Origin of the sequence: Pseudomonas sp. B21-053 (assembly GCF_026016365.1) — a bacterium.
GTDB classification, from domain to species: Bacteria; Pseudomonadota; Gammaproteobacteria; order Pseudomonadales; family Pseudomonadaceae; genus Aquipseudomonas; species Aquipseudomonas nunensis.
The window spans coordinates 4,076,101-4,132,349 of the sequence record NZ_CP087205.1 but is presented as its reverse complement, the minus strand read 5'-3'; the positions used below and the strand labels follow the sequence as shown (position 1 = coordinate 4,132,349).

Below are 56,249 nucleotides of genomic sequence, written 5' to 3'. Positions count from 1 at the left end.
TGCTGGAACGCTTGAAGCTGACTGGCGTGGTGTATGAAGACATCCGCGCCGAGCTGATCGGCGTCGATGCGTTACACGGCACAGAGCTGGGGTCGCGGACGGACAGCGAACCGTGGGAAGTGCGTCTGCGCGTCGCGGCCCGTTGTGCGGACCGCGCCGAGGCTGTGCGGATCGGCAATGAAGTCGAAACCCTCTACACCAACGGCCCTTATGGCGGCGGCGGGGCGAGCAAGTCGGTGCGTCAGGTGGTGGCGGTGGCTTCGCTGTTGTTGCCGCGTGACGCCGTCACGTTGCAGATTCACTCGGAGGACTTGGCATGAAACTGCGTGAACTGGCGCATTCCCGAACCGGGGACAAGGGCGATACCTCGAACATTTCGGTGATTGCTTTCCGGGCTGAAGACTTCCCACGGCTGTGTGCGTGGCTGACGGTGGAGCGGGTCAGCGCGCATTTCGCCGAACTGCTGGACCCGCAAGGTCCGCCGGTGCGCCGCTACGAATTGCCCAACGTCCACGCGCTGAATTTCGTGTTGCCCGGCATCTTGCGCGGTGGCGTCACCCGCTCCCTGGCTCTCGATGCCCACGGCAAGGCGCTGGGGGCTGCGTTGCTTGATCTGGAGCTTTGAAACACCTGACATAGCGGCACTTGAACCAAAACTGTGTACCCTGTTCCAACCTGAGCCCGCCGGCACCGGCGGGCCCATTGGAGGATCACCGGGCGAGGGGTTTTTGCCATTAACGTGACGACCGCAACGGTCTGGCCCAAGGCAAAACATGACGCAATTGTTCAAGGTTCTTTCGGCGCTCGTCCTGGCTATCGGATTGACGGGCTGCATCGCGTCGCCCATCGAACTGACGCCGCAGACACAACAACGTCTGCAAACCCAGGCGCCGATCCGTTTCCTGCTGACTTTCGATGATGGCCCCAGCGCATCGAGCTTCTGGAACCCGACCGACACCGTGCTCGATGGCCTCGCGCAAAATCCGCTGCAACCGAATATCAAAGCGGTGTTTTTCGTCCAGACCGGCGCGCCCCGGGCCGGAAACAGCGATATCGGTCGGCGAGTCATGCAGCGCGAGCATGCCGAAGGGCAGATCCTCGGCTTTCACACGGCCACGCATTTTCATACTAATCATCGCTGGTTGAGCCCTGAAGACCTGGAACAATCCCTGAGCAACGGCAGCGCCGCCATCGGCGCGATCACCGGCGCGCCACCGAGCCTGGTGCGTCCGCCGTTCTGGAATTACGACTCGCGCACCTTCGCCGCTTATCAACGCCACGGCATGCACGTGTTGTTGACCGACGTGAGCGCGAATGACGGCAAGATCTGGGGCTTCAACGCCAGCCCGCGGCGCCGGGCGAACATGCTGCGCCAGTTATCGGAAATTCGTGAGCGTATCGCCCAGGGTGAACTGCCCACGGTGGACGGGGTGATTCCGGTGGTCGTGACCTTCCACGACCTCAATCGCTACACGGCCCGGCATACCCGCGAATACCTGCAAATCCTGCTCGACAGCGCCAAGGCCACCGGCGTGAGCACTGCTCCGAAGCCGTTCTATGACGACCAAGAGCAACTGTTAAAAGCCGCCATGGCGCGCACCGTCACCGAAAGTGCAGAACCGGTGCAATTGCCGGGCATCTGGAACTGGCTGTGGGACGGCGATAGCCATTGAGGGTGCGCCTGAGTCAGAAACTAATAATTTTGGCGTTGGTGGTGCAGGGTCGCAAAAGCGAATCTATGCTGATCGGGATCTCAGTCGATCATTCGCCACGGAGGCCCCGTTATGGTTTCGATTCCAGAGCTTTGCCGCATCGTGACGTCCGGTTTTCAACCGCTGTCGTGCGACTGTTCGGTTAATCCGGACGGCACGCTACGGATCAAGGTCTTCGAACCGGCGACCGGGCGCATCGACCTGTTGCTCACCGGCGTTTCACCGGCGCAACTGACCACGGTGCGCGACATCTCCAATCTGATCGGCGAACTGCGCACCGAAATGCGCGCGGGGCGCCGGGCGTTTGCTGGCTAAAAGCACCACCGGCCCTGTAGGAGCTGCCGAAGGCTGCGATCTTTTGATCTTGTTTTTAAAAAGCCAGATCAAAAGATCGCAGCCTCGTTTCACTCGACAGCTCCTACGATGACCTCGTACGACACGAAATTCTCGGATGTAGACAACCCCCGCAGGAGCTGCCGAAGGCTGCGATCCTTTGATCTTGATGTTTCAAAGCCAAATGGCATCCCACAAAGGGTAATCACCAATCCGCTTTACCAACCCCGCACGCAATGGATTCAGGACGATGTACCGTGCCGCATCCTTGATATCTTCATCACGACGTAACGCTCGGTCGTAATACCCCGGTTGCCATATTCGGCCTTGGCCGCCGCGCACAAGATTGATTGAGCGACTGCTTCTGGATTTGATCCGGCACATCAGCTCGGCCAATGTGCCGTGATGCAACTCCACTAACCAATGCAGATGATCCGGCATTACGACCCAGGCCATCGACGTGACCCTCGAGGTTTGATCAGCAAGGCGCAGTTGATCGACCAGCCTGCGCCCTGACTGCCAATCGGCGAACACGGGTTGACGTTGCTCAGTAACAGCGGTCAGCAGGTAGATACGACCCGATTCAGAAACACGCGCCTTGCGCAGGTGATATCCATTTGCAGCGACAGGCATTCCTTTGCCCTCCTTGAGATGTGTTTGCAACTGAACGTTAGTCGATGCAATTTCTGGTGTTGGTCCAAGCGTTTTCGAGATATTTCAAGTGCGCCACACACGCCAATCAGATGTCGTACGCGGTCACCGTAGGAGCTGTCGAGTGAAACGAGGCTGCGATCTTTTGATTTTGTTTTTAAAAGACAGGTCAAAAGATCGCAGCCTCGTTTCACTCGACAGCTCCTACGTTGGATATGGATATGGATATGGATATGGATATGGATTTGGGGTTGGGTTCAGGTTCAGGCGTGCGGCACCAGCTCATCAATCATCTGCAAACAATGGCTCAATCCCGGTGATACATCGCCCACCCGTCGGCTGAGGATGATCGGTGAGGTGGCGTTGTCTTCCAGCAATGGGGTGAAGCCGATGTCGTCGCGGTGCAGCAGTTGCACCGAGGCGGGAACCAGGGTGACGCCGATGCCGGCGCCGACCAGGCCGATCGCGGTTTGCAGTTCGTTGGTCCATTGCGCCACGTGGATGCTCACGCCATAGGATTCGAACAGGGCGATCACATGGTCGGCATAGCTCGGGCGCGGGTTGCCGGGGTAGAGCACGAAGGGTTCTTTCGCCAGCTCCCGCAGGCTGATCGGGCCGGCCAACAGCGGATGGCCGGCGGGCAGGGCGGCGACCAGGCGATCTTCGGTCAAAACGGTCTGGATAATCGCCGGGTCGTCGATACGGATCCGCCCGAAACCCACATCAATGCGCCCGGCCTTGAGCGCCTGGACCTGTTGCAGGGTGGTCATTTCCGACAGCCCCAGTTCCAGCTCCATACCCTCGGGGTTGCGCAATCGCCGAATCAGTTCCGGCAGCACGCCGTACAGTGTCGACGGCGCAAAACCGATGCCCAGCCAGGTCTTTTCACCGAGGCCGATCCGCCGCGTGTTGTCGCAGACCTTGCCCAGTTGCTCCAGCAGCGCGCTGGAATGCTCATGAAAAAACCGCCCGGCGTCGGTCAGTTTCAGCGGCCGCCCACGTTCCAGCAACAGCACCCCGAGTTCGTCTTCCAGTTGCTGGATCTGGCGACTCAATGGCGGCTGGGCGATGTGCAACAGCTCGGCGGCGCGGGTGAAGTTGAGGGTTTGGGCCAACACCTGAAAATAACGCAGGTGACGCAGTTCCATGGAGCCTCCGGGCACTGACAGGTTGGATACCTTTAAGGTATCAAGCCAGACCAATTCTATATTGGCCGCCACGGAAAAGCCGTATGAGAATCCGATTCAGAACTTTAAGAACCTGACGGGTATCGACATGCGTGCAACAGCCATTCAATCGATCGAGACGATCATCGTCGATCTGCCGACCATCCGCCCGCACAAACTGGCGATGCACACCATGCAGAACCAGACCCTGGTGATCATCCGAGTGCGCTGCGCCGACGGCATCGAAGGCATCGGCGAATCCACCACCATCGGTGGCCTGGCCTATGGCAATGAAAGCCCGGACAGCATCAAGACCAACATCGACCAACACTTCGCGCCGCTGCTGATCGGCGAGGACAGCGGCAACATCAACGCGGCGATGTTGCGCCTGGAACGCAGCATTCGGGGCAATACGTTTGCCAAATCCGGCATCGAAACCGCGTTGCTCGACGCCCAGGGCAAGCGCCTTGGCCTGCCGGTCAGCGAGTTGTTGGGCGGTCGGGTTCGTGATGCACTGCCGGTAGCCTGGACCCTGGCCAGCGGCGACACCGCGCAGGACATCGCCGAAGCGGAGAAAATGCTCGACCTGCGCCGCCACCGGATCTTCAAGCTGAAAATCGGTGCTGGCGAGGTCAATCGCGACCTGGCCCACGTCATCGCGATCAAGAAAGCCCTCGGTGACCGCGCCAGTGTGCGGGTCGATGTCAATCAGGCCTGGGACGAAGCGGTGGCACTTCGCGCCTGCCGGATCCTCGGCACCAATGGCATCGACCTGATCGAACAACCGATCTCGCGCAACAACCGCGCCGGCATGGCGCGCCTGAATGCGATCAGCCCGGCGCCGATCATGGCCGACGAGTCCATCGAATGCGTCGAAGACGCCTTCAACCTGGCCCGCGAAGGTGCTGCCTCAGTGTTCGCCCTGAAGATCGCCAAGAATGGCGGCCCACGCGCGGTGCTCAGAACCGCCGCGATTGCCGAAGCGGCGGGTATTGGCCTGTACGGCGGCACCATGCTCGAAGGCGGGATCGGCACGCTGGCCTCGGCCCACGCGTTTATCACCCTGAACAAACTGGCCTGGGACACCGAGCTGTTCGGTCCATTGCTGCTGACCGAAGACATTCTCAGCGAGCCGCTGATCTATCGCGATTTTGAGTTGCACGTACCGAACCCGCCGGGCCTGGGCCTGAGCCTGGATGAAGAGCGCCTGGCGTTCTTGCGCCGCGACAAGTCTTCCACTGCCGTTTATCAAGCCTGAGGAGAGCATCATGTTGTTCCACGTAAAAATGACCGTGAACCTGCCGCTCGACATCAACCCCGAACTCGCCACCCGGCTCAAGGCCGACGAGAAAGCCCTGGCCCAGCGCCTGCAAGAGCAGGGCAAATGGCGGCATCTGTGGCGCATCGCCGGGCACTACGCCAATTACAGCGTGTTCGATGTCGACAACGTTCAGGAACTGCACGACCTGCTGATGCAATTGCCGCTGTTTCCGTACATGGCCATCGAGATCGATGCGCTGTGCCGGCATCCGTCTTCGATTCGCGAGGATGACCGCTGAACCCGGCCCGTTCAGTTCGCTACGCTAATAACTACAAGATGAGGAACCACCATGAACGTCAAGATTTCCCACACTGCCAGCGCCCAGAAGTTTCTCGAAGAGGCCAGCGGTCTGCTCAACGAGGCCGGTGATCCAAGGGTCAAGTCGCTGGTTTACCGGATCCTGCGGGATTCGGTGAACATCATCGAAGACCTCGCCGTGACCCCGGAAGAATTCTGGAAAGCCGTGAATTACCTCAACGTGCTGGGTGCGCGTCAGGAGGCCGGTTTGTTGGTGGCCGGGCTCGGCCTGGAACATTACCTCGACCTGTTGATGGACGCCGAAGACGAGCAGGCCGGCAAGTCTGGCGGCACGCCACGCACCATCGAAGGGCCGCTGTATGTGGCCGGTGCGCCGCTGTCGGAAGGTGAGGCGCGACTCGATGACGGTGTCGATCCGGGTGTGACGTTGTTCATGCAAGGCCAGGTGTTGAATACCGCTGGCGAACCGTTGGCCGGCGCCGTGGTGGATGTCTGGCACGCCAATACCGGTGGCACCTATTCGTACTTCGATGCCACGCAATCCGAATTCAACCTGCGTCGCCGGATCGTTACCGATGCCGAGGGGCGTTATCGTTTGCGCAGCATTGTGCCGTCGGGCTACGGCTGCCCACCGGACGGTCCGACCCAGCAATTGCTCGATCAACTGGGTCGCCATGGTCAGCGGCCGGCGCATATCCATTTCTTTATCTCGGCGCCGGATCATCGTCACCTGACCACCCAGATCAACCTTGACGGCGACAAATACCTGCACGACGATTTCGCCTATGCCACCCGTGATGAGCTGATCGCCCACATCACCTTCAGCGACGATCCGCAGCGAGCGGCGACCCACGGTGTCAGCGGTCGGTTTGCCGAAATCGACTTCGACTTCACCTTGCAGTCGTCCGCGCAGCCGGAGGAACAACAGCGCCATGAGCGGGTGCGTGCACTGGAAGACTGACAAGTCCCCTGTGGGAGCGGGCTTGCTCGCGAAGGCGGAATCAGCTTCAACATCACCGTTGACTGATACTCCGCTTTCGCGAGCAAGCCCGCTCCCACACACATCAACAATAACAACGAGAGTGACCCGATGATGCACGCGCAACTGTTGAGTCAGCGCAGCAGAGTATTCGACCACGCCGACCCTTACGCGGTGTCGGGTTACGTCAATCAGCACGTCGGCAACCATTGCCTGCTGATGCCCCGTGCCGGCCAGCCGCTGGCCAGTCTCGATCACCGCAAATTCGCCAGCCTGGACTTGTGCCGCATCAGCTACGGCGCCAGCGTGCGGGTCACGTCCGGTGCGCTCGACAGCATTTATCACCTGCAAGTGCTGCTGCGCGGCCACTGCCTGTGGCGCGGGCATTGCCAGGAACACTACTTCGAACCCGGCGAGTTACTGCTGATCAACCCCGATGATCCGGTGGACCTGACGTACTCCGACGATTGCGAAAAATTCATCCTTAAAGTCCCGACCCGGTTGCTGGAGTCGGTATGCGATGAGCAGCGCTGGGGCTATTCGGGGCAGGGCGTGCGGTTTCTGCAGAACCGTTATCAGCTCGATCAACTGGAGGGCTTCGTCAACCTGCTGGCGATGATTTGCCAGGAGGCCGAGGCCACCGAGCAGATTCTTAAAGTGCAGGAGCATTACGCGCAGATCATCGTCAGCAAGATGCTCAGCCTGATGAAAACCAATGTGAGCCGGGTCAGCCTTGGCTCGCCGTCGGCCACCTTCGAGAGGATTGCCGACTTCATCGCGCGCAACCTCAAGCAAGACATCGACAGCGAAGCACTGGCGCGTCAGGCGCGGATGAGCGTGCGTTCGCTGTATGGCTTGTTCGAACGCAACGCCGGGGCCACGCCGAAAAACTACATCCGCCAGAAACGCCTGGAGCGCATCAACGCCTGCCTCAGCGACCCGACCTGCAACGTGCGCAACGTCACGGAAGTGGCGATGGATTACGGCTTCCTGCATCTGGGGCGGTTTTCCGACAGCTATCGCAAGCAGTTTGGCGAGTTGCCATCGGACACCCTCAAGCGCCGGCACTAGACTGAACACCGAATAACTGTGGCGAGGGAGCTTGCTCCCGCTCGGCTGCGCAGCAGTCGCAAATCCTGCCGGCGCGGTGTGTCTGACGAAATGCCCGGGGGCCGCTTCGCAGCCCAGCGGGAGCAAGCTCCCTCGCCACAGGTTCGGCGGCGCACTATCAACTGCACTAAACGGATAAAGGTCTGCACCCATCGGATATTCCGCCCCATCCCCCCGTCCTAGCATGGCCCTGCCTGAATAAAAACAATGGAGGCGGCGGCCATGTCCCTGCGACCCGAATACCTTCACTCCCTGCTGGAAGACGACAAAGAACACGGCATCTACCGCTGCAAGCGCGAGATGTTCACCGACCCGCGCCTGTTCGACCTGGAGATGCAGCACATCTTCGAAGGCAACTGGCTGTACCTGGCGCATGAAAGCCAGATCCCCAATATCAACGATTTCTACACCACCACCATGGGCCGCCAGTCGATCTTTATCGCGCGCAACAAGGCCGGTGAACTCAACGCGTTCATCAACGCCTGCAGCCATCGCGGCGCCATGCTGTGCCGGCACAAGACCGGCAACAAAAGCTCCTACACCTGCCCGTTCCACGGCTGGACCTTCAACAATTCCGGCAAGCTGCTCAAGGTCAAGGACCCGGCCGAAGCGGGTTACCCGGCGAGTTTCAATTGCGATGGCTCCCACGACCTGACCAAGGTCGCGCGGTTCGAGTCCTATCGTGGCTTCCTGTTCGGCAGCCTCAAGGCTGATGTGGTGCCGCTGGTGGAGCACCTGGGCGAGTCGGCGAAGATCATCGACATGATCGTCGACCAGTCCGCCGATGGCCTGGAAGTGCTGCGCGGCTCCTCCAGCTACATCTACGAAGGCAACTGGAAACTCACCGCCGAAAACGGCGCCGACGGTTACCACGTCAGCTCGGTGCACTGGAACTACGCGGCCACCCAGAACCAGCGCAAACAGCGTGAGGCCGGCGAAGATATCCGCACCATGAGCGCCGGCACCTGGGCCAAGCAGGGCGGCGGTTTCTACTCGTTCGACAAGGGCCACATGCTGCTCTGGACTCGCTGGTCCAACCCCGAGGATCGTCCGCTGTTCGAACGTCGCGATGAGCTGGCCCGGGACTTCGGCCAGGCCCGCGCCGACTGGATGATCGAGAACTCACGCAACCTGTGCCTGTACCCGAACGTGTACCTGATGGACCAGTTCAGCTCGCAGATTCGCATCGCCCGGCCGATCTCGGTCAATCGAACCGAAATCACCGTTTATTGCATCGCCCCCAAAGGTGAAAGCGACAGTGCGCGGTCGAGCCGGATTCGCCAGTACGAGGACTTTTTCAACGTCAGCGGCATGGCCACGCCGGACGATCTGGAGGAATTTCGCTCGTGCCAGACCGGCTATCAGGGCAGCGTCACCACTTGGAACGACATGTCCCGTGGCGCCGAACACTGGGTCGAAGGTGCCGATGACGCGGCCCGGGAAATCGACCTGCACCCGTTGCTCAGCGGCGTGCGCACTGAAGACGAAGGCCTGTTCGTGCTGCAACACAAATACTGGCAACAGACGATGCTCAAGGCGTTGGCCGCTGAACAGCCCGAGCTGATCGACGTGGAGGCCGTGCAATGACCATCACCTATGAAGCCGTGCGCGACTTTCTCTACCGCGAAGCGCGCTACCTCGACGACAAACAATGGGACGACTGGCTGGAACTGTACGCCGCCGATGCGTCGTTCTGGATGCCGTCCTGGGACGACAACGATGAGCTCACCGAAGACCCGCAGCGGGAAATCTCGCTGATCTGGTACGGCAATCGCACCGGCCTGGAAGACCGCATCTTCCGCATCAAGACCGAGCGTTCCAGCGCGAGCATTCCCGACACCCGCACCTCGCACAACATCAGCAATATCGAGCTGCTCGAACACACCGATGGCCTGTGCAAGGTGCGCTTCAACTGGCACACCCTGAGCTTTCGCTACAAGACCGTCGACAGCTATTTCGGCAGCAGTTTCTACACCCTCGATGTGCGCGGCGAAAACCCGCTGATCAAGGCCAAGAAAGTGATCCTGAAGAACGATTACGTTCGCCAGGTCATCGACGTTTACCACTTGTGAGGCGGCCGTCATGACTCATTCCATCGCGTTCAATTTCGAAGACGGCGTCACCCGGTTCATCGACGCCAATCCCGACGAAACCGTGGCCGACGCCGCGTACCGCCAGGGCATCAATATCCCGCTGGACTGTCGCGACGGCGCCTGTGGTACCTGCAAATGTTTCGCCGAGGCCGGTCGTTATGACTTGGGCGACGAGTACATCGAAGACGCTCTGAGCGCCGATGAAGCCGAGCAGGGTTTCGTCCTGACCTGCCAGATGCGCGCCCAGAGCGATTGCGTGGTGCGGGTGCCGGTTGCGTCGGATGTCTGCCGCACTCGCCAAGCCAGTTTTGAAGCCACCATCAGCAACCTGCGTCAGTTGTCCGACAGCACGATTGCGCTGTCGATCAAGGGCGAGGCCCTGAGCAAACTGGCGTTCCTGCCGGGGCAATACGTGAACCTCGGGGTGCCCGGCAGCGAGCAGACCCGTGCGTATTCCTTCAGCTCGTTGCAGCGTGACGGCGAGGTCAGTTTCCTGATTCGCAACGTGCCCGGCGGCTTGATGAGCAGCTTCCTCACCGGCATGGCCAAGGCCGGCGACAGCATGACCCTGGCTGGGCCGTTGGGCAGTTTCTACCTGCGCGATATCCGCCGACCGCTGTTATTGCTGGCGGGCGGCACCGGCCTGGCACCGTTCACCGCGATGCTGGAGAAAATTGCCGAGCAGGGCAGTGAACAGCCGCTGCACCTGATCTACGGCGTGACCAATGACTTCGACCTCGTAGAACTGGATCGACTGGAAGCCTTCGCTGCGCGCATTCCGAATTTCAGCTTCAGCGCCTGCGTGGCCAACCCCGACAGCCAGCACCCGCTCAAGGGTTACGTGACCCAGCACATCGAGCCCCGGCATTTGAACGATGGCGACGTAGACGTCTACCTGTGCGGCCCGCCACCGATGGTCGAGGCGGTCAGCCAGTTCATCCGCGAGCAGGGCATCGCGCCGGCGAACTTCTACTACGAAAAATTTGCCGCCAGCGCGGCCTGAAATTTTCTGCGGCGATACCCACCGTAGGAGCTGACGAGTGAAACGAGGCTGCGATCTTTTGATCTTGGATTTCAAAAAACAAAATCAAAAGATCGCAGCCTTCGGCAGCTCCTACACGGAACAGTCGTCGCAACGAGGTGTGTATGAACAGATTCAAAGAAAAAGTCGTGCTGATCACTGGTGCTGCGCAAGGCATCGGCCGGCGGGTTGCTGAGCGTATGGCGGCGGAGGGCGCGCGATTGATATTGGTCGATCGTTCGGAGCTGATATTCGAGGTGCAACAGCAATTGGGCCAGACCCATCAGGTCCTCGCGCTGACCGCCGACCTTGAGCAGTACAGCGAATGCAGTCGCGTGATGAAAACCGCCGTCGAGCGCTTCGGGCGCCTGGACGTGCTGGTCAACAACGTCGGTGGGACGATCTGGGCCAAACCGTTCGAGCATTACGAAGAACAGCAGATCGAGGCCGAAGTCCGGCGCTCGCTGTTTCCGACGCTGTGGTGTTGCCATGCCGCGCTGCCGTTCATGCTGGGGCAAGGCAAGGGCGCCATCGTCAATGTGTCATCCATCGCCACCCGCAGCATCAATCGCGTGCCTTACGGCGCTGCGAAGGGTGGAGTGAATGCACTGACCGCGTGCCTGGCCTTCGAGACCGCCGGGCGCGGGGTTCGGGTGAATGCCACGGCGCCCGGCGGAACCGATGCGCCACCGCGTGCGATTCCGCGCAACAGCGCCGGGCAAAGCGCCCAGGAGCAGGTCTGGTATCAGCAGATCGTCGACCAGACCCTCGACAGCAGTTTGATGAAGCGCTACGGCACGCTGGATGAGCAGGCGAGCGCGATCCTGTTTCTGGCCAGCGACGAGGCCTCGTACATCACCGGGATGATCATGCCGGTGGGCGGTGGCGATCTGGGCTGAGCACCTCACAAGCGACGCTGAAACGCTTTGACGATTCGTAGCGTGGCGTCGCTGGTTTTCAGGTTGTGGACGGCGTCCAGCGGATGCCACATGCAATCGATAATCTCGTTGAGCGGCCGGGCTTCATGCAGGTTCACCACCGACGCTTCATAAACATGGTGGCGGGTGCTGCCGTCCTCCAGTTCCATCAGGTACAGCATGCCGTCGACCCCAAGCCCGGTTTCTTCCGCCAGTTCCCGCACGGCGGCATCCATTTTGGTTTCGCCGGGCTCGACCTTTCCGCCGGGCAAGGTCCAGCGACACCTTGGCTTGCGCACCAGGAGGACGTGTCGGTCTTGCTCGCAAATAACGGTGGCGCGTACTTTCATGTGTTACCTGATTGCCCGTTTGTCATAAAACAGTCATAAAACTGCAATATTCGGGCCGAGGCCCCGTATTTCGGCGGTTTCAAGGGTTGGAGTTGCCGCGCAAGCCGAAAGTGCCACCCGATGTCGCGACGTCTGGTCGGCACCCACGCCGGGGCCGGGTGTAAGGTAGGCCAGTCAATCTTTGATTTTCACTGCCCAAAAGGAGGTGACTATGAGCATTGAGATGCTGACCAAGATGCACATCAACGGTTACGACGTACTCAGCGTGAACCACGGCCCATGGCGGGTGTGCACCAAAGGTGACCGCCTGGGTGCCTTTGGCAGCCGGGAAGAGGCACTGGCATTCGCCGCATCCTTGCCGGCCTACAAGGCGCGGGCGAGTCGGCCGGCGCGTAGCCAGTAGTTGATGTCGTACGAGTAGCCCCGGCCTGTGTCGGGGTTTTTTTTATGGGGGGTGACCGCCATCATTGCCCATGTCGCCGGTGGGCCGGGAGAGGCGTTATTGAGGTTTCGTTCGGCTGATGTGCCGCGCCTTGACCTCCTCGGCGTAGCTCTTAAGCCGTTCTTCGTCCCCCTGGAGCACTTCCCGCAGCCGTAGGGCCACTTGCGCATCCACTTCATTGCCGGCCAGGCGAAACTGCTCCGCCAGGCGCAAAAGTTCTACCGCCGACCACCGCAGATTCGACTCCACGCTCTGGAGGTCGCGCCGAAGTTCCTGTTCGAGTTCGTTAAGCCACATGATGATCTCCTGCAAAATCCCCGCTACGAAAGATTAGCCCCGTTTCCCGTACCGGGTGTTCCGTTCGTAAGGCCGCGCGGCGGTCTGTCGCTTTTACCAATCGTTCGCTGGATGTCTTTGCAACGACGCGTTACATTCGCCGTTTTTCAGGATAAGGAAGCATCATGCGGATGTTGATAGCGGGGGTAGCGGTGGCTATGTTGGCGGGTTGCTCATTGCCAGCGTCCCTGGTTCCCGGCGAGCCCAATGTCAGCAAATACAGCAGCAAGCCGCCCAAGGAATACGTCGCGTGCGTGCTGCCGTTGTGGCAACAGCAGATTCCCAAGACCACTCAGATTGGCATTTCCAACGGCTATCGCCTGACCGCGCCGAGCATCATCACGGCGGACGAGATCCTGGATATCGTGAAGTCGAAGGATGGCAGCCGGGTTTCGTTGTATCAGGGGCCGCCGTGGGCGAAATCGGCGGCGATGCGGCAGGCGGTGCGCGACTGCCTGTAAGTCTGGGTATTGAATATGCAAAAAGCCGAAGCCGGAAGATTCCGCCTTCGGCTTTTTTTTGTGGCGAGCGAGCTTGCTCGCGCTGGGGTACGTAGCAGCCCCTTTTGCGAGCGCTGCGCACTCAAGCGCGAGCACGCGCCCTCGCCACACTAGTTAGTCGGTGATGTCGGTCAGCGTAATGTTCTGCTCGCTGCCAATGCCTTTTTTCTCCCGTCGATCCACCAGCCATTCATCCACCTGCCCGGCAAACTCCGGCGGGGCCTTGCGCCCGACCTTCCGGGCCAGGTCCAGAATGGTGGTCTGGGCTAGGGCGTCTTCCATACGTTTCTGCGCGGTCATCATTGCCCCGTGCACTGCGCAGCCACCGTCCAGCGCCCAGGCTGGCGCCGAGCCTTCGAACAAGGCGCAACGGCCACGAATCTCGCGGCAATCGAAGATCAGCTTCTGGCCGTCGATGGCGTTGACGATATCCAGCAGGGTGATTTCATCGGCAAACCTGGCCAGTTTGAAACCGCCGCGCACGCCTTCAGTGGCCACCACCAGTTTGGCCTTGGCCAGTTTGGTGAAGATCTTGGCCAGATAATCCAGCGGCACGCCTTGCAGCTCCGCGAGGTCGCGCACGCTCGCCTCGCGGGAGTCGCCGCCATTGCCCACCAGAAAAAGCAGGCAGTGAATGCCGTACTCAACGCCTGCGCTGTAAAGAGACATAGTGATCTCCGACTAATGTAGTCGCAAATATTAGCAGCGGAACGGGAGGGCGGCAACGCGCTTCATCGGCAGCGGTTGCTGGGTGCTTCATGTTTTCAAGATGCGCCGGGCCAGTGATGGCCGGTTTAGAAGGGTTGCACAAACAGATCTGATAAACCGATTGGAATGATCAGTAATGTTGACTTGTTTGGTTTAAAGGCGACCAATAGAGTCGTAGTTGTTCGGTCGGCAGCGGTCGTTGACCCTAAACAAATTCATTACCTGGTTTTCCACTCGGAGTTAAAAATGAAACAACAGATTCTGGTCATTGGTGCAGGTTTCGGTGGCATGTGGACGGCTTTGAGCGCTACGCGTCTGTTCGATATTCACAATCACGACGCTGTTGAAGTGACCGTCCTGGCCCCACAGGCCGAGCTGCGCGTGCGTCCGCGCTTCTACGAACCGAATGCCCATCAACTGGCGGCGCCGATTGGCGAGCTGTTCGATGCAGTCGGCGTAAAGTTCATCAAGGGCGCCGCCGAAACCATCGACGTCGAGCAAAAACAGGTTGGCTACCTTGATGCATCGGGCGCCAAACAGGTGTGCAGCTACGACAAACTCGTTCTGGCCACCGGCAGCCGGCTGGCGTCATCCAACACCCCGGGCGTGATCGAACATGCCTTCGACGTCGACCAGATCGAACAAGCTGTGCGCCTGGAAAACCACCTGAAATCCCTCGCCAACCTGCCCGAAAGCAACGCCCGCAACACCGTTGTGGTGGCTGGCGGCGGCTTTACCGGGATTGAAACTGCGACTGAAATGCCCGCCCGCCTGCGAGCGATCCTGGGTGATCGCGCCGACATCAACGTGATCATCGTGGATCGCGGCGAAAAAGTTGGTGCGTCCATGGGCGCTGAAATCAGCCAGTCGATCGCCGAGGCCAGTACTGAACTGGGGGTGAAGTGGCAGCTGAAATCGACTGTAGTGTCGGTCGATGAAAACGGTGTGACTTTGGCCGATGGCCAGCGCATCGAAGCCAACACCGTGATCTGGACCACCGGCGTGCGCGCCAGCTCGCTGACCGAACAGATCCCGGGCGAACGCGATAACCTTGGCCGTCTGCACGTGGACGCGCACCTGAAAGTCATTGGCCAGGACGATATCTTCGCTACCGGAGACGTGGCTTATGCCGCCTCCGACGACATCGGCAATCACGCGCTGATGACCTGCCAACACGCCATCGTCCTCGGCCGTCACGCCGGCAACAACGTGGCCGCACAGATTCTCGGCGTAGACCCGACGCCGTACAGCCAGCCCAAGTACGTGACGTGCCTGGACCTTGGCGCTTGGGGCGCGGTGTACACCGAGGGTTGGGATCGCCAAGTGAAACTGGTGAAGCAGGAAGGCAAAGAGCTTAAAACCCAGATCAACACCGTGTGGATTTACCCGCCGGCAGCCAATCGTGAAACGGCCTGGGCGGCTGCAGATCCGCTGATCCCGATCGCTTGATGCGTAGAAGTCCGCACAAATAGTGTTGATATATAAGGGCTTACGATTTTAATTAACCGAACGGTGCGCAGAAATATATTGTTTCAAAGTGTTTTAGTAGGTTAATATTGCCCTGCGTTCACCACCACGGTTTATGCATTTTTAAGTCCCAGGCGTCCATCAGCTGCCTGGGATTTTTTTTTGCCTGCGATTTGTCCCTCAAAAGAAGCTGCGATCAAAACGCATATTGCAACCGGGTGTAGTAGTAGCCGCCGGTGAAACCGAACGGCGAATAGCTGCCCCAGTTATCGCCAAACGACGAGTTGGACACGCCGATATGGTCCGGGTATTTGTCGAACAGGTTCTGCGCACCCACCGCCACGGTCAGTTGTTTGCTCAAGGCATAGGCGACGTCGAGGTCGGTGATCCATTTGGCTGAGTACTCGCGGTCCAGGCTTGGATCGCTCGAACTGTTGACCTCGGTGTAAGTGCCATACCGGGTCAGGCGCAGGTTGACGTCGAAGTCGTTGATGCCCCAATCGGCGGCGAAAATCATCTTGCTGCTCGGCGAGGTCTTGGTGATCAGCGCCCGGGATTGGCGACCCATCAGTTGAAAGTTGCCCAGCGCAGTCAGTTGCTCCGGCGTGTCGTTCACGCTGAGGATCTGCGTGTGGTTGTAGTTCAGCGCCGCTGTCCATTTCACCGTGCCGTAGCGGTTCAGGTTCTGCCGATAGTTACCCACCACATCGACCCCGGACGTGCGGGTGTTGGCGCCGTTGGTGAAGTACTGCGCGCCCGCCGTGGCCGGCACGCCAATGCCGTCGAGCAGGGCGGCGACGCCGGGGCCCTGGAAGCGTTCGCTGAGGACCAGGCGATCACGCAGGTTGATCACGTAACCGTCGACGGTCAGGCTCAAGTCTTCGCTTGGCGTCAGGGCGAAACCGAGGCTGAAGTTGGTCGAGCGCTCGGGTTTCAACGCTTCGGCGCCCAAGGCCTGAGCGCCAGCCGAGTCCACCGGCAAAATCACGTAGTTATAGGACTGGTAGACGCCATTGATGGTGTCGAACCCGGTCGAGCGCGCGGTGAAAATCTGGTTCGCCAGGGACGGCGCACGAAAGCCGTTGCTGACGCTGCCGCGCACCGAGAACACCGGGTTGAATTCGTAGCGGGTGCTGAGCTTGCCGCTGCGGGTGCCGCCGACGCCTTCGTTGTAATGCTCGTATCGCCCGGCGACGCCGACGTACCACTGTTCCACCGGATAGAAGCCTAGATCGATGTAGCTGGCGACGCTGTTGCGGCTGACTTTCTGCGCATCTTCCGGGGTGATGCCGTTGGTGACCTGCGCCCCCGGATCGGGACGTTGCCCGGCCCGTGGATGGCCGACCGGGAACACGTAGCCGCCATCGATGTACGAAGCTTCGGAGCCGGCGCGGGTTTCGTAGCTTTCGCGCCGATGCTCGAAACCGAAGGCCACGTCCATGGGTTTGGCCAGGCCGATGTCGTAGCTGTTTTTCAGGTCGAGGTTGCTGGTCAGTTGATCGGCGATGTAGATGCCGGAGGTGAACTTGTTCGGGGTGTTCTCGCCAAGGGACGGGTTCTGGTTGTTGTAAGTCCGTTGCTTGGCGTAGTTGCGCCCGTAGGTGCTGCTCAAGTCCCAGGCCCAGCCACCGAAGTTGTCGCCCTTGGCGCCGAACGCGGACTGGAAGTCGGTTTCGTTGACCAGCCAATAAGGGCTGTAGCCGTCGGGATAACCATTGGGGCCGGTGGTGATGGTGTTGCGCCCGCTGGGCAGGCGGAAGTTCTGGCCGTCGTTGTTCTCGCGGGTGGCCACGGTCGAAAACGAATACAGGGTCAGCGCGTCGTTCAGCGGCAAGTCGAGGTTGTAGCCGGCATCGGCCAACTGGCTGCGCGGCAAGCCGTAGCCCTTGTAGGTGTGATGGCTGGCGTCGGCTTCGCGCGGGTCGGGCGAGCCGTCGGCTTGCGGGTAGTAATGGGCGCTGTAGCCGTTGCTGCCGGCCTTGTTGTCGCGCTCCTGATAGCGCGTGTCGAGGGACACGTTGAGCACACCCGCTTCACCGACCTGGAAACCATAATTCAGCGCTTCCTGGCCGGTGCCGCGCTTGCCGTCGTAACCCTGGCCGAGGGTGGTGTCGGAGCTGCCGCCGGTGGTCTGCTTGAGGATGATGTTGATCACCCCGGAGATCGCATCCGAGCCATATTGCGCCGCCGCACCGTCGCGCAGCACCTCGATATGGTCGATGGACGCCACCGGGATCAAGTCCAGGTCGCTTGGCGCTGCGCCGCTGTTGATCCCGTTGATGTTCAGCGTGGCGCTGGTGTGCCGGCGTTTGCCGTTGACCAGCACCAACACGTGGGACGCGGTCAACCCGCGCAGGGTCGCCGAGCGCACCACGCCGCTGGCGTCCCAACCGGCGCGGTCAGGCAGGTTGAACGAGGGAATGAATTTGCTCAGCGCTTCGAGCAGGCTCGGTTTGCCGACGGAACGCAGTTGTTCGCCGGTCACCACATCGATCGGTGTCGGGCTGGTGGTGACGGTGCGCTGCTCGGCGCCACGGTTGCCGGTCACGACGACGGTGTCGAGGGTCGGCGCTCCGGTTTCAGCGGCTTCAATGCTGAACGAGGTCAGGCTGCAAGCAAAGGACAGCGGCAATAATAAGGGGCGATAAGCAGGTACTGGGCAGTTGCGCATAAAGGTGAAGCTCCTGGATTTCGGGTGTTGTCCGTGTCACTTCTTGCGTGCGGCGACGGCTTCGATTTCCACCAGGCCACCGGGCAGCGGCAGCGCTACGACTTGAATCGCCGTGCGGGCCGGTTTGTTGGGTTGCGCGGTACTGCCGAAGAACGGCGTATAGCCTTCCTGCAAACCGGCGAAATCGAGCTTGTTGCCCTTGGCCGGATCACCCACCAGGAACACCCGCAGTTGCACCACATCGCCGAGGTCCAGGCCCTGGCTTTGCAGTACGCCCTTGAGTTTGTTGAGGATCGAAGTGGTCTGCGTCGCGGTGTCGCCATAAGCGGCGAAGGAATCCTTGGGGGCTTTCGGGTCGTGCAGATCGGCGAGTAAACCGCTGACGAACAGCAGTTCGGTTTGCGCTGGTACCGACACTGCCAGCGAGATCGGGAAGTTCGAGTTGGGCAGGGCGATGCGTTTGATTTCATCGGCCTGGCTGGTGAGGGCGGTGGCGGTCATGAGCAATCCTGTGAGCAAGGTAATGGCTTTCATCGTTCAGTCCTTTAATGGAAAAGCGTCAGGGAGTGATGAACCTTTGTGGGAGCGAGCCTGCTCGCGAAGGCGGCGTATCAGGCGACATCCATGTTGAATGTGCTGCCATCTTCGCGAGCAGGCTCGCTCCCACAGGGGGGCGCGCTTCAGGCAGCAACGCCCGATTGAGTGCGTTCGGCATGTCGGCCAATCAGCCCGACGATGCGTCGCGCCGAGTCGGCGGCGCTGTTCTGCCAGATGCCGACACCGCCGTGGGCGAGGGCGTCGCTGGCCAGATAGGTGCGGCCTTGGGGTTCGTTGAGAATCTGATAGGCGCTTTCGCCGACTTCGTCGTTGACGATCCACGGGCCTTTGCTGAAGGGCACCTTGGCCCAGTTGATCGCCACCGGTTTTTGCAGCTGTGCACTGTGGCCGGGGTGCAGCAATTCGACGGCTTGCCGGGACGAGGCAAACTGTTCGGCGAGGGATTTTTTGCTGAAGGCCTGGGCCGATTCGCTGGTGTTGTAGGCCGCGACCAGAATGCCTTGGGCGCTGTTCAGCCGATCGCTCGGATACCACAGGCCTTTGACTTCGTGATCCAGGTACGAGAGGCCGCCGTAGATGTTGAAGTCGGTTTCCCAGAAACGCGGCGACTGCCAGGCAACCTTGTTCGCCTGATCGCTCTGCGCGCTGAGAATCGCTTGCTTGAACGGCGGGCTGAAGTTGCTCGGCAGTTTCGCCAGCAGCGGCAGCGGCACGGTGACCACGGCGTAATCGGCGCTCAGGGTTTGCGTCTTGCCAGTCTTGCGATCCCGATAAGTGATGCGGCTGCCGCTCTCGGAAGTCTGGATATCGCTGACCTCGGCATTGAAGCGCACCGCGTCTTTGAGCTTGTCGTAGAACGCATAGGGAATCCGGTCCATGCCGCCAACCGGTTGGAACATGGTCGAGGAAAACTCGGGGATTTCATCGAACACCAACGCGCCCCAGAGCTTGGGATTGAGCAAGGTTTGCAGTTCCAGCGGTGCGCGGGTCACACCGGTTTGATCGCCGGCACCGGGTACGCGGGTGTAGCCGGAGCGCACCGAACCCTTGTATTGGAAATCGGCATTCAGGTCGCCGTAGACCTTGAGGAAACTCAGCAGTGCCTTGCGGTCGTCGACGCTCAAGTCCTGGTCGAGGGCCTTGCGGCTTACGGTGCGCGCCAACAATTCCGAGAGTTGGCCACGCGTATCGTTGACCGCTTGGCGCAACTGGAACGCCGGTTTGCTCGGGTCCGGCAGGGCCAGCGCGTTGCGGCTGCTGTTGACCAGCACTTGCAGCTCGACACCCAACTCGCGGCAGTAGCCGAGAATGGTCTGGTGATGGCTGGGAATCCGCGCCGGGCCGGCGTTGAAAAACTGCCCGTCATCGAAGTCGACGGTCTGGCTGACGCCGTCGTCGAAATCGACTTTCGTGCCACGCCGCAAAGTCCAGTTGCGTCCGCCAACCCGCTCGCGGGCCTCGAGAATCGTCACGTTGAAGCCGGCCTTGCGCAGCTCATACGCACTGACCAGCCCGGAGATGCCGGCGCCGACGATCACCACGTTTTTACCTTTGCCGCTGCTGCCCAGTTGCAACGGTTTGAAACTCGCCGCCACGGCCTGAGGCGTGAGCCCCAAAGCTCCGAGCGCGCCGACAGCGGCACCATAACCGCCGACGGCGGCGATACGGGTAATCATTTCCCTACGGGAGAAGGCCATGGTTCAGCTCCTTGATGTACTTGCTTTGGTAGGTCTCTCAAATCGACGCGGACTCCCTGTAGGAGCTGCCGAAGGCTGCGATCTTTTGATCTTGATCTTTAAAAGCGAGATCAAAAGATCGCAGCCTTCGGCAGCTCCTACGGGGATCGCGACCATCAAGAGATGTGTCAATGTTTTCGGAGATCAGAGGTCGTAACGCACCGACAACAACAAGGTTCGCGGGTCGTTGATCGAGTAGTAGCGCGCGCCACTGGACGGCACGTAGCCGACTGATTGCGGATAGGCGCGGTCGAGCAGGTTTTTCACCGCCAGGGTGGTGGTCCAGTGACCGTCGCTGGAGATGTAGCGGGTGTTGGCGTTCCAGAAGGTCTGCTTGGGGATTTCCTGCACGTCGTCGTTCAACGCGTTGGCGTAGGACTTGGTCTGGAATTGCGCATCGGTGCCCGCCAGCCAGGTGCCGGGCAGGCCGGCCGGGATCGTGTAGTTGAGGCCGAGGCTGGCGTTCCAGCGTGGCGAGAACACCAACTGCTTGCCGTTGGCATCGACCCCGGGGCCGCTGGCGTTTTCGAAGTCGTCGTACTGGCTTTGCAGGTAGCCGACGTTGGCAGTCAGTTGCAGGTCGCGGGTCAGGGCGGTCAGGGTTTCCAGCTCGACGCCGTAGGTGTGGGCCTGGCCGACGTTGGTCCGCAGGCTCACGCCCAGCGCCGGGTCGTAGGCGTTGGTTTGCAGGTCCTTGTAGTCGTTGTAGAACACCGCGACGTTGGCCCGCAGGCGCTGGTCGAAGAAGTCACCCTTGAAGCCGGTTTCCCAAGTGGTCACGTCTTCCGGCGAGAACGCCTGTTCGGCGGCGGCGCGGGTTGGTGCGCGGTTGTCGTAGCCGCCGGCCTTGAAGCCTTTGGCGACGTAGGCGTACTGGTTCAGGTGCGGAGTCCAGGCGTATTCGAAGCCGATTTTCGGGCTGGTGGACTGCCAGGATTTGCTCGAATCAGCGGTGAAGTTGGTCCCGGTGATCTGCCGGTTGGTGTTGATCGCGTAGTTGGTGTAATCGAAATTCTTGTGCTCGCGGGTAAAGCGCAGCCCGGCGATCAGCGACAGTTGCGGGGTGATCTTGTAGCTGCCCTGGCCATACAGCGCGTAGCTTTCAGTGTTGGTCGTGCTGTATTGGCCCTGGCCGATCACCCGGTTGCGCGCCACGGAATAAGTGAGGTTGTCGCGGTCGGCTTCGAATTTTTCGCGGTACAGGTACAGGCCGGTGCTGAAGCTGAATTTGTCGTAGTCGCCGTTGAGCTGGAATTCCTGGGTGGCGTAGTCCTGCTTGTAGGTGATCAGGTTGTTCTGGATCAGCGCGGCTTGACCGGAGTTGTCGTAGTCCACCGGCTGGTTGAACGCCGAATAGGCACTCACCGATTTGAAGCTCAAGTTATCGTTGATCGTATAGATCGCGCGCAGTACCGAACTGCCTTGATCGAGGCGGTTCTTCGGGTCGAGGCTGCTGTAGGTCTTGAATTTGTCGAAGTGGCCGTTGGCATCAAACGGTGTGTAGCTGGTGGTGTCGCCACGGTCGAAGGTGCCGGCCAGGGTCAGTTGCACATCCCACGGCGAATCGATGGGATTGAAGCGCAACTTGCCGCGATAGGACTGGATGTCGACGTTGTTCACATCCTTGCCGCGCGTCGGGTTGGAGACGGTGCCGTCGCGGGTCAGGCGAATCGCCGAAAAACTGCCGAACAAGGCGTTGTCCACCAGCGGTCCGCTGATCAGGAAGCGGCCGTTCTGCGCGTTGTAATTGCCGGCGCCGAGCTCGAAGAAACCACGGGTTTCCTGGGTCGGATCGCGGGTGATCACGCGAATCGCACCGGCGCTGCTGTTGCGCCCGTAGAGCGTGCCTTGGGGGCCGCGCAGCACTTCGACGCGCTCGACATCGTTGAAGTCGAGCATCGAGGAAATCGCCCGTGGGATGTACAGGTCATCGGCGTACACCGCGACGGCGGACTCCTGGATCGGGTCGGTTTCGCCGATGCCGCGAATGCCGTAGGTCTGGGCGCTGTAGGAGATCGACTGGCGGCTGAGGGTCAGGTTCGGCACCTGCCCAGAGAGGTCGCGAATGCTTTTGATCTGCTTGTCGTCGAGGGTTTTCTCATCGAACGCCGAGATCGCCAGCGGCGTTTTTTGCAGGTCTTCGCTGTGGTGTTCAGCGGTGACCGTGACAACGGGGAGGGCACCATCCTTGGTGTTTTCATCGGCGTGGGCCGACAAGCCGAACAGGGCCAGCGAGACGGCCAGCGTCAGACGATTTGCAGTGAAGGTGTTGTGCATGGTGAGCCCCAGGTGTGTAAGTGCAGCGTTGGCGATGTCAGTTTTTTTTTAGGCAAAGCGTTGCCGGGGCCATGGTTTGAAAGCCATGGCGGCGGGGGCTTTAGCCGTTTTCAGGTTTTGGGTGTGGCGGTTGACCGTGGAGTGGTGTCGGCCGGAAAAACATGCAGTTCCGTGGGCCTCCACCTGGTCAGGGGTCGGTGATGGTTGTAACAATATTTGTATAATACGGCGCTGTAAAAGTCCGATTAGTTATAAGTTAATTATAAAAAATAGGCATTAAGTGTTGAGTTGAAATGCGTAAATCTGATGTTTATTTCTGGCGGAAAGCGCAACCCAATGTGGGAGCGAGCCTGCTCGCGAAAGCGGTGTATCAGGCAACATTAACGTCGACCGGTACGCCTTCTTCGCGAGCAGGCTCGCTCCCACATTGGATTGCGCTTGACTGACGGGTGTTGGGGGTTAATACCCGCGCTGTACGTTCGCCAGATTCTCCGGCGCCAAGCCATTGAGGAAGCGCTCAAGATTGGCCAGGAAACTGTCCGCAATCTCGTGCCGACTGTTGCTGGAAATCGCCGAAGTGTGCGGCGACAGGCGAACCCTCGGGTGAGAGTAGAGCGGATGTCCATCGGGCAACGGTTCCGGCTCGGTGACGTCCAGCGAAGCCAGGCCAATCGCGCCGCTGTCCAGCGCTTCAAGCAACGCCCCGTGATCGAGCAAACCACCCCGGGCAATGTTGATCAGGTGCAGCCCAGGCTTGGCGCTGGCCAGCACCGCACTGTTGACGATATGCCGCGTCGCACCGGTCAACGGCGCGGCCAGCACCAGGTGATCGGCACGGGCAAACAGGTCATGGATATCCCGCGCGGTCTCGACGCCTTCCACATCGAATGGCGTTTCACTCTGCCGCAACGCGACCACATTAATGCCCAATGCGTGGGCTTTGGTCGCGAGGCTGCGGCCAATCGCGCCGAAACCGAGAATCCCCAACGTGGTGCCCTTGAGCGGCGTCAGCGCGGTGAAATTCCACTGTGAGTCATGCACCCAGATGTCCGGCAGATGCTTGGCGGCAGCGAAGATCGCGGCCAGGGCGAACTCGGCGATGTTCTCGGCGGCGCTGCCGCGCGAAGTGGTGACTGGCGGGCCGTTGAACAGCCATTTCGGGTAGAAGTCGATGCCGGACGACACCACCTGAATCCACTTCAAACCATAGGGCCAACCCGGTGGCGGTGTATCCGGCGCCAGGTAACCACGCACGTTGATCGGCCGCGCCAGCAGAATGCTGACCTCGGCTGGCAAATCGCTGGGCACGCCGGCCGGCACGTCCAATACTTCGGCGCCCGGGTGCGTGAGGGCGAGGCGTTGGCGGATGACCTCGTTGAAATCTGTGTCCAGTTGGCTGGCGATCACGAGCTGGCTCATTGGCTGTCCTTTGGCTGGCGCTGGGCGAATACGGCTTTGCCGACGCCTTGCAGCACGGCGTCGTTTTGCGGGGTGTGGACGCGACTGCACAGCACATCGCGGTAATGCCGTTGCAGCGGATTGTGCCGCGACAAACCGGGGTTGCCGGACGCTTCAATGGCCAGCTCGACGGCGCGGATGGCGTTGCCGGTCACCAGGAATTTCAGCTGCGCGGCGTTACTCGTGGGTGTGCGGCCCTCGGCGGCGGCATCCAGCAGGCTGCGATTGGCGAACAGCAGCGTGTCGATGTGGCCGACGGTTTCCTGAAAACGCGGCAGGGTCGAGAGTGCCGCGCCGAGGTTGGACGGCTTGCGTTGTTCCAGCCAACCGACCAACCAGTCGCGGGCAGCTTGGGCAACGCCGTCATAAACCGATGACAGCAACACCGACATCCACAGGAAGCCATCGCCATCGAGTTCCGGTTGCGGCGCACTCCAGGGGCTGACGCTGACGGCGTGGTCCAGCGGCACCAGCACATTGTCGAACACCACTTCATGGCTGCACGTGGCGCGCATGCCCAAGTGATCCCAATCGTCGATGATGCTGATCCCCGGCGTGTCCTTGTGCACCAGCCAGGCGCCGACCAACGGGTCTTCATCGGTGCTGCGGGCCCAGACGCTGAACCACGTCAGGCCATGGCTGCCGGTGGAATAGATCTTGCGCCCGCTGATGCGCCAACCGGCGGACGTGCGCCGGGCAACCGTTGCCGGCAAACCACCGCGAGCCGGGGTGCCGAGGTCGGGCTCGACCCGCAGGGCATTGATCAGCGCGCCGTGCTCGACGGCGTCTTGGGCCACTTGCAGGCGCAGGGTTTCGGGCCAGGTTTTGCTGTCCTGAAGGCGCGTGTGCTGCAAGTACTGCATCACCAGGATCAACGCTGTCGAGGGTTCACCCTTGGCGATTGCGCTGATTGCCTTGCGTGCCTGAACCAGACTCGCGCCGCCACCGCCGAGGGCTTTGGGCACGGTCAGCGCGACCAGACCGTGCTCGTGCAGCAGCTTGAAATTGTCATGGGGGAAGGCGCCGCTTTCGTCATAGACGTGGGCCGTGGCGCCGAGTTGTGCGCCGAGGGTTTCCAGCAGCGCTTCGAAATTGGCCGCTTCGATAGAGCGCAGCGGCGGGGCGTGTTGAGAAGAAAGACTCATGATGGAATCACTCGATCAAAAGGTGAGAGCCGATAGTTGTATCAACGCAATCAACTGTGGCGAGGGAGCTTGCTCCCGCTGGGTCGCGAAGCGGCCCCCTGCATTTCTCCGTCGAACCGAGTTGTCTGGATTTACGACTGCTTCGCAGCCGAGCGGGAGCAAGCTCCCTCGCCACAGGGGTTGGTGTTTGGCCATGGAGTTCATATCGGCAACAACTTGAACTGCCGATCCCACAACGGCCCGACATCCAGTCGTTCACTCAACACCCCGGCATCAAAGAACAGATCCGCGACTTCCTGCTGCGAGGCAATTGCCTGGTCATCCACTTCGAGGACTTTCCACGGCTGGCTGCGGCTGTTGTACATGTCGAGGAACACTGCTTTGTCCACGCCCAACAACTGCGCGGATTTGCTCGCCCACGGCTCGGGGTTGTTGTTGATCCATTCCAGTGTGCGTGCGGTGCGTTGCACATAGTCCTGAATCGCCTGTTTGCGCAGCGGGTCTTCGAGGGCAGCGGGGCGGGCGGCCATCAGATAGTTGCCGGACAAATAACCCTGCGCAGTCTTCAACACCCGGGCACCGCTGCGGAATTTCGCCAGCTGGATAAACACCCCATAAATCACCCACGCATCGAGCTGACCGCTCTGGAACGCACTGAAACCGTCCTGCGGCGTGAGTGCAACTGCGGTGATGTCCTTCATGGTCAAGCCCTGTTCCTTCAGGGCCTTGATCAGGAAATAGTGCGAGGTAGTGGAACGCACGTACCCGACGCGTTTGCCACGCAACTGGCCGACGGATTCGAGTTTTGAATCCTTGGGAATCAGGAACACCTGGTTGTTCACGTCGCCCTGAATCACCGCGATCAGCTTCGGTTGGCGATGGCTCTGGATCGAGAAAATCGGCGGGATTTCGCTCATGGAACCGATGTCCAGGCTGCCCGAGGCCAGCGCTTCGACGATCAGGTTGCCACCGGCAAATTCCGCGTAATCGACCTTGTAAGGGCGGTTGGCGGTGCCGGCGTCTTCGGTGAAATACGATTCCTGCCCGCGATAGGTGGCGACGCCCAGGGTCACGTCCGAGAGCTGGGTGTTTTGCGCGAATGCACGCGGGCTCAAGCCGAGCGAGGACAACCCCAGCGCGCCGACGGCAATCGAACTGGCCGTCAGGAAGCCGCGACGATTGAACTGCCCCTGTGAGATGTTTTTCGTCATGGTCAGGCTCTGGTCAGATAGCGAGTTGCAAGGCGGTTTGCCCCAGCAGTTGTTCAACGGCGTGCAGCACCGGATCGGCTTCGGTGCGCACTAGCCAGTCCGGGCTGACCTCAGCGAAAGCCACGCTGCCGTCCCGGGCGATCACCACCACGGTCGGCTGCGGCAATTCCCAAGTGCCGGTGCCGGTGGTTTCGCCGATGCCCTTGCCCTTGGCCAGCGCGGCGTTGCGCGAGGCTTCATCGAAGCTGTAAAGAATGCCCAGGCGCCGGCCGAGCTGATTGTCCGGGTCGCTGGCTACTTGCAGGTCGAGGGTGTGGCGGGTCTTGATTTCGATCAGGCGCTCCGGCACTTGCGGGCTGACCGCCACCAGCGGCACCCCCAGTGCATGCAGTTGCGGATAGAGCCGGCGCTGGTAATAGGGCAGGGCGATGTTGCACGCCGGGCAGCCGGCGAAGCGGAAGAAAATCAGCACCGCTGGGCCGTTGACGAGCAATTCGTCGCGACTCAGGCTGCCACCTTCGACCTTCAGCAGGGTGAACGGCTCCAGCGTATCGCCGACCTTGACGAAATCGTCGACCCTGGCTTCATCCACCAGCCGTTGACGCTGATCGATATTGACTTGCAGGGCCGCCGGCTCCCAGGTCGCCACGCGTTCGGCATGCAGGTTCGCGAGCAGTTGATTGAGGGATTCGCTCATGCCACTGCCTCGCTTTTTTCGTGAACTTGAAGGGTGGCGTGACGGTTGGCGGGCACTTCCAGGCCCAGGTTGTCACGCAAGGTCGAGCCGCTGTACTCGTCGCGGAACAGACCGCGCTGTTGCAGCACCGGCACCACCAGTTCGGTGAAATATTGCAGGCCATCCGGCAGCAGCGAGTTGATGATGAAACCGTCGGCGGCGCCTTCTTCGAACCAGGTCTGCAAGGCATCGGCGACCTGCTCGGGCGTGCCGACGAAGTCTCGACGTGGTCGTGAGAAGCGCAGGGCGACTTGGCGCAAGGTCAGGCCTTCGTCCTTGGCCAATTGTTTGATCCGGTCAGACCCGCCTTTCTGGCTGTTGGAACCCAGATCACCCAGTTCGGGGAACGGTGCGTCCAATGGATACTGGCTGAAATCATGGTCATTGAACGGCCGGCCGAGCGCGACGATCGCATCCTCGATGCCCACCAGTTCCACCGCTTGCTGGTAACGGCTTTCGACTTCCGCTTCATCGCGGCCAACGATCGGGCGGATGCCCGGCAGGATCGACAGTTTCTGTGCATCCCGACCGAAGCTGCTGGCGCGTTGTTTCAGGTCCTTGTAGTAGGCGCGGGCTTCGTCGAAGGACTCGGGGCTGACGAAAATCGCATCGGAGTTCTCGGCGGCGAAATTGCGTCCGTCCTCCGAGGTGCCGGCCTGGAAAATCACCGGTTGACCTTGCTGAGAACGCGCAATGTTGAGCGGACCTTTCACAGAGAAAAATTCACCCTTGTGCTCCAGCGCGTGCAGTTTGCCGGGGGTAAAAAACTCGCCGCTTTGCTTGTTGTAGGCGAAGGCGTCGTCTTCCCAGGAATCCCACAAACCCTTGACCACATTCACGTGTTCCTTGGCGATGCGGTAGCGCACGGCATGCGGCGGATGCTCGGTCTTGCCAAAGTTATCGGCGGTGCCGCTGAGCCATGAGGTCACCACGTTCCAGCCGGCGCGACCGCCGCTGATGTGGTCTAGCGAGGCGAACTGCCGCGCGACCTGGAACGGTTCGGTGTAGCTGACGGTGACGGTCGCCACCAGGCCGATATGTTTTGTGGTGGCCGCCAGCGCCGAGAGGATGGTCAGTGGCTCGAAGCGATTGAGGTAGTGCGGGCTGGATTTTTCGTGGATGTGCAGGCTGTCGGCGATGAACACGAAGTCGAACTTCGCGCCTTCGGCCAGTTGCGTCTGCTGCTTGTAGAAATCGAAATTCACGCTGGCGTTTGGCTGCGCCTGCGGGTGGCGCCATTCGCCCCAGCCGTGGCCGACGCCATGCACCATCGCGCCGAGTTTCAATTGACGTTGTTTGCTCATGGTTCTACTCCTGAATTAGCGCGATGCCTGGGTGGTGGGGGCACGCTGGGCGTTGAAGCTCTTGTCGAAGCCTTGGGAGACGTCGATGTGTTTGGTCAGAATTCCTTCTTCCTGATAGATGTCCGCAGTGGTTTGCAGGCCTTTGATCACTGTGTCGTCGATGGCGACTGGCTGCATGTGCGTGCCCTTGGCCACGGCGACGTGCACGGCCAGCGGCAGGCCGGTGACCTTGGCCTGGGCGGCGGCGTATTCCTCGGGATGGTTGTTGGTCCAGCGGTAGGCGCGATCGACCCGCGCGACGAAATCGTCGAGTTGCTGGCGCTTGCCGGCGATCGCCTGGCTGGTGGCGGCGAGGTACAAATGGTTGGTCAGCAGCGAGTCGCCGCTGGCCAGAACCTTGGCCTGGCTCTGGGTGGTGGCAATCGTGGTGTACGGGTCCCAGGTCGACCAGGCATCGGCGCTGCCGTTGTCCAGCAGGATTCGCGACTCGCTCGGCAGCAGGTAGATGAACTGCACGTCGTGGGTGCTCAGGCCAACGCTGCGCAAGGCCTTGATCGCGAGGAAGTGGCCGATGGAACCGCGGGTGGTGACGATTCGCTTGCCCTTGAGGTCGCTGGCGTTGTTCAGCGGTGAATCCTTGAGCGCGAGGATCGCGGTGGTGTAGCGACCTTCGGCGTGGATGATGCTGACGACTTTCAGCGGTGCGCCGGCGCCGAGGGCGAACACGTAAGGCGCATCACCGAGGGCACCAATGTCCACCGCGCCGGCATTCAACGCCTCGCCTAACGGTGCGGCGGCGGGGAACTCGGAAAACTGGATTTCGTAGGGCACATCCTTCAATTCGCCGGAGACTTCCAGCAGCACTTTGATCGAGGATTTTTGATTGGCCACCAGCAGCGGTTGCAGGTCGGCGGCGTGACTGGCGGCGGTGAAGCCCAGAGTGCAGAAGAGGCTCAACAACAGTGGTTTGATTGACATGAGATGCTCCAGGCGAGTTGTTGTGCTTCGTATTGCCTCCGCCTGGAGAAGGGGTCGGTCTGGAGTTGACGTTATCTCTATAAAAAGCGCTTGGGAAAGTCTTTCTGGTTATATGCTAATTATTAAGTAAGCTGATTATTGTGATGTTAAATATGAAATAAATGCATTTAGTTGAGGCCGAAACACAAATCCCCTGTGGGAGCGAGCTTGCTCGCGAAGGCGGAGTGTCAGCCGACATCAATGTTGAATGGGAAACCGCTTTCGCGGGCAAGCCTCGCTCCCACAGGAGATCTTCGCCGAGTTCAATATTTGCATGCACAGCAAATCCCTTGTGGGAGCGAGCCTGCTCGCGAAGGCGGTGTGTCAGCCACCATCAATGTTGAATGTGAAATCGCTTTCGCGAGCAGGCTCGCTCCCACAGGATTTTGTTCAACTGTCAGAAGTTGTAGGCCAACCGCGTGTAGTAATACGCGCCGCCAAATCCAAACGGCGAAAACTGTCCGTATTTGTAGCCGCCGGCCCAGTCCTTGATGCCGTTTTTGTCCGGGTACACGTTGAACAGGTTATTCGCGCCCAACGCTACCGTCAGGTGCTTGGTCAGGTTGTAGGCCGCGTCCAGGTCGGTGATCCATTTGGCGCTGAATTTTCGGTCGTTCACCGGGTTGTTGTCGCCCTCGGTGTAGCTGCCAAAGCGGGTCAGCGCCAAGTTGAGGTTGTAGTCGGTCACCTTCCAGTTGGCGGCCAGGATCAGTTTCGATTGTGGTGTGGCGACAGTCAGATCCTTCTGCAAACGGCGGTCGAACAACTGGTAATTCGAGCCCAGGCTGGTGAGTTTGGCCGGGTTGTCCTGGAGTTTTTCGATCTTGGTCTGGTTCCAGTTGTAGGCGGCGCTCCAGCGCACCTGGCCGTACTCATCCAGTTGCTGGCGGTACTCGTTGATGATGTCGATGCCGCGTGTCCGGGTGTCGACCGCGTTGGTGTAGTACTGGGCGAACAGTCCCGGCGACAAGCCGTTGGCGACCAGAATCTGCGAAACCGCCGGACCGCCCAACAGGCTGGTGGACACGATGCGGTCGCGAATGCCGATCTGATAGAGGTCGGTGGTCAACCGGTAGTTGGCCGTGGGGTCGTAGGTGAAACCGAGGCTGTAGTTCAGGGATTTTTCCGGCTTGAGCTTTTCCGCGCCCAGGGCTTGAGCCTCCGGAGTGTCGACCGGCAACACCTTGACCGGCACCGAAACCTGCTCGCCATTGACCACGCCGCCGGAAGTGAAGGTCGATGAGGCATAAATGGTTTGCGCCAGGGACGGTGCGCGGAAGCCGTTATTGACCGTGCCGCGCAGGGCGAAGGCGTCGGTGATTTTGTAGCGGGTCGAGAATTTGCCGCTCCAGGTGCTGCCGATGTCCTGGGTGTAATGCTCATAACGCGCCGCCGTGCCGACGTACCATTTATCCGTCACGTCCAACCCCAGATCGACATAACTGGCGACGTTGCTGCGACTGATTTCCCCGGCGTCGGCGGTGCTCGTGCCGTTGTAGGAGGCCAGGCCCGGCAGCGGCGTACGGCCGGCAAACGGTCCGCTGGGGATCACATAATCACCGGGGGTGTAGGACGCGAAGTCACCGGGCTCAATCTGGTATTTCTCCCAGCGGTATTCGAAACCGAATGAGGTTTGCAGCGGATTTTTCAGGCCGATGTCCAAGCCGCGACTGAAGTCGAGGTTGTTGGTCCACTGATCGAAAATCTGCGAGGCCAGGTTGAACGAGGTCGGGCTGGTCGGCCCCAGGGACGGGTTGAGGGTGTTGTTGGCATTGAGTGTCGAGTCGTCCTCGCCCCAGGTCGAACTGGCGTCATAGTTCCAGCCGCCGACCTCGCCCTTGAAGCCGCCCGCCACCTGGAAGTCGATGGTGCGGTTGCGCCGTTGCGCGTGCACGCCGTCGGGGTAGGGCGTGTTTGGATCGCCGGCCAGGGACGTGATGTCGTTGGGGCGATAGTTGCCGGTGACCTTGGTGGTTTCCATGTAGCTGGCGGTGGAGAATGAGTAGAACTTCAGATCATCCTGAATGGGCAATTCGAGGTTATAGCTGGCGTTGGTGACCTTCTCCCGGCCCAGCCCGTAACTCGGGTTCCAGCCGTGGCGATTGACGGTCTGGTCGCGGCTGTCGGGGAAACCGGGTGATGAATAAAGATTGCCGGTGGCACTGCCGGTGCGGTCGAAAGGTTCCTGTTCCTTGCTGTCCAGCGCCAGATTGGCGAAGCCGTCATTCGGCAGCGCCAAACCATAGTTGGCCGTCTGGTGCACGGTGTCGCCATCGCCACTGCCGTAGCGTCCGAACGAGGTTTCGGCACTGCCGCCGCTGTCGTTTTCCTTGAGGATAATGTTGATCACCCCGGCGATGGCATCCGAGCCATATTGCGCGGAGGCGCCGTCGCGCAGCACCTCGATATGATCGATGGCCGAGACCGGAATCAGGTCGAGGTTGACCGGCACCGCCGCCGTGCCAATGCGCGCCAGGTTGTTGATCAGCGCGGTGTTGTGCCGGCGTTTGCCGTTGACCAGCACCAGCACCTGATCCCCGGACAGCCCGCGCATGGTCACGCCGCGCACCGACCAGGACGTCCCGCCGCCATTGATCGCCGGCAGGTTGAAGGAGGGCAGCAGGCGCGCGAGCAGTTCCTTGAGGCCAACCTTGCCGCTGGTTTGCAATTGCTCGGCGCTGATCACATCGATCGGCGAAGGGCTGTCGGTGATGGTGCGCGGTTGATTGCCGCGGTTGCCGGTCACCACAACGGTGCTCAGGGTTTTGTCCGGCTCACTGGTTTCGGCATGCACCTGGAGGCTTGCCGTCAGCAGGCTCAAGGCTGCGGCGGCGTAATAATCGTATTTCACTCGGGAGCTGGATGAGGTCATGACGCGAATTCCTGAAAGATTGCACGCACAGGCAAAAATACCGATCAGCTAAAAATCGCCCGCCAGACAGGCTCCCGTAGCAGCTGCCGAGGAACGAGGCTGCGTTCGGCTGCGAAGCAGTCGCCAAACCTGAGCACGCGGTCTGCCTGAAACACCGCGTCGCCTGATTTCACGACTGCTGCGCAGCCGAACGCAGCCTCGCAGGCTCGGCAGCTGCTACGGGAGGTGTGGTGGCTAGTTGATCGGCATTGGGTTGCCGGGTCTTTTCTTGGGGTTTGGGTCAGGCCGCGTTGGCGCGTTTTACCCGATGGGGAATGTCGTCATAAGCGATGAGCACCCGTTCCATGCGGCGCGGATAATCGCCGTAGTTGTAGACCGGGTAGTGCAGCGTCGAGCGGTTGTCCCAGAACGCCACGGAGTTTTCACGCCATTTGAAGCGCACCTGATGCTCGGGCTTGTTGAATTCCAGCAGCAGCCGATCGATCAGTTGCTTGCTCTTTTCCGGCGTCCAGCCGATCACCGAAGGGTTCTGCGAGAAGTTGATGAACAAACCGTCCTCGCCAGTTTCCGGGTGGGTGCGCACCAACGGATGCGCGAGGATTGGGTAGTCATAGCCGACCTTGTCCAGGGCCTTTTTGAAGTCGTGGACCACATACACGTCGTCGATTTCTGCGCGCAGGTCATCCGGCAAGGCGCGATACACCGCGCCAGTGTCGGCCCACAAGGTATCGCCGCCCACCGGTGGCAAATCCACGGCACGCAATATCGCGCCGAGGGTCGGGCGCAGCAGCCAACTGGTATCGGTGTGCCAACGGCCGCTGATCTTCGGGCCGTAAAGCTTGCGTTCATCCTGGGCTTGAATCAGGTGCGCTTGCGGTTGCGTCGGGTCGTTTTGCTGAGTGGTCGGGTGCACGTACAGCTCACCGAATTCCCGAGCGAAGGCGATTTGCTGTTCGGTGCTGATCACCTGGTCGCGGAAGAAAATCACTTTGTGTTCTAGCAGCAACTGGCGCAGTTCATCGCGCAGGGCAGGGGTCAGTGGCTGGCTCAAGTCGATCCCGGAGATTTCGGCGCCGATGGTCGGTTCCAGGCGGGTGGCCTGCAAGGTTGGTTGTGGCTGTAAATCAGTGCGGTGCAAGGCAGAAGGCATGGTGAAACTCCTCTCGGTTGTGGGTTCAGCCTCCGCCTGGAGAGGGGTCGGATGTTTGTGTGTGTGACGTGTTTTTGTAGCAGCTGTCGAGCAGCGCGAGGCTGCGTCCGGCGGCGAAGCCGTCGCAAACCCTGCTCACGCGGCTTGTCTGACACACCGCATAGTCTGATTTCACGACGGCTTCGCCGTCGAACGCAGCCTCGCGCTGCTCGGCAGCTGCTACAACGGGTTGTTGTTAGATCACAAAAAAGCCATGGGTGGCGTCGCGGGCCAGTTGCGCCACCAGGCCATATTCCCAATCCAGATAAGCTTGCATCGCTTCGCGTGGGCTGTCGGTGCCTTCGTACGGGCGGCGATAGCGGTCGATGCGCGGCGAGGCCAGGTGCGTTTCGCCTTCCTCCAGCGGCAGTTGCGCGGCAATCCAGCTGGCCGTACCGCCCTTGAGCAGGAACACCGGTTTGCCGGTCAGGGCCTCGACGTCAGCCACGGCCAGCCGCGCCAATTGGCTGCTGCCACAGGTCAGGACGTAGCGTTCCGCCTTGGGCACATTGGCCAGCGCTTCACGCAATTGCCCGCGCAATGCCCACCACGCGCCGGGGATATGGCGTTTGACATAGTTGGCGCTGCTGGTGAAATCCAGCACCACGCTGTCGCCATGGGTCAGCCATTCGGCCAGGGTTTCGGGGCTGATTTCCTCGGCTTGCCGGGGTGCGGGGACCGGCGCCTGCCAGGCACCTTTTTCGCTGAAATGCGCAGGCTGCGCATCGTCCAGCACATGCACCTCCCAACCCAGCTGCGACAGCCAGGAGGCCGACATGTTGGCGCGCACGCCGTCGTCATCCACCAGCACCAGACGTGCGCCGCGCACACTGGCGAAGTGATCGGTTTCCTGCACCAGTTGGCCGCCGGGTGTCGAGCGCGCAGCGGGCAGGTGACCCGCTTCGAATTCTTCCGGCGTACGCACATCGAACAGATAAGTGCTGCGGGTCGATTCCTGCTGCCAGCGCTGAAGATCAGCCAGGCTGGCGCGGCCAACCAAAGCCTTGTCGGCGACGCGACGGGCGTCCTGGGCGGCAATGTGGCGGTGTTCTTCGCTGGTCGGCGCAAACCGGCGCGACTGGCCGTGTTGCAGTTGTTGACCGGCGAGGGTCCAGCCGATGGTGCCGTTGCGCAACGCCGACACCGGGTTCGGAATGCCTGAGTTGATCAGCGATTGAGTGCCGATAATGCTGCGGGTACGCCCGGCGCAGTTGACGATGATCCGCGTCGTCGGGTCCGGCGCCAGTTCGCGGGCACGCAACACCAGTTCCGCGCCGGGGACGCTGATGCCGGTGGGAATGCTCATGGTCTGGTATTCATCGAAGCGCCGGGCATCCAGCACCACCACGTCGGCTTCGCTGTCGAGCAGCGCCTGAACCTCTTCCGCCGCCAGGGACGGCGTATGGCGATGGCTCTCTACCAGTTCACCAAAGGCTTTGCTCGGCACGTTGACGTCGATAAACAACTCGCCACCGGCGCGGCGCCAACCGTCCAGGCCACCTTCCAGCAGCGCGACATTCACATAGCCCAAACCTTGCAGGCGCTGTGCGGCGATCTGCGCCAACCCTTCGCCGTTGTCGTAGACCGTCACGGCGGTGTCGAGCCGTGGAATCCGCGAGTACACCTCCAGCTCAAGTTTCGACAAGGGAATATTGGCCGCGAACAACGGGTGCGCCTCGGCGAAAGGCGCCTCTTCACGCACATCCACGAGGGCCAGTTCTTCCTTCTTCAGCAGAGCCTTGCGAATGTCGGCGAAGGTGCGGGTCAGTACGTTGCTCATAGGGCTTGGCTCTCTTTGGACAGATCCCAGATGTTGGGGAGAAAGGCGTTGGAATAACCGGAGATAAACAGTTTCTCGCTGCCGTCGGGCTGATACACCGCGCGGCGCACGGCACCGATGTTGGCGCCGTAGACATGGATGCTGATCGAGACCTGATCTTCAAACGCGTTGCTGACTTGATGGATGTCGCCAATCTTCGGCGACACGGCTTCGACCTGACCGGGTTGCAGCTGAATCCGGTTGCCCTCGGGCACCAGCGTGCCGTCGGTGTGGCGGGCGAAACCCTGGGAATACTCCGCGCCGCGCAACATGCCGATCAGGCCCCAGACCCGATGATCGTGGATCGGCGTGCGTTGTCCCGGCCCCCAGACAAAACTGACCACACTGAAACGCTGCCGCGAATCGGCGTGCAGCAGGTATTGCTGATAGCGCTCCGGGTCGGGGCGGGCAAAATCTTCCGGCAGCCAGTCGTCATGGCTGACCAGTTGGCCGAGCAGTTTGCCGCCGCGATGCAACAGGTCACCCTCGCGCGGGTTGCTGTCGATCAATTCCGCCAGGGCGCCTATGAATGCTCTGAGTCTCTCCGGGTGTCGGGCCTGGGTCATGGCGATTCCATCGTTGGTTTCGAAGGTTGTTGTGGTTATCTAAGCATAATGATTGGTCTTAATATGCAATTTTTATATGATTAGGTTATAGCTGAAAGGAATTTAGAACCCATCTGAATAGCGTTAGACGTTATCGATAGAGGCACACGTACGCTGCGGGCTATCCAGATGCCAGCAATGGAACTATGCTTTTCAGACATCTTATTGACTGTTCTCTATGTGCGGCCCAAATGAAAATTGATGATATCGATGCCTTCGTCGAAGTGATCCGTTGCCAGTCCATCAGCCATGCCGCCGAGTCGTTGCAACTGACTCAACCCGCGATTACCCGGCGGGTGCAGAACTTCGAGCAAGCGTTGGGCGTGGAATTGTTCGACCGCAACACCAAACCGCTCAAGCCTACTTTGATCGGAACCCGGGTGTATGAACAGTGCCGTTTGATCCTTCGGGAGATGGACGCATTGCGTGAACTCGTGGCGACGGACGCACCGCCCACCGGGCTGCTGCGCCTGGGCGTGCCGCAGACCATCGGCGACGTGGTGCTGCTCGATGCCCTCAAGCATCTGCGTGTCGAATACCCGGAATTGCGCGCCCAGGTTGCGACGGGCTGGGGCAGTCAATTGGTCGGCAAGATCGAACGCGGTGAACTCGACGCGGCGGCAGCGCTGTTCCCGGCGGGCAAGATTTTCCCGGACAACATCGTCGGCGAGTCCATCGGCAAGATGGAACTGGTGGTGGTCTGCGCCAAGTCCGAGGTGCCCAAGCGTCCATGCAAACTGGCCGACGTTTACCAGAGTGGATGGATTCTCAATCCCGACGGTTGTGGTTTCCGTGCCGGTTTGCAGCGGACCTTGTCGGATCAAGGCCTGGCGCTGCGGGTCAATCTGGAAACCTTCGGTACTGAATTACAGTTGGGCCTGGTCGCCGATGGACTGGGCCTTGGCCTGGTGCCGCGTCCGCTGCTGGAACGCAGTGCGCATTTCGATCAGTTGGCGGTGGTGCCGCTCAAGGATTTCAAACCGGTGATGGACCTGTGGCTGATCTACCCGCACTTCCTCGGCAACCTGCAAGGGCCGGTGGATGCCTTTGGCAAACTGGTCGCCGGCTCGCTGCAGAAGATCAAGAGCGCCGCATGACGGAGGGCTTAAGACATAAAAAAAAATGATAATTAGCTTAGATTAAAATGTGCTTTTTATTATTTTTTTGCTTCCCATAGGCTGGCTGCAATTCTTAAGGCCATCCAGGAAGTTTTGCCATGAGCAGCGTCAGCCCGTTGTCCAGTGTCTCGAAAAATGTTCGCCAGCGCGTCACCCCTGAAGAATGGGAAGTACGGGTCAAACTGGCCGCGGCCTATCGGCTGGCGGCGTTGTTCAAGTGGACCGACCACATCTACACGCACTTTTCCGCACGGGTGCCGGGGCCTGAAGAGCATTTCCTGATCAACGCCTTCGGGCTGCTGTTCGATGAAATCAGCGCCTCCAACCTGGTCAAGGTCGACCTCGACGGCACCATCGTCGACGACCCGACCGGCCTCGGCATCAACTACGCCGGCTACGTGATTCACAGCGCCATCCACGGCGCGCGTCCCGACCTGCAAGCCGTCCTGCACACCCACACCCGCGACGGCATCGCGGTTTCGGCTCAGCGCGACGGGCTGTTGCCGATCTCCCAGCATTCCATCGCTTTTTCCGGGCGAGTGGCCTATCACGGTTACGAAGGCATCGCCCTGGACCTCGACGAGCGTGAGCGGCTGGTGGCGGACCTGGGGGATAAAAGCGTGTTGATCCTGCGTAATCACGGTTTGCTGACGGCGGGTGTCAGCGTCGAGCACGCGTTCCAGCAACTGCAGAGCCTGGAGCGTGCCTGCAATATCCAGATCGCGGCCCAGGCCGGGGGCAATGCCGAACTGGTGTTCCCGCCGGCCGAAGTGGTGGCCAAGGTCGAGCAGCAGGCGGAGGCATTCAAGAGTGGAACTGGGCCGGGCGTGGCGCGGCACTGGAATGCGCTTATTCGGCAACTGGAACGGACTGATACCGCTTATAAAGATTGAATTCAACACCACACCCCCTGTGGGAGCGGGCTTGCTCGCGAAGGCGGTGTGTCAGGCACTATTGATTTCGACTGACCCACCGCCTTCGCGAGCAAGCCCGCTCCCACAGGGGGATTATTTATGGCTCGCGATCCGCCAGCTCTTCCAGCAAATCCGCCGAAGGCACAAAGAACAACCCACCCGTGACCGCCGTGCTGAAATCCAGCAAGCGGTCATAGTTGCCCGCAGGCCGGCCGACAAACATGTTCTCCAGCATCAGCTCAATCGGCTCGGGCGAGCGCGCATAGCCGATGAAATACGTGCCGAATTCGCCCGCGCCAGGCCGGCCGAACGGCATGTTGTCACGCAGGATTTTCACTTCCTGGCCGTCCTGGGTGATGGTGGTCAAGGCGCTGTGGGAATTGCTTGGCTTGGCCGCATCATCGAGTTCGATATCCGACAGTTTGGTCCGCCCGATCACGCGTTCCTGCGCCTCGACGGACAGCGCGTTCCACGCGTCCATCTTGTGCAAATACTTCTGCACCAGCACGTAGCTGCCGCCGGCAAACGCCGGGTCTTCGTCACCAATGAGGGTGAATTTGGCCATGTGCCGATCATCCGGGTTTTCCGTACCGTCGACAAAACCGATGATGCTGCGCATATCGAAATAGCGGAAACCCTGGACCTCATCGACCACCGACACCGCGTCGCCCAGCGCCGAGAGCAACTGCGTCGCCAGTTCGAAACACAGGTCCATCTGGTCCGCACGAATGTGCAGCAGGATGTCCCCCGGCGTTGCCACCGCGCGGCGTCCGTCGTCTCCGAATTCACGAAAGGGGTGCAGCGCATTCGGGCGCGGGGTGCCGAAGAGTGTGTCCCAGGCGCTGGAACCAAAGCCGCAAACGCAGGACAGGTAACCGGTCGGCACGCGTTTGCCGACGGAGCGGGTGAGGGCGGCGATATCGCCGCACCAGCCGCGAACTTTTTCCGCGGCATCGCTGCCGGGTGCCACGGTGGCGACGATGAAAATCGCGCTTTTGGTGATCGGGGCACAAACGGCTTGAGGATCAGGCGTCGGGTTGGTCATGGTGTGAGCACTGTCGTTGATGCGAAGTGCAAAGACAGTAGCAGGATAGAGGCTGTGAATCAGCCTTTGAGATGCTGCGACCGGCTCGCGAAAGTGTCTTGTCAGTCACCAGCAATGTTGACTGTGAAATCGCTATCGCGAGCAAGCTCGCTCCCACAGGGGAGTGGCTTTGTCTGCGATGGGGGCTTTACGCAGGGCAAATGTGGGAGCGAGCTTGCTCGCGATGAGGCCAGCTAAGTCAAAATCAATGCCGCCTGTCAGGCCGCCTTCGCGAGCAAGCCCGCTCCCACAGTGGTTTGTGGTGGTACAAAAAATTTGCATGCACCAGAGATCCCCTGTGGGAGCGGGCTTGCTCGCGAAGGGGTCCTCACATCCAACAACGAATCAAACCGCTTACGCGACTTTCTCCGCCGCCTGCCGCTCCCGCTCAGCCACCAACTGACGAACCAGCGGGATCAGACGCTTGCCATAGTCGATAGCGTCATTAAGCGGATCGAAGCCGCGAATCAGGAACGTGGTGATACCCAGGTCGTAGTAATCGAGCAGCGCTTCGGCAACCTGTTCCGGCGTACCCACCAGCGAGGTCGAATTACCTTGCGCCCCAAGCAACCCGGCAATCCCGGTCCACAGCCGCTTATCCAGCCGCGAGCCTTGCGCCGCAGCCGCCAACAACCGCCGGGAGCCTTCGTTCGGCGGTTCGCGGCGCACGAAGCCATTCTTTTCCGCCAAAGCCGTAGCCTGTTCCAGAATGCTTTCGGCACGCTCCCAGGCCTGCGCTTCGGTGTCCGCCAGGATCGGGCGCAGCGACAGGCTGAAGCGAATACTGCGCCCATGCTTCGCCGCTTCGGCACGCACCTGGTTCACCACTTCACGCACCTGTTCGTAGGTTTCACCCCACAGTGCGTACACGTCCGCATGCTTGCCCGCCACCGCGATGGCCGCTGCCGACGAACCGCCGAAATACAGCGGAATGTGTGGCTGCTGCGGCGACTTCACCGCCGAGTGCGCGCCTTCGACCTGGTAGTACTTGCCCTGATAGTCGAAGGGCTTCTCGCTGGTCCATTCCTGGCGCAACACATCGAGGTATTCATCGGTGCGGGCGTAGCGCTCGTCCTTGCCGATGTAGCTGCCATCGGCCCGCAGTTCGCGATCATCGCCACCGGTAATGATGTGCACGGCGGTGCGGCCGCCATTGAACACATCGAGGGTATTGAACTGTCTCGCGGCCAGGGTCGGCGCGGCGAAGCCCGGGCGATGCGCGATCAGGAACTTGAGGTTTTTCGTCACGCTGGCAGCGTGGGAGGCAATCAGCGTGCTGTCCGGGCTGTTGGAGTGGAACGCCACCAGCGCACGGTCGAACCCGGCCTCGTCATGGGCGCGGGCGACGGTTTCCACATAGTCGGGTTGCAACACCGGACCGCTGCGCGGATGGATCTCCGAAGAATGGTGGCCGCCGATGTAGCCGATAAATTCGATGCTCATGCTGAGTTCCTTGTCTTTAGATAGAGATAGGCGTGATTCACCTCCACCGGGCAAGGGGTCGGTCCGTGGTGTCGAAAGTAGGCGCTGCGAGGGCGGGCTGTGAAATGCCGTTTTGTTCTAAGTTAATTATTAATTTAATGAATCATAAGAAATTACAGATATCAGCAATCCGCATTTTAATCGGAGTCAGAGATGCACGCCGCGAAGGGCGCGGGCTGAACGCTTTAATTATGCAAATAATTTATCTGGATAGTGTTCTATCTGATTTTTAATCATATTAGGTTATTCCTAAAAAGAATTTCACTGGCGTTTTTTATGCGAATAGCATGAATCCGAAGCCATGATTTTGATGAGGAAGGAAGCCTGATGACCGAAAAGACCTTCGATACACCGAGCGCCAGCAGCTCATTTTCCGTCAACAAGGCGATTGATAGCCCACGTGCGTCGCGGCTGATCCCCAACTGGCTGAGCAATTGGCGGACCCCTGAAGTCTTCCTGCGCTTGCTCAGCCCGATTGCGCTGCTGCTGTTATGGGAGTTGGCCTCGCAGTTCGGCCTGATCCCGCAACGGGTCATCGCCGCGCCGTCACAGATTGGCGGCACGCTGTGGGCGATGATCGTCTCCGGTGAGCTGGGCAAGCATTTGCTGGTATCCCTGCAGCGTGCGCTGTTGGGCTTGAGCATCGGGGTCAGCGTTGGCGTGGTCGCGGCGCTGATCACCGGCCTGTCGAAGCGCGGCGAGGTGATCCTCGATTCGCCGATGCAAATGCTGCGCACCATTCCTTCACTGGCGCTCGTGCCGCTGTTCATCCTCTGGTTCGGCATCGGCGAGTTCACCAAAATCGCGCTGATCGTCACCGGCACCACCTTCCCGGTGTACCTCAATCTGTTCTCCGGCATTCGCAACATCGACCCCAAATTGATCGAGGCCGCCAACACCCTCGGCCTGAATCGTCGCGAGTTGATCTGGCACGTGATCCTGCCGGGCTCCTTGCCTTCGTTCTTTGTCGGCTTGCGGTATTCGTTGGGGATTTCCTGGCTGGCCCTGGTGTTCGTCGAGCAGATCAACACCACCGCCGGCATCGGTTTCCTGGCCAGCGATGCCCGGGACTTCATGCGCACCGACGTGATCGTTATCTGCCTATTGATTTACAGCGTCCTCGGTTTGTTGATCGACGGACTGATCCGCACGCTGGAGCGTTTCGCCCTGGCCTGGCGCCCATCTTTTGTGAGGAACTGACATGTCGAACGTCGATATTCTGGACGCACCATCAACAGCGCCCGTGCAACTGCGCAATGTAGTACGCCAGTTCGGTCAGCAACGGGTCATCGATGGCCTGGACCTGGACATCGCACCGGGCGAGTTCGTCGCGTTGCTCGGGGCCAGCGGTTCCGGCAAGACCACGTTATTGCGCAGCCTGGCCGGGCTCGACAGCATCGACAGCGGCCAGTTGCGCGTGCCGAAAGCCCGGGCGGCGGTGTTCCAGGAGCCACGTTTGATGCCCTGGAAGCGCGCCTGGAAAAACGTGGTCCTCGGCCTGCACATCCCGAATGCCAAGGAGCGCGCAGTGCAAGCCTTGACCGAAGTCGGGCTGGCCCATCGCCTGGAAGCCTACCCGGCAACCCTTTCCGGCGGAGAAGCGCAGCGAGTGGCGCTGGCCCGTGGCCTGGTGCGCGAGCCCAAGCTGTTGCTGCTCGACGAACCGTTCGCCGCCCTCGATGCCCTGACCCGGATCAAGATGCATCGGTTGATCATCGAACTGTGGCGCAAACACACGCCGGCGGTGCTGCTGGTGACCCACGATGTGGACGAAGCGATCCTGCTCGCCGACCGGGTCATCGTGTTGGCCAACGGCAAGATTGCCGAGCAGTTGACCATCGACTTGCCCCGCGCTCGCGACACCGGGCAGGACGGTTTCCAGGCCATCCGCGCACGCTTGCTGAGCTTGTTGGGTGTGGAAGTGGAAAGCGCTGCGGTGGCTGAACGTCAACCGGTGCTTCGGCGGTTTGCCCATGCTTGATCGACCTCTATGGAAATTGGCGATGCTGTTGCTGTCAGGTGCCGCGCTGTTGCTGGGTGGCTGCGGTGATGCCGTCGAGTCAAAACCCCAGGCGGACTTGTCCAGCGTCAAACTGATCCTCGGCGATCAAGCCAAGGGCCTGCGCACGGTGGTCGAAGCGGCCAATGCGCTGGAGGGCATTCCGTACAAGGTCGAGTGGGCCAACTTCCAGGGCGCCGCGCCGTTGTTCGAAGCCTTGCGCGCCGGTGCTGTCGATCTGGCCCCGGCCGGTGATACGCCGGTGCTCGCGGCCGCCACCGGTGGCACGCCGCTGCGCATCGTCGCGGTACGTCGCAGTCAATCACGAGGCATCGGGATTCTGGTGCCGCAGGATTCGCCGATTCACAGCGTCGCCGATCTGAAAGGTCGCAACGTGGTGGTGTCTTCGGCCCGGGGCAGCATTTCCCAGTACCTGTTGATTCGCGCACTGGCCAACGCCGGGGTCGATGAAAAGGACGTCAACGTCGGTTTCGTCCTGCCCACCGACGCCTTGTCCGCGTTCAACGCCGGCAAGATCGAAGCCTGGGCCACGTTTGGTATCTACCAGGCGTTTGCCGAGCAGCAGGGCGCCCGGGTGTTGATCAGCGGCGAAGGCATCAACACCGGACTGACGTTTATCACGGCCTCGGATGAAGTACTCACCGACCCGCTCAAACGCCAGGCCCTCAGCGACGTCTTGCAGCGTTTCGCCAAGGCCTTCGAATGGGCCCGGCAAAACCCCGACGAGTACGCGCGGGTGTTCGCCAAGGCCAACGATGTGCCGCTGGAAGTCTCGCAGCGGCTGCGCAGTTGGGGCGACGAGGCGCTGGTGCCGGTCGAGCCACGGGATGTCCAGGCCTTGCAGCAGGTTGACGATTTATTCGTCGAGAAGAAGATCTTTCCGCACCGTGTGGACGTCGAAAAATTCACCGATGCGCAGGTGTTTTCCAGTGAGTCATTGGCGCTGAGTCGAAGCACTTCCGCCCAATAAATCCGGGCTGATCCTCAATAACGCTCCTGTCTCGGACAGGGGCGTTTTTGTGCTTCTGAACCGGCAAAAGCCTGGATGAAGCGAACCTAAGCTAATGCTAAAAAGATATTTATTACGAGTTTTTAAGATCGTTTAGCTTGGATGCATCGCCACACAAAACAGCGTTTCACATGGGAGTGAATCATGCCGCATCCACTGGACATCACCACCTTGCCGACCCTCGACCTGTCATTGCTCGACGGCACCCCGGCACAACGCCAGGGCTTTCTCGACGACCTGCGCCACGCCGCCCGGGACGTGGGTTTTTTCTACCTGACCGGGCATGGCATCGACAGCCATTTGCTGAGCCAGGTGCAGGGTCACGCTCGCCAATTCTTTGCCTTGCCTGACAGCGAAAAAACCGCGGTCGGCATGATCAACTCACCACACTTTCGCGGCTACAACCGCGCCGCTTCGGAGATCACTCGTGGCAAGCCTGACTTGCGCGAACAGTTCGATCTGGGCGCCGAGCGAGACGTATTGCCGCAAGATGAAAACAGCCCGTTCTGGGAGCGCCTGCAAGGCCCCAATCAATGGCCGGCCACACTGCCGTCGCTCAAGCCGTTGCTGCTGGATTGGCAGCAAGCGATGACCCGCATGTCCCTGCGCCTGCTACAGGCTTTCGCCCAGGCGCTGGCGTTGCCACACGACGCGTTCGACCGCTTGTACGGCGACAAGCCCAACGAGCACATCAAGCTGATGCGTTATCCGGGGCAGGGGCCTGGCGGCAGCCATCAAGGCGTCGGCGCACACAAGGATTCGGGTTTCCTGAGCTTCCTGCTGCAAGACCAGCAGGCAGGTTTGCAAGTCGAAATCGAAGAGGGCCGCTGGATCGATGCGCTGCCTCGGGACAACACCCTGGTGGTGAACATTGGCGAATTGCTGGAGCTGGCCACCAACGGTTATCTGCGCGCCACGGTGCACCGCGTGGTGTCGCCGCCCAAGGGCAGCGAGCGCTTGTCGATTGCGTTTTTCCTCGGCGCGCAACTCGATGCGGTGGTGCCGCTGTATCCCTTGCCCACCGCGTTGTTGCGCGAAGCGCGGGGCCCGGCGAGTGATCCGGACAATCCGTTGTTTCGTGACGTGGGCTGGAACTACCTCAAGGGCCGCCTGCGTTCGCATCCCGATGTCGCCCAGCGTTTTTACGCCGATGCACTGATCCCCAAAGCACTGTCTGCCTAATCAAAAAGGACTGCGAACATGTTGAAAAAAACAGGATTGACCCTGGCCGTGCTCGGGGCTCTGGTGACCTCTTTCAGTGCCTTGGCCGTGGAGCCATTGCGCGTTGCAGCGGACCCGGTGCCCCACGCGCAGATTCTGGCGTTCGTGCAAAAGCTCGACCCAAAACTGAACCTCAAGGTGATCGAGATCCCCAACGGCGTGAACTCCAATGAGTTGCTGGTGCACGGCGATGTCGATGCCAATTACTTCCAGCACTTGCCGTACCTGAAGTCCCAGGAACAGGCCCTCGGCGAAAAACTCGCGGTGGCGGCGACCGTGCATATCGAGCCGCTGGGGATCTATTCCCATCGACACAAGACCTTCGCCCAGGTCCCGCAACAAGGCACCGTGGCCGTGCCGAATAACGTCACCAACCTCAGCCGCGCCTTGTACCTGTTGCAGGACAACGGCCTGATCAAACTCAAGGCCGGTTTCAACGACCCGGCCACCGATCAGGCAACGCCCAAGGACATTGCCGAGAACCCGAAACATCTGAAGATCCTCGAAATCGAGTCGCCACAAATCCCGCGTGCCCTGGATGACGTGGACCTGGCAGTGATCAACGGTAACTACGCGCTGGAGGCCGGTCTGTCGCCGGCCAAGGATGCGCTGGGGCTGGAGAGGGCCGAGCACAACCCTTACGCGAATATCCTGGTGACCACGCCAAAATTGCAGGACGACCCACGGATCAAGCAACTGGCCAAGGACCTGACGTCGCCGGAAGTGGCCAAGTTCATCACCGATAACTTTGCCGGCTCGGTAATCCCGGTGGTGCCGGTGAGCGTCGCGGCCAACAAGCCATGATCGTCGTCGAGCAGTTGAGCAAAACCTACGGAGCAGGGCAGGCACCGGCGCTGGAACAGGTGTCGCTGAGCATTCCCGATGGCGCGATCTACGGGATCCTGGGGCGCAGCGGGGCGGGCAAATCGACGCTGCTGCGTTGCCTCAATCTGCTCGAACGGCCCAGCGCCGGGCGCATTCTGCTGGACGGCGAGGACCTGACGGCGTTGTCCGACATCGAACTGCGCCGCCAGCGCCAACGCATCGGCATGATCTTCCAGGGCTTCAACCTGCTGCACTCACGCAACGTGTTCGACAACATCGCCGTACCGCTGGAAATCGCCCGCGTCGGTAAAGCGCAGCGTCATGCACGGGTCAAGGAATTGCTGGATCTGGTGGGCCTGAGCGACAAGGCCCTGGCGTTTCCCTCGCAACTGTCCGGCGGGCAGAAACAACGGGTGGGCATTGCCCGGGCCTTGGCGGCGCGACCGGCGTATCTGCTGTCGGACGAAGCCACCAGCGCCCTCGACCCGGAAACCACTGCTTCGATTCTTGAATTGCTGCGCGACATCAATCGCCAGTTGGGCCTGACCATCGTGCTGATCACCCATGAGCTGGACGTGGTCAAATCGATTTGCGATCACGCTGCTTCGCTGGCCCACGGCCGATTGGTCGAGGCCGGGCCGATTACCGAATTACTGGCCAATCCGGATTCCAGCCTTGGTCGCTCACTGCTGCCGGGCTACAGCACACCGTTGGGCAGCGATGCCCTCGACCTGAGTTTTTTCGACAACCTGTTGGCCACCCCGGTACTTAACGAACTCAAGCAACACGGCGTGGAACTGGACTTATTGGCCAGCGGCGTCGAGTCCATTGGCGGACGACGCGTGGGGCGCCTGCGCGTGGCGTTCCGGCAGCCTGCGGATGAGCCGAAATTGAACCAGGTGGTGGCGTTTCTCAAGCAACGTGGGGTCAGGGTGGAGCGCTCATGAACCGTGTGATCGACTGGAACGAAATCTTGCAACTGGTGCTCACGGCCACCGGCGAAACCCTGTACATGGTCCTGTTGGCGGGTTTGTTCACCTTGCTGATCGGCTTGCCGCTCGGCGTGTTGCTGTTCATCAGCCGCAGCGGCGGCTTGTTCCCGATGCCGCGACTCAACAAAGGCCTGGGCAGTCTGGTCAACCTGGGGCGCTCGCTGCCCTTCGTGGTGATGCTGATTGCCCTGATCCCGCTGACCCGGCTGGTGGTCGGCACGACTTTGGGCAGCACCGCCGCCGTGGTGCCGATCACCATCGGCGCCTTTCCGTTCTTCGCGCGCATCGTCGAAAACGCTCTGGACGAAGTGGATAAGGGCCGCATCGAAGCGATCCTCGCCATGGGCGGTGACATCTGGCATGTGATTTTTAAAGTGCTGTTGCCCGAAGCGCTGCCGGCGTTGCTGGCGGGCATCACGCTGACGCTGGTGATGCTGATCGGCTTTTCTTCCATGGCCGGGGTCATCGGTGGCGGTGGACTCGGTGACTTGGCGATTCGCTACGGCTACCAGCGTTTCAATAACCAGGTGATGGTCGCCACGGTGGTGGTGCTGGTGATTCTGGTGCAGAGCGTGCAAAGCCTTGGCGATCGGTTGGTTCGCTCGTTGGCGCACCGTCGATGAGGCCGCTGGCCGTGGCGCCCGAGCCACTGATTCGTGTGCGTGAACTGAGCAAAACCTTTGGCGCCAGCCGCGCGCTGGATCGGGTCAGCCTGGAAATTTATCCCGCCGAAGTGGTGGCGCTGCTGGGCGCCAACGGCGCGGGCAAATCGACTCTGGTGAAGATTCTTGGTGGCAGTCAGGCCGCCGATTCCGGTGAGCTGTGGGTCGATGGTCAGCCCCGGCATTTTGCCTCGCCACTCTCGGCGCGGCGGGTCGGGATTGTCGCGGTGCATCAGCAGGTCAACGACGGCATCGCCCCCGGTTTGAGCGTGGCGGAAAATCTCTTGCTCGATGAGCTCTGCCAGCCCGGCGCGGACTTCTGGCTCAACCGCAAGCGCCTGTTCGAACGGGCCGCGAGCATCGCTGCCGGCCTTGGGCTGGAGTTGCCATTGGAGCAACCGATCGAACGTCTCGGCCAGGCTGAACGGCAGCTGGTGGTGCTGGCCCGGGCTTTCGCCTTGCAACCGCGCTTGCTGATACTCGATGAACCGACGGCGGCTTTGTCGGATGTCGAAGCCCAGCGGTTGTTCGGTTTGATCGACACCTTGCGCAGTCGCGGGGTGGCGATTCTGTACATCTCCCATCGATTGTCTGATCTGCAGCGGGTCGCCGACCGCGCCATCGTCCTGCGTGACGGGCAACTGGCCGGCGAATTCAGCGCCCGGCAGTTGCCCGAAGCGGTCGAGGCCATGCTCGGGCATGCGCTGGACACCCATGTTTATGAACCGCGCACGGCGGGGCGGGAAGTCCTGTCTTTGCTTGGGGCGAAAATCGCTCCGCAAAAGCAGGCCTTCGATTTGACCCTGTGCGAAAGCGAAGTGGTGGTGCTCACCGGATTGCTCGGTGCCGGCAAAACCGAGATCGCCGAAGTACTGTTTGGTCTGCGTGACGCGGCGGCCGGCACGTTGCAACTGGATGGCGTGGATTGGCAACCGGGCTCACCACGGGACGCGATTCGCAGCGGTGTGTTTTTCGCCGCCGAGGATCGCGCCAGCCAGTCGTTGATCGCCGATTTCTCCCTGCGCCGCACCCTGACCTTACCGTTCCTCGAACGCTTCACCCGTGGCGGTTTTATCCGCAACCGGGCGGAAGCTGCGGCGGTGGAAGCGCAAGTCGCGGCACTCGGGATCAAGACGGCCGGTATCGACGTGCCGATGAGTGCTCTGTCGGGCGGCAACCAGCAGAAAGTCGTGCTGGGCCGCTGGCTGTTGGGGGAAGGGCGGGTATTAATTCTTGATGAGCCGTTCCAGGGTGTCGACGTGCGCGCCCGTCGCGAGATCGGCCAATTGCTGCGCGACAGTGCCGCTGGCCGCGCCACCCTGGTGATCTGCGCTGATGTCGACGAAGCCCTGGAAATCGCCGACCGGATTCTGTTGGTGCGCGATCACGCCGTGGTCGCCGAATACCCCCGCGCGGGCCTGAGCCGCGCCACGCTGGTGGCCGCGCTGGCCGGCGTCGAGGCCACAGTTTCACCTGTTCAAGCCACGCCAAGGAGTAGAGCGAGTGCCTGATTCGAGTTCGTTGTTATCGACCGCCCCCGCACCAGGGGAGCGTCTGCTGCAAGCGCTGATTCGCTATGGATTGCTCTGGGTGCTGGCGCTGATCGTGGTGTTTTTCAGCTTCGCGGAACCGGCATTCCTGCGGGTCGGCAACCTGTTCAGCATCTTGCAGTCGGTGTCGATTGTCGCGTTGCTGGCGTTGGGCGTGACCCTGACCATGGCGGTCGGCGGCCTCGATTTGTCGATTGGCGCGGTGGCGGCGATGAGTTTAATGATCGCCAGTTACGTGATGGTGGTGCTCGGTTGGGGCGCGGTGCCGGCGGTGCTGATCAGTCTCGCGGGTGGCGCGCTGGTGGGACTGCTCAACGGCTGGCTGATCGTGAAGATGCGGGTACCGGACATTCTCGCGACCCTCGGCAGCATGTTTCTGGTGATCGGCGTGCAGTTGATTCCAACCGGCGGGCGCTCGATTGCGGTGGGCATGACCCTGCCCAATGGCGACGAGGCCGAAGGCACGTTCAGTGCGTTGTTTCTGGCCCTCGGTCGCGGGCGGCTATGGGACACGGTGCCGATCCCGGTGTTGATCACCGCTGTGGTGGCGCTGGTGGTGTGGCTGTTTCTGGAGCGCACGCGCATCGGCCGTTTGTTCTACGCCATCGGCGGTAACGAGCAGGCTGCACGTCTGGCGGGCGCGCCGGTGCAGCGATTCAAGTTGCTGGCCTACGTACTTTCAGCCGTGCTCGCATCGTTGGGCGGGTTGTTGCTGGCGGCGCGTTTGGGTCGTGGCGATGTCAGCTCCGGCAATGGCCTGGTGCTCGATGCGCTGGGTGCGGCGCTGATCGGTTTTGCCGTGCTCGGAGCCAAGAAGCCGAATGCCTTCGGCACCCTGGTCGGCGCATTGCTGGTGGCCACGTTGCTGAATGGCCTGACCATGCTCAACGCGCCGTATTACGCCCAGGATTTCGTCAAGGGACTGGTGCTGGTACTGGCCCTGATGTTCACTTTCGGCCTCGCGCATCGGGCGCGTTGAGCCGCTTTTAACGTTTGACCAAGGAAGCTGTATGCGCGGATCACTCAAGGTTTTTGTTCGTCATTGCCTGGCCACCGCCGTGTTCTCGGCACTGGCGCTAAATGCCCAGGCCAAGGCACTGCCGGGGGCTCCGGCGCCGTTCGACAAGGGCAATGTGCAAATTGCCCTGGTGGGTTATCTATTCTCAGGGGATTTCACCGAAGCCTATTTGCGTGGCGTCGAGAAACAGACCGAAGCCCTGGGCGCAACCTTGCGCGTGTTCGACGCCCGGCAGCAGGCGGCCAGCCAGCGCGAGATGATCGATCAGGCGATCGACCTCGGGGTTGACGGCATCATCGTCCAGCTCGGTCTGGCGGAAACCCTCAAGGGCCCGATTGACCGGGCCATCGCCAAGGGCATCAAGGTCGTCGCGTTCGACGTCGACCTGAACACCCCGCAAGTCACCCAGGTCGAGCAGGATCACCATGCCCTGGCGCGTCTCGCGCTGGATCAAGCGGTCAAGGACAACGGCACGCGCTTCGATGCCGGTTACGTCTACATCAGCGGCTTCACCCCGATGGAGCGCCGCGACGAGATCTGGAGCCAGGTCAAAGCCGCGAATCCGGGGATCATCGAAAAGGCGCGCTTCGGTACGCTCAATCCACCGATTGCCAACTCGGTCGCGGATCAGGCCAGCGCCGTGTTGCGCGCCAATCCGGGGATCAGCGTGATCTTCGCGCCGTTCGACGAGTTCGCCAAAGGCGCGAAAATCGCGGTGGACGAGGCGGGGCTTGGCAAGAAAGTGAAAATCTACAGTGCGGATATTTCCACCGCCGATATCCAGATCATGAAAGAGCCGGACAGCGCCTGGGCCGCCACCGCGGCGGTCAACCCGCAAGTGGCCGGCGCGATCAGCGTGCGCAGCCTGGCGATGCTGATTGCCGGGGAGAATCCGGGACATAAAGTGTTGGTGCCACCGACCTTGATTACCCGGCAACAATTGTTGGATCTGGATGTGAAGAACGTTCGGGACCTGGCGCAGAAACTGCCGGCGTTTGGTGATACGGCGAATGTGGCGCGGACTTCGTGGATTCCTGCTGCGGACTAAGTTAATACACAAATTTCCTGTGGGAGCGGGCTTGCTCGCGAAGGCGGTGTATCAGTCGACATTAATAGTGCCTGATACACCGTATTCGCGAGCAAGCCCGCTCCCACATTGGAGAGTGGTGGGCTTGATATAACTTGCGTTAGTTAGTTGGTTTTACTGCCGATATAACCTAAGTAGTATTGGTTCTTTTCCAAACTTCATCCCCTCGTCTAGCATCGCCCCTGTACTAACTTTGGGGTTCTACTGCTCGGGTGCTGTTGCACTTGAAAACATGCTTTAACAGCCTTCGCTGCCTTCCTGATTACTAAAACTACAGCAGACATTGTCGTGCACTTTTTGCCGACTTCTTTTTGTTGGCAGGGGCCGGGTATTAGCTGCGATAAAAGGAGCTGTTCCATGTATCACCGTTCTCGTTCATTACTCGCCGCTACTGTCGTCACAGCAATGACGCAACTTCCCGTGCAGGCCGAAGAAACTTCGGCACGCGCCGACGACGACACACGGTTGGGAACCGTGCTGGTCACCGGCACCCGTGGCACCGCGCGCACGGTGCTGGACTCGCCAGTGCCGGTGGACGTGCTGACCGCCGAAGACCTCAAGTCCGCCGGGGCCAGTAACGGCGAACTCGGCCAGGCGTTGCAGACGTTGTTGCCGTCGTTCAGTTTTCCGCGTCAATCCAACTCCGGCGGCGCCGACCATGTGCGGGCCGCGCAGTTACGCGGCATGAGCCCCGATCAGGTGTTGGTGCTGGTCAACGGCAAGCGCCGCCACACTTCTGCGCTGGTCAATGATTCGTCGAAGATCGGCCGGGGCACGGCGCCGGTGGACTTCAACTCGATTCCGATCAGTGCGATCAAGCGCATCGAGGTATTGCGCGACGGTGCCGGTGCGCAATACGGTTCCGATGCGATTGCCGGGGTGATCAATATCATCCTCGACGACGCGCCGGAGGGCGGCGAAATCTCCACTACTTACGGCGCCTACCACACCCATCAAGATGCGATCGGCAAGACCACCACCGACGGCCAGAACAGCATGACCACGGCCAAGATCGGCACACGGCTTGGCGAGGAGGGCGGGTTTATTCGTGGCGGCACCGAGTACAAAGATCGCGACCCGACCAACCGCGCCGGTTTCGACGGTTTCGCCGATACGCCGGGCCAGCGCAACTACGTGATGGGTGACGGCATCGCGCGAGACGTCAACGCCTGGTTCAACTCCGAATTGCCCCTCGCCGGCGGCAAGGCCTATTCCTTCGGCACTTACAACGAACGCCACACAACCGGCGCCGAGTTCTATCGCTACCCGTCCGAGCAGCCGCAGTTCTATCCTAACGGTTACCTGCCGCAATCCCTCGGCGACAATCAGGACATCTCCGCCACCGCCGGTTTCAAGGGCCTGATCGGCGACGACTGGGACTTCGACAGCAGCGTCACCCACGGCCGCAACCACTTCGATTCCGCAACCCGGCGCACCCTCAACGTCACCCTCGGTGCCGATTCGCCAACCCGGTTCGACACTGGCGAATACGAGTTGCGCCAGACCACCGCCAACCTCGATTTCACCCGCGAGTTGCGCCTCGCCGGACGTCCATTCGTGCTGGCCGTGGGCGGTGAATATCGCTACGAAAACTACCTGACCTTTGCCGGCGACGAAGCTTCTTACATTGGTACTGGCGCGGACGGTGCCAACGGTTTGCGACCCAGTGAAGAGGTGGACCTGGACCGCAATGTGTTCGGTACCTATGCCGAGTTGTCCGGCGACCTCACTGACCGTTTGTTCGTCGATGCCGCCACACGCTGGGAGCGTTACGACGACGCCGGCAGCAAACTCACCGGCAAGCTCAGCGGGCGTTATCGCCTGACTGATCAATGGGCGTTGCGCGGCGCGGTGTCGAACAACTTCCGTGCGCCATCCCTGGCGCAGATCGGCTTCCAGAACACCACCAGCAACTTCGGCGACGGCGGCACGCTCACCGACATTCGGGTGCTGTCGGTCAACGACCCGATTGCCCGCGCCCTCGGTGCCGAGAAGCTCGATCCGGAAACCTCGAAAAACTTCAGCCTCGGCCTGACCGCGCAACTGAGTGAGCGCTTCGATGCGTCCCTCGACGTGTTCCGCATCGACGTCAAGGATCGCGTGACCCTGTCGCAACGCATCGGCAGCGACGCGTTGGAGCAGTACATCAACGACAACTTCGGCGTGGCCGGCGTGCACGACGTGAACTTCTTCACCAACGCCGCCGACACCCGCACCGACGGTGCCGAACTGGTGCTCAACTACCACCAACCGTTGTACGAAGGCTTGCTGGGATTGACCACGGCCTACACCTACAACCACACCAAAGTCACCAAGACCAAGGGCACGCCTTCGCAACTCACGGCGCTGGGGATCGGCAACGACGCGCTGGTCGGCGTCGAGGAACGCAACACCCTGACCGACGCCGCGCCCAAGGATCGTTTCATGATTTCCGCGAATTGGGTCAGTCAGCACTGGGGCCTGCTCGGGCGCCTCACCCGTCAGGGCGAAACCACCCGGGTCTTCGATTTCGGCGATTCGCAGCCGGAGCAAACCTATGGAGCGGTCTGGCAACTGGATGCCGAAGTGCAATACAAATTCACCCCCAAGTTCGACATCGCCCTGGGCGGCAACAACCTGACCGACAACTACCCGGAGCGCTCCAAGTCGGAAATCAACTACGGCGGCAACCTGCCGTATGACGTGCTGTCGCCGATCGGTACCAACGGCGCCTACTACTACGCTCGCGCCACTTACGGCTTCTAAGTGCTGCCGCCACCCTGTGTGGGTGGCGGTTCAGCGGTCATTTAGAAAGAGACCTGCGCCGGTTGCGACAAACGCAGCACCGACAGATCCCCGGTAATCCGCTTCCAGGCGAGGCGAATCGCTTCGATGTCCTTGTCATGTCGGGCGTCGTTTTCGTGAAGAATCACGATGACTTTGGTGCCCAGGCGCTCGGGCTCCTTGGCGCCGTGGTCACGCCATTGGCCGTAGGCGTCGAGCACGCTGAAGCCGTCCGGAAAACGCGGCGTGACCTCTTGATCGAGAAACTCGCGCCAGCGCGCGGGGCTGATCACACCTTCCTTGCCTTCCAGAGGTCCCACCGAGAAATACAACTCGGTGCGCACCCATTGCGCCTGCGCCGGACGCGTGGCGTCGCCTTGCAGGGTTGAACTGGCGGGATCTTTGGTATGAACGGAAACCGGTGGCGGGCTGGCACACCCGGCGACCGCCAGGAACAGTGCTGCCAGTAAAAGGCGTTGAGGCATGGAACGTCCTTATTTAGCGAGTTGGAGAGCGTGGTTATTATAGGGCGGCGGCTTAATGGCTAGAAAAGATTAAAAAGTCAGGCTGGTGGCAACTAACGGAATAAGCGTGCGAATGGAAAAAGTTGACGCTGGTTAGAACGAATATTTCTTTCAGTTATTTATATAGCTTCCAGTCGAATATCCATGACCGATTAAAACATGCCGCAGTATTCATATTTTCCGTCATGACCATCAATAAGCTGCTACAGCAGTCATAAGTGTCCCGTGCGCGACACTAAGTCGGCTCCGGCGTCCGTTTTTGCTGTTTTGTGAGCCTCTTGTCGCCCGGTCACCAATCCTTAGAATCCACTCCATCAGCTTCGTCCAACTATTCAATCCTTCGGGGAACAACACCATGATGAACGCCATGCAGATGCAAATGCCGATGAACGCCAACATGCCAATGATGCCGATGATGGGCATGCCGATGATGATGGCGACCATGACCTGCGACATGATGGACGACGGCATGATGTGCAAAATGATGCCGGCTGCTGGCATGGACATGGCGATGTTCAAGAACAGCGCTGAAATGATGCAGATGATGATGAACTGCGGCATGCCGATGATGATGCATTGCGGCAACATGAGCATGATGTGCATGTCCCAGGCGGCCATGACCATGCCGATGATGAACATGATGATGCCAATGCCGATGATGGGCATGCCGATGCCATCGATGAAGTGCGTCATGGAATGCACCATGATGGACGACTGCATGATGTGCAAAATCATGCCGATGGCCGGCATGAACATGGACATGATGAAAAACTGCTGCACCCTGATGATGAAAATGATGAACGACTGCAGCATGCCGATGATGATGAGCTGCAACGGCATGCCGCTGATGTGCTGTACCTGCTGATACCAGGCAGCATAAAAAAGCCCCCGCAGGGCATCAGGCCGCGGGGGCTTTTTCATGCCCGCAAACACCAAAAATCAAAATTGTAGGAGCGAAGCTTGCTCGCGAAAGCGGTGGTTCATTGAGCATTGAAGTTGTCTGACACGCCGCCTTCGCGGGCAAGCCTCGCTCCTACAACGGATCACGGTCTTACACAAAATTTGCGTACACAGCAGATCCCCTGTGGGAGCGGGCTTGCTCGCGAAAGCGGTTTGGCAGTTGACGAATGTGTTGGAAGTAAAATCGCCTTCGCGAGCAAGCCCGCTCCCACAGGGGGATGGGGTTCAGTCCAGGCGTTCGGGGTAGGTCACTACCAGATACGCGACGGCTTCACTGTCTGCCGGGTTGCGATAGCGGTGGGGCTGGTCGGCGTAGAACAGGATCGAGTCGCCGGTGGAGAGCAGGTAGCGTTCATCATTGACGCTGATTTCCAGCACGCCTTGGGATACCACCAAGTTTTCCTGGACGCCGGGGCCATGCCCCTCGGAAACATCCTCACCCAACGGGCTCAAGCGCAATTCGTAAAACTCCGATTGCCGCGCCACGTCGAACGGAAACAGCGCCCGGCTGACAAACGCACCGCTGGCACTGACCAGGCGTTTGCTCTGGCTCGCCGACAACACCGCCACGCCTTCAAAGGCGCGGTGCTCAAGAAACGCGGCCACCGACACTTTCAAACCCTTGGCGATTTTGCACAGGACTTTGATCGACGGCACGCTGCGCCCGGATTCGATCTGCGCCAGCATCGCCCGGCTCACGCCGCACTGGCGGGCGAGGGCGTCGAGGGACAGGTGCCGCTTGCCGCGCAGGCGTTGCAGATTCTGCGCGACACGCTCGCAGATCGGGTCTTCTTCCTGGGATTCCAGATTATTCAAATCCACGACAGGTTCGTCGGCGCTCGCCAGAAAGCGCGAGGGTTGCTGCCCGTTCACGCGTGACGCGTCTCGGAAGCCTGGGCTGCTTGCACCCATTGAAAGGCCTGCAAACCGGCGTTGCGTGCGTACATTTCCCACATGGCCCGTGCCCGTTGCTGAGCCTGTTTGCGTTTGCGGTAGCTGGCGAAGTCGATGACGTTGGCAGTCGGATTCATGGGGCACTTCACTGTGTGATGAATGAC

At 60.5% G+C, this 56,249-nt stretch carries 53 protein-coding genes (1 of these 53 running past the window's edge); 29 read left to right on the top strand and 24 right to left on the bottom strand.

Annotation, left to right across the window (positions count from 1 at the left end; all coding sequences use genetic code 11):
- From LOY68_RS18365 to LOY68_RS18350, 4 genes are all read left to right on the top strand, one after another.
- On the top strand, positions 1-320 hold the 3' portion of the coding sequence (locus tag LOY68_RS18365; protein WP_265038944.1) for an acyclic terpene utilization AtuA family protein. It extends 1,045 nt beyond the left edge of the window; 320 of the gene's 1,365 nt are visible here — the last part of the coding sequence; its start codon lies beyond the left edge, outside the window; the stop codon is at positions 318-320.
- Positions 317-625 (top strand): hypothetical protein, encoded by a 309-nt coding sequence (locus LOY68_RS18360; protein WP_265038942.1) that lies wholly within the window; start codon positions 317-319, stop codon positions 623-625. Before LOY68_RS18365 ends, LOY68_RS18360 begins: the two co-directional genes overlap by 4 nt.
- 148 nt (positions 626-773) lie before the next feature.
- Positions 774-1,673, top strand: coding sequence for a polysaccharide deacetylase family protein (locus tag LOY68_RS18355; protein WP_265038941.1), 900 nt, complete (start codon positions 774-776; stop codon positions 1,671-1,673).
- A 111-nt stretch (positions 1,674-1,784) separates the two neighbouring features.
- Positions 1,785-2,027: a DUF1652 domain-containing protein gene (locus LOY68_RS18350; protein ID WP_054053533.1), complete on the top strand. Its 243-nt coding sequence runs from the start codon at positions 1,785-1,787 to the stop codon at positions 2,025-2,027.
- 192 nt (positions 2,028-2,219) lie between these two features.
- Here LOY68_RS18350 and LOY68_RS18345 read toward each other — a convergent pair whose 3' ends face one another.
- Positions 2,220-2,678, bottom strand: a complete 459-nt coding sequence (locus tag LOY68_RS18345) for an REP-associated tyrosine transposase (RefSeq protein ID WP_163914464.1) — start codon at positions 2,676-2,678, stop codon at positions 2,220-2,222.
- A 281-nt stretch (positions 2,679-2,959) separates the two neighbouring features.
- Positions 2,960-3,844: a LysR family transcriptional regulator gene (locus tag LOY68_RS18340; RefSeq protein ID WP_265038937.1), complete on the bottom strand. Its 885-nt coding sequence runs from the start codon at positions 3,842-3,844 to the stop codon at positions 2,960-2,962.
- 127 nt (positions 3,845-3,971) lie between these two features.
- Here LOY68_RS18340 and LOY68_RS18335 point away from each other — a divergent pair, with 127 nt between their 5' ends.
- The 8 genes from LOY68_RS18335 (at position 3,972) to LOY68_RS18300 (ending at position 11,543) form a co-directional block, all read left to right on the top strand.
- Positions 3,972-5,120 (top strand): muconate cycloisomerase family protein, encoded by a 1,149-nt coding sequence (locus LOY68_RS18335; RefSeq protein WP_265038936.1) that lies wholly within the window; start codon positions 3,972-3,974, stop codon positions 5,118-5,120.
- Positions 5,121-5,130: 10 nt separating this feature from the next.
- A complete protein-coding gene (gene catC / locus LOY68_RS18330; RefSeq protein ID WP_265038934.1) occupies positions 5,131-5,421 on the top strand; it encodes a muconolactone Delta-isomerase in 291 nt (96 codons plus the stop codon).
- Positions 5,422-5,472: 51 nt separating this feature from the next.
- A complete protein-coding gene (gene catA, locus LOY68_RS18325; RefSeq protein WP_265038932.1) occupies positions 5,473-6,402 on the top strand; it encodes a catechol 1,2-dioxygenase in 930 nt (309 codons plus the stop codon).
- 129 nt (positions 6,403-6,531) lie between these two features.
- The gene (locus LOY68_RS18320; protein WP_320110079.1) at positions 6,532-7,491 is read left to right on the top strand and encodes an AraC family transcriptional regulator; all 960 of its coding nucleotides are present in this window, start codon (positions 6,532-6,534) and stop codon (positions 7,489-7,491) included.
- A gap of 261 nt (positions 7,492-7,752) precedes the next feature.
- Positions 7,753-9,117: a benzoate 1,2-dioxygenase large subunit gene (gene benA / locus LOY68_RS18315; RefSeq protein WP_265038931.1), complete on the top strand. Its 1,365-nt coding sequence runs from the start codon at positions 7,753-7,755 to the stop codon at positions 9,115-9,117.
- A complete protein-coding gene (benB, locus tag LOY68_RS18310) occupies positions 9,114-9,602 on the top strand; it encodes a benzoate 1,2-dioxygenase small subunit (RefSeq protein WP_265038930.1) in 489 nt (162 codons plus the stop codon). Before benA ends, benB begins: the two co-directional genes overlap by 4 nt.
- A gap of 10 nt (positions 9,603-9,612) precedes the next feature.
- Positions 9,613-10,626, top strand: a complete 1,014-nt coding sequence (gene benC / locus LOY68_RS18305) for a benzoate 1,2-dioxygenase electron transfer component BenC (RefSeq protein ID WP_265038928.1) — start codon at positions 9,613-9,615, stop codon at positions 10,624-10,626.
- 143 nt (positions 10,627-10,769) lie between these two features.
- Positions 10,770-11,543, top strand: coding sequence for a 1,6-dihydroxycyclohexa-2,4-diene-1-carboxylate dehydrogenase (locus LOY68_RS18300; RefSeq protein WP_265038926.1), 774 nt, complete (start codon positions 10,770-10,772; stop codon positions 11,541-11,543).
- A 5-nt stretch (positions 11,544-11,548) separates the two neighbouring features.
- Here the strand turns inward: LOY68_RS18300 and LOY68_RS18295 are convergent, their stop codons facing one another.
- Positions 11,549-11,911: an NUDIX hydrolase gene (locus LOY68_RS18295; protein ID WP_163914480.1), complete on the bottom strand. Its 363-nt coding sequence runs from the start codon at positions 11,909-11,911 to the stop codon at positions 11,549-11,551.
- Between the two features lie 211 nt (positions 11,912-12,122).
- On the opposite strand from LOY68_RS18295, the gene LOY68_RS18290 reads away from it, so the two are divergent.
- Positions 12,123-12,314: a DUF2188 domain-containing protein gene (locus LOY68_RS18290; RefSeq protein ID WP_265038924.1), complete on the top strand. Its 192-nt coding sequence runs from the start codon at positions 12,123-12,125 to the stop codon at positions 12,312-12,314.
- 96 nt (positions 12,315-12,410) lie between these two features.
- Here the strand turns inward: LOY68_RS18290 and LOY68_RS18285 are convergent, their stop codons facing one another.
- Complete coding sequence (locus LOY68_RS18285; RefSeq protein ID WP_163914485.1) at positions 12,411-12,650, bottom strand: hypothetical protein; 240 nt, start codon at positions 12,648-12,650, stop codon at positions 12,411-12,413.
- Positions 12,651-12,814: 164 nt separating this feature from the next.
- Between LOY68_RS18285 and LOY68_RS18280 the strand changes: the two genes are divergently transcribed.
- Positions 12,815-13,150, top strand: a complete 336-nt coding sequence (locus LOY68_RS18280; RefSeq protein WP_054050680.1) for a hypothetical protein — start codon at positions 12,815-12,817, stop codon at positions 13,148-13,150.
- A gap of 153 nt (positions 13,151-13,303) precedes the next feature.
- Here the strand turns inward: LOY68_RS18280 and LOY68_RS18275 are convergent, their stop codons facing one another.
- Positions 13,304-13,858: an RrF2 family transcriptional regulator gene (locus tag LOY68_RS18275; RefSeq protein WP_265038923.1), complete on the bottom strand. Its 555-nt coding sequence runs from the start codon at positions 13,856-13,858 to the stop codon at positions 13,304-13,306.
- A gap of 285 nt (positions 13,859-14,143) precedes the next feature.
- Here LOY68_RS18275 and LOY68_RS18270 point away from each other — a divergent pair, with 285 nt between their 5' ends.
- Positions 14,144-15,346 carry an NAD(P)/FAD-dependent oxidoreductase gene (locus LOY68_RS18270; RefSeq protein ID WP_265038922.1) on the top strand — a complete coding sequence of 401 codons (1,203 nt, stop codon included), beginning with the start codon at positions 14,144-14,146 and terminating at the stop codon, positions 15,344-15,346.
- 214 nt (positions 15,347-15,560) lie between these two features.
- Here the strand turns inward: LOY68_RS18270 and LOY68_RS18265 are convergent, their stop codons facing one another.
- The 14 genes from LOY68_RS18265 to LOY68_RS18200 form a co-directional block, all read right to left on the bottom strand.
- Positions 15,561-18,035: a TonB-dependent receptor plug domain-containing protein gene (locus LOY68_RS18265; RefSeq protein WP_265038920.1), complete on the bottom strand. Its 2,475-nt coding sequence runs from the start codon at positions 18,033-18,035 to the stop codon at positions 15,561-15,563.
- 36 nt (positions 18,036-18,071) lie between these two features.
- Positions 18,072-18,569, bottom strand: coding sequence for a RidA family protein (locus LOY68_RS18260; protein ID WP_054614442.1), 498 nt, complete (start codon positions 18,567-18,569; stop codon positions 18,072-18,074).
- A 146-nt stretch (positions 18,570-18,715) separates the two neighbouring features.
- Positions 18,716-20,290 (bottom strand): flavin monoamine oxidase family protein, encoded by a 1,575-nt coding sequence (locus LOY68_RS18255; RefSeq protein ID WP_265038918.1) that lies wholly within the window; start codon positions 20,288-20,290, stop codon positions 18,716-18,718.
- A gap of 183 nt (positions 20,291-20,473) precedes the next feature.
- Positions 20,474-22,606 carry a TonB-dependent receptor gene (locus tag LOY68_RS18250; protein ID WP_054050691.1) on the bottom strand — a complete coding sequence of 711 codons (2,133 nt, stop codon included), beginning with the start codon at positions 22,604-22,606 and terminating at the stop codon, positions 20,474-20,476.
- 459 nt (positions 22,607-23,065) lie between these two features.
- Positions 23,066-24,025, bottom strand: a complete 960-nt coding sequence (locus tag LOY68_RS18245; RefSeq protein ID WP_265038916.1) for a D-isomer specific 2-hydroxyacid dehydrogenase family protein — start codon at positions 24,023-24,025, stop codon at positions 23,066-23,068.
- Complete coding sequence (locus tag LOY68_RS18240) at positions 24,022-25,209, bottom strand: acyl-CoA dehydrogenase family protein (RefSeq protein ID WP_265038914.1); 1,188 nt, start codon at positions 25,207-25,209, stop codon at positions 24,022-24,024. Before LOY68_RS18240 ends, LOY68_RS18245 begins: the two co-directional genes overlap by 4 nt.
- Positions 25,210-25,409: 200 nt before the next feature.
- On the bottom strand, positions 25,410-26,420 hold the full coding sequence (locus LOY68_RS18235; protein WP_265038913.1) for an ABC transporter substrate-binding protein: 1,011 nt from the start codon (positions 26,418-26,420) through the stop codon (positions 25,410-25,412).
- A 13-nt stretch (positions 26,421-26,433) separates the two neighbouring features.
- The gene (locus LOY68_RS18230; RefSeq protein WP_265038912.1) at positions 26,434-27,117 is read right to left on the bottom strand and encodes a peroxiredoxin-like family protein; all 684 of its coding nucleotides are present in this window, start codon (positions 27,115-27,117) and stop codon (positions 26,434-26,436) included.
- On the bottom strand, positions 27,114-28,460 hold the full coding sequence (locus LOY68_RS18225; protein ID WP_265038910.1) for an LLM class flavin-dependent oxidoreductase: 1,347 nt from the start codon (positions 28,458-28,460) through the stop codon (positions 27,114-27,116). Before LOY68_RS18225 ends, LOY68_RS18230 begins: the two co-directional genes overlap by 4 nt.
- A gap of 15 nt (positions 28,461-28,475) precedes the next feature.
- The gene (locus LOY68_RS18220) at positions 28,476-29,438 is read right to left on the bottom strand and encodes an ABC transporter substrate-binding protein (protein WP_265038908.1); all 963 of its coding nucleotides are present in this window, start codon (positions 29,436-29,438) and stop codon (positions 28,476-28,478) included.
- A 436-nt stretch (positions 29,439-29,874) separates the two neighbouring features.
- Positions 29,875-32,349, bottom strand: coding sequence for a TonB-dependent receptor plug domain-containing protein (locus tag LOY68_RS18215; protein ID WP_265038906.1), 2,475 nt, complete (start codon positions 32,347-32,349; stop codon positions 29,875-29,877).
- A gap of 280 nt (positions 32,350-32,629) precedes the next feature.
- Positions 32,630-33,499: a TauD/TfdA dioxygenase family protein gene (locus LOY68_RS18210; RefSeq protein ID WP_265038904.1), complete on the bottom strand. Its 870-nt coding sequence runs from the start codon at positions 33,497-33,499 to the stop codon at positions 32,630-32,632.
- A 235-nt stretch (positions 33,500-33,734) separates the two neighbouring features.
- Entirely contained in the window at positions 33,735-35,318 is a 1,584-nt protein-coding gene (locus LOY68_RS18205) for a rhodanese-related sulfurtransferase (protein ID WP_265038903.1), read from the bottom strand.
- A complete protein-coding gene (locus tag LOY68_RS18200; protein ID WP_054614452.1) occupies positions 35,315-35,923 on the bottom strand; it encodes a cysteine dioxygenase in 609 nt (202 codons plus the stop codon). Before LOY68_RS18200 ends, LOY68_RS18205 begins: the two co-directional genes overlap by 4 nt.
- Before the next feature lie 230 nt (positions 35,924-36,153).
- Between LOY68_RS18200 and LOY68_RS18195 the strand changes: the two genes are divergently transcribed.
- On the top strand, positions 36,154-37,059 hold the full coding sequence (locus LOY68_RS18195; RefSeq protein ID WP_054050712.1) for a LysR family transcriptional regulator: 906 nt from the start codon (positions 36,154-36,156) through the stop codon (positions 37,057-37,059).
- A 119-nt stretch (positions 37,060-37,178) separates the two neighbouring features.
- Complete coding sequence (locus LOY68_RS18190) at positions 37,179-37,973, top strand: class II aldolase/adducin family protein (RefSeq protein WP_054614454.1); 795 nt, start codon at positions 37,179-37,181, stop codon at positions 37,971-37,973.
- A gap of 118 nt (positions 37,974-38,091) precedes the next feature.
- On the opposite strand, the gene LOY68_RS18185 is transcribed toward LOY68_RS18190, so the two are convergent.
- Entirely contained in the window at positions 38,092-39,039 is a 948-nt protein-coding gene (locus tag LOY68_RS18185; protein WP_265038900.1) for a Dyp-type peroxidase, read from the bottom strand.
- Positions 39,040-39,432: 393 nt separating this feature from the next.
- On the bottom strand, positions 39,433-40,521 hold the full coding sequence (locus LOY68_RS18180) for an LLM class flavin-dependent oxidoreductase (protein ID WP_163914519.1): 1,089 nt from the start codon (positions 40,519-40,521) through the stop codon (positions 39,433-39,435).
- A gap of 366 nt (positions 40,522-40,887) precedes the next feature.
- Here LOY68_RS18180 and LOY68_RS18175 point away from each other — a divergent pair, with 366 nt between their 5' ends.
- The 11 genes from LOY68_RS18175 (at position 40,888) to LOY68_RS18125 (ending at position 53,689) form a co-directional block, all read left to right on the top strand.
- Complete coding sequence (locus tag LOY68_RS18175) at positions 40,888-41,760, top strand: ABC transporter permease (protein WP_054614457.1); 873 nt, start codon at positions 40,888-40,890, stop codon at positions 41,758-41,760.
- A 1-nt stretch (position 41,761) separates the two neighbouring features.
- Positions 41,762-42,541 (top strand): ABC transporter ATP-binding protein, encoded by a 780-nt coding sequence (locus LOY68_RS18170; protein ID WP_054050721.1) that lies wholly within the window; start codon positions 41,762-41,764, stop codon positions 42,539-42,541.
- Positions 42,542-42,563: 22 nt separating this feature from the next.
- On the top strand, positions 42,564-43,550 hold the full coding sequence (locus LOY68_RS18165) for an ABC transporter substrate-binding protein (RefSeq protein ID WP_265038898.1): 987 nt from the start codon (positions 42,564-42,566) through the stop codon (positions 43,548-43,550).
- Between the two features lie 183 nt (positions 43,551-43,733).
- On the top strand, positions 43,734-44,771 hold the full coding sequence (locus LOY68_RS18160) for an isopenicillin N synthase family dioxygenase (RefSeq protein ID WP_265038896.1): 1,038 nt from the start codon (positions 43,734-43,736) through the stop codon (positions 44,769-44,771).
- Between the two features lie 18 nt (positions 44,772-44,789).
- Positions 44,790-45,614: a MetQ/NlpA family ABC transporter substrate-binding protein gene (locus LOY68_RS18155; protein WP_265038895.1), complete on the top strand. Its 825-nt coding sequence runs from the start codon at positions 44,790-44,792 to the stop codon at positions 45,612-45,614.
- Positions 45,611-46,582 carry a methionine ABC transporter ATP-binding protein gene (locus LOY68_RS18150; RefSeq protein WP_265038894.1) on the top strand — a complete coding sequence of 324 codons (972 nt, stop codon included), beginning with the start codon at positions 45,611-45,613 and terminating at the stop codon, positions 46,580-46,582. The genes LOY68_RS18155 and LOY68_RS18150 overlap by 4 nt, the downstream gene beginning before the upstream one ends.
- Entirely contained in the window at positions 46,579-47,250 is a 672-nt protein-coding gene (locus LOY68_RS18145; RefSeq protein ID WP_054050731.1) for a methionine ABC transporter permease, read from the top strand. Before LOY68_RS18150 ends, LOY68_RS18145 begins: the two co-directional genes overlap by 4 nt.
- Positions 47,247-48,800 carry a sugar ABC transporter ATP-binding protein gene (locus LOY68_RS18140; RefSeq protein WP_265038892.1) on the top strand — a complete coding sequence of 518 codons (1,554 nt, stop codon included), beginning with the start codon at positions 47,247-47,249 and terminating at the stop codon, positions 48,798-48,800. The genes LOY68_RS18145 and LOY68_RS18140 overlap by 4 nt, the downstream gene beginning before the upstream one ends.
- Entirely contained in the window at positions 48,793-49,818 is a 1,026-nt protein-coding gene (locus tag LOY68_RS18135; protein WP_054050734.1) for an ABC transporter permease, read from the top strand. The genes LOY68_RS18140 and LOY68_RS18135 overlap by 8 nt, the downstream gene beginning before the upstream one ends.
- A gap of 31 nt (positions 49,819-49,849) precedes the next feature.
- Positions 49,850-50,905, top strand: coding sequence for a substrate-binding domain-containing protein (locus LOY68_RS18130; protein ID WP_054050736.1), 1,056 nt, complete (start codon positions 49,850-49,852; stop codon positions 50,903-50,905).
- 396 nt (positions 50,906-51,301) lie between these two features.
- A complete protein-coding gene (locus LOY68_RS18125) occupies positions 51,302-53,689 on the top strand; it encodes a TonB-dependent receptor plug domain-containing protein (protein WP_265038890.1) in 2,388 nt (795 codons plus the stop codon).
- A 41-nt stretch (positions 53,690-53,730) separates the two neighbouring features.
- On the opposite strand, the gene LOY68_RS18120 is transcribed toward LOY68_RS18125, so the two are convergent.
- A complete protein-coding gene (locus LOY68_RS18120) occupies positions 53,731-54,192 on the bottom strand; it encodes a DUF3574 domain-containing protein (RefSeq protein WP_054050743.1) in 462 nt (153 codons plus the stop codon).
- Positions 54,193-54,586: 394 nt separating this feature from the next.
- On the opposite strand from LOY68_RS18120, the gene LOY68_RS18115 reads away from it, so the two are divergent.
- Positions 54,587-55,096, top strand: coding sequence for a hypothetical protein (locus tag LOY68_RS18115; RefSeq protein WP_265038888.1), 510 nt, complete (start codon positions 54,587-54,589; stop codon positions 55,094-55,096).
- Positions 55,097-55,416: 320 nt separating this feature from the next.
- Here the strand turns inward: LOY68_RS18115 and LOY68_RS18110 are convergent, their stop codons facing one another.
- Positions 55,417-56,064, bottom strand: a complete 648-nt coding sequence (locus tag LOY68_RS18110; RefSeq protein WP_054050744.1) for a helix-turn-helix domain-containing protein — start codon at positions 56,062-56,064, stop codon at positions 55,417-55,419.
- The gene (locus LOY68_RS18105) at positions 56,061-56,222 is read right to left on the bottom strand and encodes a hypothetical protein (protein ID WP_177332730.1); all 162 of its coding nucleotides are present in this window, start codon (positions 56,220-56,222) and stop codon (positions 56,061-56,063) included. Before LOY68_RS18105 ends, LOY68_RS18110 begins: the two co-directional genes overlap by 4 nt.
- Positions 56,223-56,249: the final 27 nt, after the last annotated feature.

What these genes read in the sequence shown, in the direction of transcription:
- LOY68_RS18235 (WP_265038913.1), bottom strand. Translation starts at nt 26,420, where the DNA reads ATGACGAAAAACATCTCACAGGGGCAGTTCAATCGTCGCGGCTTCCTG.
- LOY68_RS18170 (WP_054050721.1), top strand. Translation starts at nt 41,762, where the DNA reads ATGTCGAACGTCGATATTCTGGACGCACCATCAACAGCGCCCGTGCAA.
- LOY68_RS18340 (WP_265038937.1), bottom strand. Translation starts at nt 3,844, where the DNA reads ATGGAACTGCGTCACCTGCGTTATTTTCAGGTGTTGGCCCAAACCCTC.
- LOY68_RS18260 (WP_054614442.1), bottom strand. Translation starts at nt 18,569, where the DNA reads ATGAAAGCCATTACCTTGCTCACAGGATTGCTCATGACCGCCACCGCC.
- LOY68_RS18115 (WP_265038888.1), top strand. Translation starts at nt 54,587, where the DNA reads ATGATGAACGCCATGCAGATGCAAATGCCGATGAACGCCAACATGCCA.
- LOY68_RS18175 (WP_054614457.1), top strand. Translation starts at nt 40,888, where the DNA reads ATGACCGAAAAGACCTTCGATACACCGAGCGCCAGCAGCTCATTTTCC.
- LOY68_RS18225 (WP_265038910.1), bottom strand. Translation starts at nt 28,460, where the DNA reads ATGAGCAAACAACGTCAATTGAAACTCGGCGCGATGGTGCATGGCGTC.
- LOY68_RS18215 (WP_265038906.1), bottom strand. Translation starts at nt 32,349, where the DNA reads ATGACCTCATCCAGCTCCCGAGTGAAATACGATTATTACGCCGCCGCA.
- LOY68_RS18185 (WP_265038900.1), bottom strand. Translation starts at nt 39,039, where the DNA reads ATGACCAACCCGACGCCTGATCCTCAAGCCGTTTGTGCCCCGATCACC.
- LOY68_RS18285 (WP_163914485.1), bottom strand. Translation starts at nt 12,650, where the DNA reads ATGTGGCTTAACGAACTCGAACAGGAACTTCGGCGCGACCTCCAGAGC.
- LOY68_RS18120 (WP_054050743.1), bottom strand. Translation starts at nt 54,192, where the DNA reads ATGCCTCAACGCCTTTTACTGGCAGCACTGTTCCTGGCGGTCGCCGGG.
- LOY68_RS18220 (WP_265038908.1), bottom strand. Translation starts at nt 29,438, where the DNA reads ATGTCAATCAAACCACTGTTGTTGAGCCTCTTCTGCACTCTGGGCTTC.
- LOY68_RS18180 (WP_163914519.1), bottom strand. Translation starts at nt 40,521, where the DNA reads ATGAGCATCGAATTTATCGGCTACATCGGCGGCCACCATTCTTCGGAG.
- LOY68_RS18355 (WP_265038941.1), top strand. Translation starts at nt 774, where the DNA reads ATGACGCAATTGTTCAAGGTTCTTTCGGCGCTCGTCCTGGCTATCGGA.
- LOY68_RS18160 (WP_265038896.1), top strand. Translation starts at nt 43,734, where the DNA reads ATGCCGCATCCACTGGACATCACCACCTTGCCGACCCTCGACCTGTCA.
- LOY68_RS18125 (WP_265038890.1), top strand. Translation starts at nt 51,302, where the DNA reads ATGTATCACCGTTCTCGTTCATTACTCGCCGCTACTGTCGTCACAGCA.
- LOY68_RS18300 (WP_265038926.1), top strand. Translation starts at nt 10,770, where the DNA reads ATGAACAGATTCAAAGAAAAAGTCGTGCTGATCACTGGTGCTGCGCAA.
- catA (WP_265038932.1), top strand. Translation starts at nt 5,473, where the DNA reads ATGAACGTCAAGATTTCCCACACTGCCAGCGCCCAGAAGTTTCTCGAA.
- LOY68_RS18230 (WP_265038912.1), bottom strand. Translation starts at nt 27,117, where the DNA reads ATGAGCGAATCCCTCAATCAACTGCTCGCGAACCTGCATGCCGAACGC.
- benC (WP_265038928.1), top strand. Translation starts at nt 9,613, where the DNA reads ATGACTCATTCCATCGCGTTCAATTTCGAAGACGGCGTCACCCGGTTC.
- LOY68_RS18280 (WP_054050680.1), top strand. Translation starts at nt 12,815, where the DNA reads ATGCGGATGTTGATAGCGGGGGTAGCGGTGGCTATGTTGGCGGGTTGC.
- LOY68_RS18140 (WP_265038892.1), top strand. Translation starts at nt 47,247, where the DNA reads ATGAGGCCGCTGGCCGTGGCGCCCGAGCCACTGATTCGTGTGCGTGAA.
- LOY68_RS18105 (WP_177332730.1), bottom strand. Translation starts at nt 56,222, where the DNA reads ATGAATCCGACTGCCAACGTCATCGACTTCGCCAGCTACCGCAAACGC.
- LOY68_RS18250 (WP_054050691.1), bottom strand. Translation starts at nt 22,606, where the DNA reads ATGCACAACACCTTCACTGCAAATCGTCTGACGCTGGCCGTCTCGCTG.
- LOY68_RS18150 (WP_265038894.1), top strand. Translation starts at nt 45,611, where the DNA reads ATGATCGTCGTCGAGCAGTTGAGCAAAACCTACGGAGCAGGGCAGGCA.
- LOY68_RS18165 (WP_265038898.1), top strand. Translation starts at nt 42,564, where the DNA reads ATGCTGTTGCTGTCAGGTGCCGCGCTGTTGCTGGGTGGCTGCGGTGAT.
- LOY68_RS18210 (WP_265038904.1), bottom strand. Translation starts at nt 33,499, where the DNA reads ATGCCTTCTGCCTTGCACCGCACTGATTTACAGCCACAACCAACCTTG.
- LOY68_RS18245 (WP_265038916.1), bottom strand. Translation starts at nt 24,025, where the DNA reads ATGAGCCAGCTCGTGATCGCCAGCCAACTGGACACAGATTTCAACGAG.
- LOY68_RS18145 (WP_054050731.1), top strand. Translation starts at nt 46,579, where the DNA reads ATGAACCGTGTGATCGACTGGAACGAAATCTTGCAACTGGTGCTCACG.
- LOY68_RS18295 (WP_163914480.1), bottom strand. Translation starts at nt 11,911, where the DNA reads ATGAAAGTACGCGCCACCGTTATTTGCGAGCAAGACCGACACGTCCTC.
- LOY68_RS18240 (WP_265038914.1), bottom strand. Translation starts at nt 25,209, where the DNA reads ATGAGTCTTTCTTCTCAACACGCCCCGCCGCTGCGCTCTATCGAAGCG.
- LOY68_RS18195 (WP_054050712.1), top strand. Translation starts at nt 36,154, where the DNA reads ATGAAAATTGATGATATCGATGCCTTCGTCGAAGTGATCCGTTGCCAG.
- LOY68_RS18335 (WP_265038936.1), top strand. Translation starts at nt 3,972, where the DNA reads ATGCGTGCAACAGCCATTCAATCGATCGAGACGATCATCGTCGATCTG.
- LOY68_RS18155 (WP_265038895.1), top strand. Translation starts at nt 44,790, where the DNA reads ATGTTGAAAAAAACAGGATTGACCCTGGCCGTGCTCGGGGCTCTGGTG.
- LOY68_RS18200 (WP_054614452.1), bottom strand. Translation starts at nt 35,923, where the DNA reads ATGACCCAGGCCCGACACCCGGAGAGACTCAGAGCATTCATAGGCGCC.
- LOY68_RS18205 (WP_265038903.1), bottom strand. Translation starts at nt 35,318, where the DNA reads ATGAGCAACGTACTGACCCGCACCTTCGCCGACATTCGCAAGGCTCTG.
- benB (WP_265038930.1), top strand. Translation starts at nt 9,114, where the DNA reads ATGACCATCACCTATGAAGCCGTGCGCGACTTTCTCTACCGCGAAGCG.
- LOY68_RS18345 (WP_163914464.1), bottom strand. Translation starts at nt 2,678, where the DNA reads ATGCCTGTCGCTGCAAATGGATATCACCTGCGCAAGGCGCGTGTTTCT.
- LOY68_RS18350 (WP_054053533.1), top strand. Translation starts at nt 1,785, where the DNA reads ATGGTTTCGATTCCAGAGCTTTGCCGCATCGTGACGTCCGGTTTTCAA.
- benA (WP_265038931.1), top strand. Translation starts at nt 7,753, where the DNA reads ATGTCCCTGCGACCCGAATACCTTCACTCCCTGCTGGAAGACGACAAA.
- LOY68_RS18265 (WP_265038920.1), bottom strand. Translation starts at nt 18,035, where the DNA reads ATGCGCAACTGCCCAGTACCTGCTTATCGCCCCTTATTATTGCCGCTG.
- LOY68_RS18270 (WP_265038922.1), top strand. Translation starts at nt 14,144, where the DNA reads ATGAAACAACAGATTCTGGTCATTGGTGCAGGTTTCGGTGGCATGTGG.
- LOY68_RS18255 (WP_265038918.1), bottom strand. Translation starts at nt 20,290, where the DNA reads ATGGCCTTCTCCCGTAGGGAAATGATTACCCGTATCGCCGCCGTCGGC.
- catC (WP_265038934.1), top strand. Translation starts at nt 5,131, where the DNA reads ATGTTGTTCCACGTAAAAATGACCGTGAACCTGCCGCTCGACATCAAC.
- LOY68_RS18190 (WP_054614454.1), top strand. Translation starts at nt 37,179, where the DNA reads ATGAGCAGCGTCAGCCCGTTGTCCAGTGTCTCGAAAAATGTTCGCCAG.
- LOY68_RS18130 (WP_054050736.1), top strand. Translation starts at nt 49,850, where the DNA reads ATGCGCGGATCACTCAAGGTTTTTGTTCGTCATTGCCTGGCCACCGCC.
- LOY68_RS18320 (WP_320110079.1), top strand. Translation starts at nt 6,532, where the DNA reads ATGATGCACGCGCAACTGTTGAGTCAGCGCAGCAGAGTATTCGACCAC.
- LOY68_RS18275 (WP_265038923.1), bottom strand. Translation starts at nt 13,858, where the DNA reads ATGTCTCTTTACAGCGCAGGCGTTGAGTACGGCATTCACTGCCTGCTT.
- LOY68_RS18360 (WP_265038942.1), top strand. Translation starts at nt 317, where the DNA reads ATGAAACTGCGTGAACTGGCGCATTCCCGAACCGGGGACAAGGGCGAT.
- LOY68_RS18290 (WP_265038924.1), top strand. Translation starts at nt 12,123, where the DNA reads ATGAGCATTGAGATGCTGACCAAGATGCACATCAACGGTTACGACGTA.